The 57535-nt window shown below is 69.1% G+C and carries 48 protein-coding genes and 1 tRNA gene (1 of these 49 cut by a window edge); 14 read left to right on the forward strand and 35 right to left on the reverse strand.

The features are described from left to right. Window positions 1–320: 320 nt before the first annotated feature. Window positions 321–1577 carry an MFS transporter gene (locus CFN17_RS00005; RefSeq protein ID WP_208749355.1) on the reverse strand — a complete coding sequence of 419 codons (1257 nt, stop codon included), beginning with the start codon at window positions 1575–1577 and terminating at the stop codon, window positions 321–323. A gap of 175 nt (window positions 1578–1752) precedes the next feature. Between CFN17_RS00005 and CFN17_RS00010 the strand changes: the two genes are divergently transcribed. From CFN17_RS00010 to CFN17_RS00020, 3 genes are read left to right on the forward strand one after another with little or no spacing between them, the layout of a single operon-like run. Next, on the forward strand, window positions 1753–2292 hold the full coding sequence (locus CFN17_RS00010) for an Lrp/AsnC family transcriptional regulator (protein ID WP_208749356.1): 540 nt from the start codon (window positions 1753–1755) through the stop codon (window positions 2290–2292). 7 nt (window positions 2293–2299) lie between these two features. After that, entirely contained in the window at window positions 2300–3295 is a 996-nt protein-coding gene (gene corA / locus CFN17_RS00015) for a magnesium/cobalt transporter CorA (protein WP_208749357.1), read from the forward strand. Window positions 3296–3324: 29 nt separating this feature from the next. Next, a complete protein-coding gene (locus tag CFN17_RS00020) occupies window positions 3325–4983 on the forward strand; it encodes an AarF/ABC1/UbiB kinase family protein (RefSeq protein WP_208749358.1) in 1659 nt (552 codons plus the stop codon). Window positions 4984–4997: 14 nt separating this feature from the next. Here CFN17_RS00020 and CFN17_RS00025 read toward each other — a convergent pair whose 3' ends face one another. The 9 genes from CFN17_RS00025 to galU all read right to left on the reverse strand — a co-directional run bounded on the left by CFN17_RS00025 (window position 4998) and on the right by galU (window position 11079). After that, the gene (locus CFN17_RS00025; RefSeq protein WP_208749359.1) at window positions 4998–5321 is read right to left on the reverse strand and encodes a hypothetical protein; all 324 of its coding nucleotides are present in this window, start codon (window positions 5319–5321) and stop codon (window positions 4998–5000) included. Window positions 5322–5472: 151 nt separating this feature from the next. Beyond that, window positions 5473–6225 carry a hypothetical protein gene (locus tag CFN17_RS00030; RefSeq protein ID WP_208749360.1) on the reverse strand — a complete coding sequence of 251 codons (753 nt, stop codon included), beginning with the start codon at window positions 6223–6225 and terminating at the stop codon, window positions 5473–5475. 217 nt (window positions 6226–6442) lie between these two features. Continuing rightward, a complete protein-coding gene (locus CFN17_RS00035) occupies window positions 6443–6919 on the reverse strand; it encodes a GatB/YqeY domain-containing protein (RefSeq protein ID WP_208749361.1) in 477 nt (158 codons plus the stop codon). A gap of 39 nt (window positions 6920–6958) precedes the next feature. Further along, complete coding sequence (locus CFN17_RS00040; protein ID WP_208749362.1) at window positions 6959–7330, reverse strand: hypothetical protein; 372 nt, start codon at window positions 7328–7330, stop codon at window positions 6959–6961. 146 nt (window positions 7331–7476) lie between these two features. Continuing rightward, window positions 7477–7552: transfer RNA gene (locus tag CFN17_RS00045), tRNA-Ala, on the reverse strand. 46 nt (window positions 7553–7598) lie between these two features. Next, a complete protein-coding gene (locus CFN17_RS00050) occupies window positions 7599–8411 on the reverse strand; it encodes an SDR family oxidoreductase (protein WP_208749363.1) in 813 nt (270 codons plus the stop codon). Window positions 8412–8425: 14 nt separating this feature from the next. Next, a complete protein-coding gene (locus CFN17_RS00055) occupies window positions 8426–9217 on the reverse strand; it encodes a hypothetical protein (protein ID WP_315968641.1) in 792 nt (263 codons plus the stop codon). A gap of 318 nt (window positions 9218–9535) precedes the next feature. After that, window positions 9536–10156 carry a GNAT family N-acetyltransferase gene (locus CFN17_RS00060; protein ID WP_208749364.1) on the reverse strand — a complete coding sequence of 207 codons (621 nt, stop codon included), beginning with the start codon at window positions 10154–10156 and terminating at the stop codon, window positions 9536–9538. A 5-nt stretch (window positions 10157–10161) separates the two neighbouring features. Continuing rightward, the gene (galU, locus tag CFN17_RS00065) at window positions 10162–11079 is read right to left on the reverse strand and encodes a UTP--glucose-1-phosphate uridylyltransferase GalU (RefSeq protein WP_208749365.1); all 918 of its coding nucleotides are present in this window, start codon (window positions 11077–11079) and stop codon (window positions 10162–10164) included. A 104-nt stretch (window positions 11080–11183) separates the two neighbouring features. Between galU and CFN17_RS00070 the strand changes: the two genes are divergently transcribed. From CFN17_RS00070 to CFN17_RS00080, 3 genes are all read left to right on the forward strand, one after another. Further along, window positions 11184–11816, forward strand: a complete 633-nt coding sequence (locus CFN17_RS00070; RefSeq protein ID WP_208749366.1) for a 5-formyltetrahydrofolate cyclo-ligase — start codon at window positions 11184–11186, stop codon at window positions 11814–11816. A gap of 139 nt (window positions 11817–11955) precedes the next feature. Continuing rightward, complete coding sequence (locus tag CFN17_RS00075) at window positions 11956–12222, forward strand: FmdB family zinc ribbon protein (protein WP_208749367.1); 267 nt, start codon at window positions 11956–11958, stop codon at window positions 12220–12222. Window positions 12223–12300: 78 nt separating this feature from the next. Beyond that, window positions 12301–13059: an SAF domain-containing protein gene (locus tag CFN17_RS00080; RefSeq protein ID WP_208749368.1), complete on the forward strand. Its 759-nt coding sequence runs from the start codon at window positions 12301–12303 to the stop codon at window positions 13057–13059. A 29-nt stretch (window positions 13060–13088) separates the two neighbouring features. Here the strand turns inward: CFN17_RS00080 and CFN17_RS00085 are convergent, their stop codons facing one another. The 7 genes from CFN17_RS00085 to CFN17_RS00115 all read right to left on the reverse strand — a co-directional run bounded on the left by CFN17_RS00085 (window position 13089) and on the right by CFN17_RS00115 (window position 24310). Beyond that, window positions 13089–17300 (reverse strand): AAA family ATPase, encoded by a 4212-nt coding sequence (locus CFN17_RS00085; protein ID WP_208749369.1) that lies wholly within the window; start codon window positions 17298–17300, stop codon window positions 13089–13091. A 234-nt stretch (window positions 17301–17534) separates the two neighbouring features. Continuing rightward, window positions 17535–19124 (reverse strand): glutamine-hydrolyzing GMP synthase, encoded by a 1590-nt coding sequence (gene guaA, locus CFN17_RS00090; RefSeq protein WP_208749370.1) that lies wholly within the window; start codon window positions 19122–19124, stop codon window positions 17535–17537. A 128-nt stretch (window positions 19125–19252) separates the two neighbouring features. Further along, entirely contained in the window at window positions 19253–19762 is a 510-nt protein-coding gene (locus CFN17_RS00095; RefSeq protein ID WP_208749371.1) for a DUF3817 domain-containing protein, read from the reverse strand. Beyond that, window positions 19759–20658 (reverse strand): SURF1 family protein, encoded by a 900-nt coding sequence (locus CFN17_RS00100; RefSeq protein ID WP_208749372.1) that lies wholly within the window; start codon window positions 20656–20658, stop codon window positions 19759–19761. The genes CFN17_RS00095 and CFN17_RS00100 overlap by 4 nt, the downstream gene beginning before the upstream one ends. A 132-nt stretch (window positions 20659–20790) precedes the next feature. Further along, window positions 20791–21279 (reverse strand): PTS sugar transporter subunit IIA, encoded by a 489-nt coding sequence (locus CFN17_RS00105; protein ID WP_208749373.1) that lies wholly within the window; start codon window positions 21277–21279, stop codon window positions 20791–20793. 49 nt (window positions 21280–21328) lie between these two features. Further along, on the reverse strand, window positions 21329–23080 hold the full coding sequence (locus tag CFN17_RS00110; RefSeq protein ID WP_208749374.1) for a glycerol-3-phosphate dehydrogenase/oxidase: 1752 nt from the start codon (window positions 23078–23080) through the stop codon (window positions 21329–21331). Between the two features lie 93 nt (window positions 23081–23173). After that, a complete protein-coding gene (locus CFN17_RS00115) occupies window positions 23174–24310 on the reverse strand; it encodes a GuaB3 family IMP dehydrogenase-related protein (protein WP_208749375.1) in 1137 nt (378 codons plus the stop codon). A gap of 105 nt (window positions 24311–24415) precedes the next feature. Between CFN17_RS00115 and CFN17_RS00120 the strand changes: the two genes are divergently transcribed. Then, on the forward strand, window positions 24416–25036 hold the full coding sequence (locus CFN17_RS00120) for a hypothetical protein (RefSeq protein ID WP_208749376.1): 621 nt from the start codon (window positions 24416–24418) through the stop codon (window positions 25034–25036). On the opposite strand, the gene CFN17_RS00125 is transcribed toward CFN17_RS00120, so the two are convergent. The 3 genes from CFN17_RS00125 to CFN17_RS00135 all read right to left on the reverse strand — a co-directional run bounded on the left by CFN17_RS00125 (window position 25023) and on the right by CFN17_RS00135 (window position 30802). Further along, window positions 25023–26873 (reverse strand): ABC transporter ATP-binding protein, encoded by a 1851-nt coding sequence (locus tag CFN17_RS00125; RefSeq protein WP_208749377.1) that lies wholly within the window; start codon window positions 26871–26873, stop codon window positions 25023–25025. The genes CFN17_RS00120 and CFN17_RS00125 overlap by 14 nt on opposite strands. A gap of 105 nt (window positions 26874–26978) precedes the next feature. Further along, entirely contained in the window at window positions 26979–28490 is a 1512-nt protein-coding gene (guaB, locus tag CFN17_RS00130; protein WP_208749378.1) for an IMP dehydrogenase, read from the reverse strand. A gap of 215 nt (window positions 28491–28705) precedes the next feature. After that, a complete protein-coding gene (locus tag CFN17_RS00135) occupies window positions 28706–30802 on the reverse strand; it encodes an acyltransferase family protein (RefSeq protein WP_208749379.1) in 2097 nt (698 codons plus the stop codon). A gap of 148 nt (window positions 30803–30950) precedes the next feature. On the opposite strand from CFN17_RS00135, the gene CFN17_RS00140 reads away from it, so the two are divergent. Next, window positions 30951–31919 (forward strand): DUF389 domain-containing protein, encoded by a 969-nt coding sequence (locus CFN17_RS00140; protein WP_208749380.1) that lies wholly within the window; start codon window positions 30951–30953, stop codon window positions 31917–31919. Between the two features lie 22 nt (window positions 31920–31941). Here the strand turns inward: CFN17_RS00140 and CFN17_RS00145 are convergent, their stop codons facing one another. The 4 genes from CFN17_RS00145 to CFN17_RS00160 all read right to left on the reverse strand — a co-directional run bounded on the left by CFN17_RS00145 (window position 31942) and on the right by CFN17_RS00160 (window position 37218). Further along, window positions 31942–33996, reverse strand: a complete 2055-nt coding sequence (locus CFN17_RS00145) for an acyltransferase family protein (protein ID WP_208749381.1) — start codon at window positions 33994–33996, stop codon at window positions 31942–31944. A gap of 215 nt (window positions 33997–34211) precedes the next feature. Beyond that, a complete protein-coding gene (gene groL, locus CFN17_RS00150) occupies window positions 34212–35822 on the reverse strand; it encodes a chaperonin GroEL (protein ID WP_208749382.1) in 1611 nt (536 codons plus the stop codon). An 80-nt stretch (window positions 35823–35902) separates the two neighbouring features. Further along, window positions 35903–36199, reverse strand: a complete 297-nt coding sequence (gene groES, locus CFN17_RS00155; RefSeq protein WP_028275747.1) for a co-chaperone GroES — start codon at window positions 36197–36199, stop codon at window positions 35903–35905. 569 nt (window positions 36200–36768) lie between these two features. Then, window positions 36769–37218, reverse strand: coding sequence for a hypothetical protein (locus CFN17_RS00160; protein ID WP_208749383.1), 450 nt, complete (start codon window positions 37216–37218; stop codon window positions 36769–36771). A 66-nt stretch (window positions 37219–37284) separates the two neighbouring features. Here CFN17_RS00160 and CFN17_RS00165 point away from each other — a divergent pair, with 66 nt between their 5' ends. Beyond that, complete coding sequence (locus tag CFN17_RS00165) at window positions 37285–38508, forward strand: class I SAM-dependent methyltransferase (protein WP_208749384.1); 1224 nt, start codon at window positions 37285–37287, stop codon at window positions 38506–38508. A 71-nt stretch (window positions 38509–38579) separates the two neighbouring features. On the opposite strand, the gene CFN17_RS00170 is transcribed toward CFN17_RS00165, so the two are convergent. Beyond that, the gene (locus tag CFN17_RS00170; protein WP_261792286.1) at window positions 38580–39413 is read right to left on the reverse strand and encodes a shikimate 5-dehydrogenase; all 834 of its coding nucleotides are present in this window, start codon (window positions 39411–39413) and stop codon (window positions 38580–38582) included. A gap of 295 nt (window positions 39414–39708) precedes the next feature. Here CFN17_RS00170 and CFN17_RS00175 point away from each other — a divergent pair, with 295 nt between their 5' ends. After that, complete coding sequence (locus CFN17_RS00175; protein WP_208749385.1) at window positions 39709–40860, forward strand: glutamate--cysteine ligase; 1152 nt, start codon at window positions 39709–39711, stop codon at window positions 40858–40860. A gap of 70 nt (window positions 40861–40930) precedes the next feature. Here CFN17_RS00175 and tsaD read toward each other — a convergent pair whose 3' ends face one another. The 6 genes from tsaD to CFN17_RS00205 all read right to left on the reverse strand — a co-directional run bounded on the left by tsaD (window position 40931) and on the right by CFN17_RS00205 (window position 46946). Continuing rightward, window positions 40931–42016, reverse strand: a complete 1086-nt coding sequence (gene tsaD, locus CFN17_RS00180) for a tRNA (adenosine(37)-N6)-threonylcarbamoyltransferase complex transferase subunit TsaD (protein WP_208749386.1) — start codon at window positions 42014–42016, stop codon at window positions 40931–40933. Next, on the reverse strand, window positions 42013–42480 hold the full coding sequence (rimI, locus tag CFN17_RS00185; RefSeq protein WP_208751251.1) for a ribosomal protein S18-alanine N-acetyltransferase: 468 nt from the start codon (window positions 42478–42480) through the stop codon (window positions 42013–42015). Before rimI ends, tsaD begins: the two co-directional genes overlap by 4 nt. Window positions 42481–42533: 53 nt before the next feature. Beyond that, window positions 42534–43205, reverse strand: coding sequence for a tRNA (adenosine(37)-N6)-threonylcarbamoyltransferase complex dimerization subunit type 1 TsaB (gene tsaB, locus CFN17_RS00190; RefSeq protein ID WP_208749387.1), 672 nt, complete (start codon window positions 43203–43205; stop codon window positions 42534–42536). Continuing rightward, window positions 43205–43861 (reverse strand): tRNA (adenosine(37)-N6)-threonylcarbamoyltransferase complex ATPase subunit type 1 TsaE, encoded by a 657-nt coding sequence (gene tsaE, locus CFN17_RS00195; protein WP_208749388.1) that lies wholly within the window; start codon window positions 43859–43861, stop codon window positions 43205–43207. Before tsaE ends, tsaB begins: the two co-directional genes overlap by 1 nt. After that, window positions 43858–45078: an alanine racemase gene (gene alr, locus CFN17_RS00200; RefSeq protein WP_395925764.1), complete on the reverse strand. Its 1221-nt coding sequence runs from the start codon at window positions 45076–45078 to the stop codon at window positions 43858–43860. Before alr ends, tsaE begins: the two co-directional genes overlap by 4 nt. A gap of 776 nt (window positions 45079–45854) precedes the next feature. Further along, window positions 45855–46946 carry a carbohydrate kinase family protein gene (locus CFN17_RS00205; protein ID WP_208749389.1) on the reverse strand — a complete coding sequence of 364 codons (1092 nt, stop codon included), beginning with the start codon at window positions 46944–46946 and terminating at the stop codon, window positions 45855–45857. Window positions 46947–47073: 127 nt separating this feature from the next. Here CFN17_RS00205 and CFN17_RS00210 point away from each other — a divergent pair, with 127 nt between their 5' ends. From CFN17_RS00210 to CFN17_RS00225, 4 genes are all read left to right on the forward strand, one after another. Further along, entirely contained in the window at window positions 47074–48480 is a 1407-nt protein-coding gene (locus CFN17_RS00210) for a 6-phospho-beta-glucosidase (protein WP_208749390.1), read from the forward strand. A gap of 110 nt (window positions 48481–48590) precedes the next feature. Further along, a complete protein-coding gene (gene mshA / locus CFN17_RS00215; protein ID WP_208749391.1) occupies window positions 48591–49856 on the forward strand; it encodes a D-inositol-3-phosphate glycosyltransferase in 1266 nt (421 codons plus the stop codon). A 73-nt stretch (window positions 49857–49929) separates the two neighbouring features. Continuing rightward, a complete protein-coding gene (locus CFN17_RS00220) occupies window positions 49930–51642 on the forward strand; it encodes a formate--tetrahydrofolate ligase (RefSeq protein ID WP_208749392.1) in 1713 nt (570 codons plus the stop codon). Window positions 51643–51836: 194 nt separating this feature from the next. Next, on the forward strand, window positions 51837–52796 hold the full coding sequence (locus CFN17_RS00225) for a hypothetical protein (protein ID WP_208749393.1): 960 nt from the start codon (window positions 51837–51839) through the stop codon (window positions 52794–52796). Between the two features lie 199 nt (window positions 52797–52995). On the opposite strand, the gene CFN17_RS00230 is transcribed toward CFN17_RS00225, so the two are convergent. From CFN17_RS00230 to treY, 4 genes are all read right to left on the reverse strand, one after another. Continuing rightward, the gene (locus tag CFN17_RS00230; protein ID WP_208749394.1) at window positions 52996–54081 is read right to left on the reverse strand and encodes an inositol-3-phosphate synthase; all 1086 of its coding nucleotides are present in this window, start codon (window positions 54079–54081) and stop codon (window positions 52996–52998) included. 216 nt (window positions 54082–54297) lie between these two features. Beyond that, window positions 54298–55335, reverse strand: a complete 1038-nt coding sequence (gene mgrA / locus CFN17_RS00235; protein ID WP_208749395.1) for an L-glyceraldehyde 3-phosphate reductase — start codon at window positions 55333–55335, stop codon at window positions 54298–54300. A 15-nt stretch (window positions 55336–55350) separates the two neighbouring features. Further along, the gene (treZ, locus tag CFN17_RS00240; protein ID WP_208749396.1) at window positions 55351–57129 is read right to left on the reverse strand and encodes a malto-oligosyltrehalose trehalohydrolase; all 1779 of its coding nucleotides are present in this window, start codon (window positions 57127–57129) and stop codon (window positions 55351–55353) included. A gap of 37 nt (window positions 57130–57166) precedes the next feature. Further along, window positions 57167–57535 carry the 3' end of a malto-oligosyltrehalose synthase gene (treY, locus tag CFN17_RS00245; protein WP_208749397.1) on the reverse strand. It continues 1959 nt past the right edge of the window, so the window shows 369 of its 2328 coding nt (coding positions 1960–2328); its start codon lies off the right edge, out of view; it ends in the stop codon at window positions 57167–57169.

The raw sequence follows: 57535 nt of genomic DNA on the forward strand, positions 1-57535 counted from the left end.
ATCGCGGCACCAGCCGAAACAACGCCTGGCTGCAGCTACGGATCGCCGGGCTGAACCTCCGCAGGCTCCTGAAGCTCGGACTCACCAGCGAACACGGATCCTGGGCCATCGCGTGAGGGCCGCCCCAAGGCCCTGGAAAGACCCGGAGGGCCCCTCGGCACCAGGCCTCCGCCCCAAACCGACAACTGACCACCCAACGGAATCCGAACCGGCCACCCGCACACGCCCGAAGGGCCGGGCAAAGCGCTCACGCGCCCGCCCGACCCCTCTCAAAAGCGATTAGTTCAGCAGTCTCCTAGGCGGCACGGCACAGTACGGCCTTAGGCGGGCCGGCGCACTACATTCCGGTGCAGGGCGCTGCGCAGGGTGACGGCCGCCAGCACCATGGCGGCGGCCGCGCACAGCGTCACGAACCCGCCGACGGCGGCCTGCAGCCCCACCATCCCCGCCGCGAGGCCCAGCCCGATGACCGGCAGGGCGCTGCCGAGGTACGTGATGACGTAGACGGTGCTGATGATCTGGGCGTGCCTGTCGGCCTCGACCTTTCCGGCGACCTCATTGAAAACGGTCCGGAAGGCCACGCCCTGCCCCACGCCGGCGCTAATGCTGGCCAGGATGAGCAGCCACGGGCTGCTCCAGGCGGCGGCCGCGGCGATCAGCAGCACCGAGACGCCCAGCACGGCCAGGCCCGCCGGCACGGCAAACCGCCCGCGGATCGCCAGCAGCTGGCTCAGGGCCGAAGACCCCAGCGTCAGGCCGGCCAGCACGCCGATCAACGGCCGTGAGTCGGCATGGACAATCTGGGCGAAGTAGCCGGGGGCTAGCGAGAGGCAGAAGCCGAACACGGTGAAGCTGAGGAAGCCCACGGACGAGGCCAGCCAGAACGCGCCGCGCGCCTCGCTTGAGACGGAGGGCCGCCGCGGGGCCAGGACGCGCAGCGGCTGCGGCCCGGCGTGCAGGCTGATGGCGGGGCGGGCCTTGAGCAGGTAGAGCGGCACGAGCATGCCGGCGAGGACCAGGGAGTGCAGGTAGTACGGCGTCGACGTCGGACCGGGCAGCAGGGAGAGCAGTCCGCCGATCGCGGGGCCGGCGGCAACGCCTCCGGCCGAGGCCAGGAGGGTGAACCGCGAGGCCCACTCCGGCCGGCTCGGCAGGAGTTCGCGCAGGGCGGCGGAACTGGCACCGGTGGCAAGCGCGACCGCGATGCCCTGCAGCGCGCGCCCGGCCGTGAGCGCCGCGAGGCTGTCGGCGGTGGCAAAGACGAAGCCGCCGGCCAGGCCCACCAGGACCGCCAGCACCAGGGCGGCGCGCCGGCCGATGTGGTCGGACCAGTGTCCGGCCAGGATCAGGGTCGCCACGAGCGCGAGCACGTAGGCCGCGAATGCCACCGTCACGTCCAGCGCGGTGATCCCGAGCTTCGCCTGCAGCAGGGGGTACAAGGGCGTCGCAAGGTTTGCGCCGACGAGCAGGGTGAAGATCACGACGCCGGCCATCACGAGCCGTGCGGTGGTGGACGCGTCCCAGCCCCAGCGGTCAGCCGTGGTTGGGCGCATGCGAAGTTCGCTGAAGACAGTCATGTCCGTGCCCCTGCATGAAATCGGGCCGCATGTGTTCCCTGTGGGGAACACCGACGGCCCGGTCGACGATTGATACCTAAAGACTGCGGCATCGGTGGACGTGATGGATAAGTTTTGTGCCAAAATTGATCAAAACAGTCATTCTCGGACTGTTGAAGTGAACCGGAGTGATGATTTGAACAGTCTGGACCCCACCGACCTGAAGATCCTGCTCGAACTGATCCGGGATCCGCGGATCCAGATCGGCGAGCTCAGCGACGCCCTGGGCATCGCGCGGAACACCGCCCAGTCGCGCGTGCGGCGCATGCTGCGCTCGGGCATACTGCACGACGGCGGCCGGGAGATCGACCTCGAAGCGGTGGGCTACGACGTCGTCGCGTTCGTGACGATCGAGGTCACGCACCGGGAACTCGACGGCGTGGTCGGGGCCCTGCGGCTGATCCCCCAGGTCCTGGAGGTCCACGAGATCTCCGGGCGCGGCGACGTCTGGTGCCGTGTCGTGGCGACCGACACCCATAACCTCCAGGCCGCCCTCCGGTCGATCCTGCGGATCAAGGGGGTCATCCGCACCGAAACCGTCCTGGCGCTGCACACCCACATCCCGTACCGCACGGAGCCGCTCATCAGCCGGCTGGTCCAGGGCAGCGCGCTGGCTCCCGGCCGGTCGGCCCCGCGCCGGGCCGGTTCCGCCGACGTCCAGGTGAACACTGGATAATGTCCCGGTGACTATCATCGACAACGCCGTCTACGTGGATGGCATCCGCCGGGCCGAGCCGCGGAACCTCGAGCAGACCTTCGAGACCCTGACCGAGAACGGGGGCATGGCGTGGATCGGCCTCTACCGGCCCACTCCGGATGAGATGGCGGCGGTCGCGGCGGAGTTCGGCCTGCACCGGCTCGCGGTGGAGGACGCCATTTCCGCGCATCAGCGGCCCAAGCTGGAACGCTACGACGACAACCTGTTCACGGTGCTGCGTCCTGCCCGGTACCTGGATGAGACCGAGACGGTGGAGTTCGGCGAGCTCCACGTCTTCACGGGGCGGAACTTCGTGGTGACCGTCCGGCACGCCGAGACGGCAGTGGTGGGGCAGGTCCGGCGCCGCCTGGAGCGCCGCCCCGACCTGCTGTGCCACGGCCCCGAATCAGTCCTGTACGCGCTCATGGACCAGGTGGTCGATGACTACGGGCCTGTGGTCGCCGGGCTCGAAAACGATATCGACGAGATCGAGGACCAGCTCTTCAGCGGCGACCCGCTCGTGTCCCGCCGCATCTACGAACTGGCCCGGGAAGTGATCCACTTCCAGCGCGCCATCCATCCGCTGCCGGCCATGATGCAGCAGCTGCGGCGCGGCTTCGAGAAGTACCGGGTGGACACTGAACTGCAGCACAGCCTCCGCGACGTCGAGGACCACGTGGAGCGGCTCATTTCCCGTGCCGATTCCTTCCGGGACCTGCTGCAGAACGCCCTCACCCTGGACGGGACCCTGACCGCCAACCGCCAGAACGAGGCCAGCGCGGAACAGAACGAGCAGGTCAAGAAGATCTCGTCGTGGGCGGCCATCTTCTTCGCACCGACCTTCGTGGCGGGCCTCTACGGCATGAACTTCGACCACATGCCGGAGCTGCACTGGGCCTTCGGGTATCCGATGGCCCTGGGCCTCATGGCCGTAACGGCGGCGCTGATGTACGCGATCTTCAAGAAGAAGAACTGGCTCTAGCCCGAACCCCTGCCGTGTAGTCTGGCGTCATGAGCGCACGGCGGGACCGGTTCCGGTTCATCGTGGAGACCCTGACCAGGCACGGGTTGGGCTTCGCCGTGGACTCCCTGGGACTGGACCGGATTGTCTCCGCCGGCGGCTCCCCAGGCCGCCCGGGTCCGCCCCGCGGAGTGAGCGTCCCGGTCCGCGTCCGGCTCGCCCTGGAGGATCTCGGCGCCGTCTACATCAAGTTCGGGCAGATCGTGTCCACGCGCACCGACGTCCTTCCGCCGGAGTACGCGGCGGAGCTCGCCAGGCTGCAGGACGCTTCCCCGCCGGTCCCCGCGGCCGGCATCCGTGCGGTCATCAGCGAGGAGCTCGGTCCCGCCGCCGCCGGGCTGCTGGCTGCCCTGGACGACGTCCCGCTCGCCACCGGCTCCATCGGCCAGGTCCACACCGCCATACTGGAGCCCGACGCCGGCCGGCCGGCCGACGTCGTCGTCAAAGTCCGCCGCCCCGGCGTCGTGGCTCAGGTCAACGAGGACCTGGAGATCATGGCCGAACTCGCCAAGCGTGCCGAACAGGCCTCCGCGGCCGTGGCGGGCTACCGTCCGGCCGCCCTGGTGGACGAATTTGCGCAGACCATGCGCGCGGAACTGGACTATGTGCAGGAGGCCGGCAACGCCGAGCGGTTCGCCGCGAACTTCGCCGGCGACAGCCGTGTCCACATCCCCCGGGTCTATTGGAACGCCACCACATCCCGGGTCCTCACGATGGAACGCATCCGGGGAATCAAAATCAACGATGCCGCCGCCCTCCGGGAGGCCGGCATCGACACCGGCGCCCTCGCCGTCGAGGCCTGCAACGTCCTGCTGAAGATGGTCTTCGAAGACGGCTTCTTCCACGCCGACCCCCACCCCGGGAACTTCTTTGTAGAGGCTGACGGCCGTCTGGGCATCATCGACTTCGGCATGGTCGGGACCATCAGCGACACCCTCCGCGGCGGCCTGGTCCGCGTGCTGCTGGCCGTGGCCGACCGCGACGCCAGGCGGCTTGCCGCTGCCGTGAACCAGCTGTGCGACCCGGGTGCGGTCGGAGCTCCCGCGGGCCTGGAGGCGGGGCTGGGCCGGCTCATGGAGCGCTACCAGGACCGGCCGCTGGCGGAGGTCCCGGTCGTCCCGGTCATCGCCGAACTGGCAGCCCTCCTGCGCGGCCACCGGCTCCGCCTCCCGCGCGAAACCGCGCTCATGGTGAAGATGCTCGTGATGGCCGACGGGCTGGGCAAACAGCTGGATCCCGGGTTCGAGCTGGCCTCGCAACTGGCACCGTTCACCCGCAGTGTCATCCTCGCCTCCCTCTCCCCCGCTGCCCTGGCCGAGCGCTTCAAGACGCTTGGCTGGGAGGCACTGAGGCTCGGGACAGAGGCGCCGGAGATGATCCGGCGCGTGGTGGACGTGCTGGAGCGCGGCGGATTCGACGTCCACTTCCGGGCGGAGGAACTGGACCGGCTCATGGACAGGGCTGAGAAATCCGGAAACAGGATAGTCGCTGGCCTGATCACGGCGGCCCTGATCAACGCGGTAGGGGAACTCGTGGCCATGCAGCCGGACCGCTGGCGGAACTGGCCCCAGGCCCTGTTCGCCGCAGGGATCGGCGGGGTCGGCGCGCTGGGAACCTATCTGGCCCTGACGGCGCGGCACCGCCGGTAAGAGTGACGGCCGGCCTAACCCGACAAGCGCCGGTTCCTGGCCAGAATCACGAGCCGCCGGAACGCCAGGACAAAAACCACCTCGATGAGCACCATGAGCCCAAGCAGCAGCCATTTCCCGCTGCCGATGAATACGATCGCTCCGGTGAGGACCAGGATGCTGCCGAGGGCAAGCGAATAGACGGCGAATCCGAAGGCCACCCGGGCGCTGCGGACACCGGTCCGGAAACCGAAGCCTTGCGGCTCACCGCCGGGATAGCCGGCAACGCGGTCCGGGCCGGCGGCCTTGAGGCTGTCGAACTCCTCCCACGGGTCGCGGTCCTGCTCCTGGTCGGTCATGCATCCATTATCCCGCGGATCGGGGTCCCGCACCGCTTCGACCGGCCCGGACACTGCATTTCAAACCGCCGGATCTTCGGGAGGTAACAACAGCCGGGCCCGGCCCCAGAGGTCCGGACCCGGCTGCCTGGCGCAAGCTGTTGTGTCCGGTTTAGTCGTCGCGACCGTGTTTCCCGGAGTCACCGTGGCCGTTGGACGCACCGCCGTGCTCGCCGCTGTCCTCGTGGTCACCACGGTCGCCGCGGTGCTCGGCGGCGTTGGCCTGGCCTGCCGCACGGTGCTCCTCGGCATTCTGGTGCGCCCACGCGCTGTTGCCGTTCGAGTGGCCGTCGCCGTGCGCTTCGGGGGCGTGCGTTTCGGGGGCGTCGCCGGCGTCATCGTTGGAGGGTGCCGCGGGGGCGGAGGGGGCCTCCGGAGCAGGGGCGGATGTTGCCGGTGCGGCGGGTCCGTCCTCGGTGCCCTCGTCGTCGCCCTGTTCGGTGCCCTCGTCGTCGCCCTGGGCGTCGGCCTCGTCCTGGCCCTGGTCGTCGGCCTCCGGCGTCTGGGAGCCGGCCGGGTCGGTCGGCTCGGCCGACTCCTGGTCGTCCGCCTCCGGCGTCTCGGACCCGGCGGGGTCGGTTGCCTCGGCCGGGTCAGCGGTCGCGGTATCGGTCGGCTCCGGCGTCTCCGAGCCTGCCGGGTCGGTTGCGTCGGCCGGGTCGGCAGTCGCCGTGCCGGTCGGTTCAGGCGACGGGGAGTCGGTGGGAGTGTCGGTCGACGTCGTGGTCGATACGGGGTCGGTCGGGAAGTCGGCGGTTGCGGTGGCGGCCGCCGCGCCTGCCCCGCCGGTGACCACGACGGATGCAACTACTACTGCTTTGCCGGTGGTGCCCAGTGCACCGAGCCAGCCAAAGATTCCTGCCACAGGAGATTCCTTTCACAACGGATGGTGAGACCGCCGCCGCCCCCATCAGCAGCCAGCGCCACATTACCCGTCCGGAACCGCCGATTCCGGGCCCGTCAGCGGCTTCGGCCGCATCCTGCGCCAATGCTGAGCCAACCTTGTGCCGTTGTTCATCTCCGCGTCGTCCGGGGCCGGATTCCCCGTCCCGGTGAGCCGCCCCGGTGAGCGGACTGCTGGATTACGCTCCCTGCTCCCCGAGGCGACGGCGCACGATCTCGCTGACGGCCTTGCCGTCGAAGCGTCCGGCCACCTGGGCGGTGACGGGCTTCATCACGGCCCCCAGCTGGCGCTGGGACAGCTCGACGCCGTCGGCCTTGAGGGATGCGATCGCCTCGTCCACGATTGTCTCGACCTCTGCGGCGGTGAGTGGTTTGGGCAGGTAGGCCTCAATCACCTCAGCCTCGGCGATTTCGGCCGCGGCGCGCCCGGATTCGCCGGCTTCGGTGTAGATGCGGGCGGTGTCACGGCGCTTGGCGGCTTCCTTTTGCAGGAGCGCGGTCACTTGCGCGTCGTCCAGTTCGATCGGCGTCTTGCCTGATTTTTCCCGGGTTTCGATCTCGCCCAGCACGTTGCGCACCGTGGTGAGGGCCACCTTGTTGCGGTCCTTCATGTGGCTCACGACGTCGGCGTGCAGGCGTTCTTTGAGGGTGGTCATGGTTCTCCTTGCGTCACTGACAAGGCTAGCGTCGTGAGCCTACCTGCAGAACCCGTTGGCACTGATCGCCGTCAGGATCCGCTGGGCGTCTCCGTCCGTGAGCTGCGATCCCCCGACGGCGGTGAATCGGGCCTTCGCGGCGGCGATGAGCTGGTCGCCGGTGGCCATCCCCAGGATGCTGCCGCACAGGCTGCGGGCCCTGTCCACGGCCTGGCCGTCGGCCAGTCGCGGGTCGATCCCGGCCAGCGAGGCCAGCAGCGCCTCCTGCTGGGCAGCGTTCGGGCTGGGAAGCGTCACTGCAGGACCGCCCGAGGGGTTCCCGGCCGGGGTGCCGGCATCCGGTGCGGCGGAGCATCCGGCCGCCAGGACGAGGGTCAGCAGGGCCAGCGTGGTGGAAGAGGTGTTCTTCATGCTGGGCCGCCTTGTCTGCACTCGAATATGCGCTGTAATGATGCGCTGGATTCGGCGCTGGCGTCGCTGCCGGGGACCGGACCGTCCCGTCCGGCCGTCAACGGCCGGTTCACGTGTTGTGGAACTACCCGGTGATGACGGAGTAATGGTGGAGCTAAGGAGATTCGAACTCCTGACCTCTTCGATGCGAACGAAGCGCTCTACCAACTGAGCTATAGCCCCGAAGCAACGCCGGTCCTGGAGGAACGGCGTTGCCGGTTTCCCTAGGCTACAAACTATCGGCGCGGTTTTCCAGCCAGCCCCGGAATGTCTCGTTGCCGTGTCGCGCTTCCGGCGCCAGATTGAGCCCCGACCGCAAGTAGCGGCCCATGGCTCCGGGCAGCGGAACCCGCACGAGGAGCCCCTTCGCGCCGGTCGCCCGCTGCCATTGACCGGCGAAACCTGCCATGTCCCCGGATTCCGGACCGCCGACGGTCAGCACCCGGTGGTGCGGGCCCGCCACGGGTCCCGGTCCCGGGTCCAGCGCAGTTTCCAAGAGCACGGCAGCCACGTCGGCCGGGGAGACGGGCTGGAAGCGGGCGCCCCTGATCACCGGGATGAGCCGCACTTTCGCGCCGGCGCCGAAGAACATGGCCAGCAGCGAGTGGAACTGGGTGGCCCGGACCACCACCGTGTCGAGTCCGGACTGCCCGTAGACGTGTTCCTTGGCAGCCTTCGAGCGATAGAACGCGGCGTCGCTGCGATCACAAATCACGATGGACAGCATCACAGCCCTGGGCGTGCCCGCTTCCCGGGCGGCGGCCAGGAGCCGGGCGCCGCCGTCTGCGAAGTTCTTCAGTGCTTTACCGGAGCGTCCCTCCAAACAGTCGATCACGACGTCGGCCCCGGCCATAGCGTCGCCGAGGCCGTTGCCCGTCGTCACGTCCGCGCGGAAGTACTCTGCCCCTCCGATCCTGCCCGGAGTGCCTGCCGCGGGCGGGTTGCGGCTCACGACAGCCACGCTGTGCCCGGCCTCGACAGCCTGCCGGACCACTTCACGGCCCACCTGGCCGGTACCGCCGGCAACGCAGATCCTGGTCATGACTCGAGGCCGGATCAGGCGCGCCGGCGCTGCAGGACGTCGTCGAGGTTGCTCAAAGCGCTCTGGGCCTTGCTGAGCTGCTTCGTCTCTGCGTCATCGGCCGCCCGACGTTCGGACGCGGCCGGCCGTGCCGAGGCCTGCTTGAGGGACGGCTTGCCGACAGCTTTGGGCGCCTGCGGCAGGTCAAGCGGCTTGGGGGCCGCACGTTCGGCCTTTGGCGCCTCGACGTAGGTGGGCTTGGGCACGTCGACGGGCTCCCAGCTGGAACCCTCCGCGGCTGCGGCGGGAGCGGGCACTGCCGAGGCATCGCCCGACGCCGCAGCTTCGGCCAGCGCGGCCTGGCGGAGGTCCAGGGCCGTCAGAGGCCGGGGCGCCGGTTCCGGCGTCCCGCGGCCGGCCTCGGCGTCGAAGGGCGGGTTTTCCGGCCTGGCGGCGTCTTGGCGGGCAGGAAGGGACGAAGCGCTGTCCGGCGCCGACGTCCGGGCCGGCCTGGGCGCCGGGCTGGCCATGGCGGCACGGAACGCGGCGTTCATTTTGCGCCGGCGGTCACGGACTGCGAGGCGGCGGAGCAGCGTCACGGAAACGGCCGCACCGAGCAAGGCGGTGAGGGGCAGCCAGCCGGAGCCGAGGCCGAACAAACGAAGGAGCGCGGACACCACACCGGTGAGCAGCGATACGAGCCCGGCCACGGCAAGGATCAGCCGGCCCCACCGGATCCTGAACGCCGGGGAGTCGGTAGCGGCAACGGGCTGCACGCCGGACGCGGCGGACCCGCCTGCAGACTCAGCGCGCCTGATGCTGTCCATGGGTTTCTCCTGCTGGGCCGCCATTTTCAAAACCTTCCCCGCTTGTGGGTCTGCTGGTTCAAGGTCTGCGGCGTCCGCCACGAAGTCGACGGCAGGGTGCAGCTGGTGCCGCCCGTTCCGGAGAATGTAGGGCGCCACCCACACGATCCAGAGCGCAACAGCAATGACAAGGATCACAGAGCTGCTAAGAGGGAAGTCCACACTCAAAACCGTATGAGGTATAGGGGGTGCGGCGCCGCATTGTCAGGGGTGTGTCGCGCGCACGGCGGCAAATGGTCGTGACCGGGCGTCTGCGCTGGTCAGACGGCGGTCACGGGGTCAGCCCTGGCGGGTTCGCAGCCACCGCGCGAGGAGCCCCCCGGGTACTTCCTCGGCAGTGAGAGCGAAGGTGCGGTGATCAGCCCATTCCCCGTTGATGTGCAGGTAACGGGGCCGGTATCCCTCGTCCCGGAAGCCGAGTTTTTCCACCACCCGCAGGCTGGGTCCGTTTTCCGGCCGGATGTTGATTTCCATGCGGTGCAGGCCAAGGGTTCCGAAGCAGAAGTCCGTCGCCATGGCCACGGCGGTCGGGGCAATCCCCCGGCCGGCCCGCTCCTTGTCCACCCAGTAGCCGAGGGTTGCCATCATCGCCGACCCCCACACGATAGAAGACACGGTCAGCTGTCCCACGATCACCGGCGCCCGGTGGCCGGGCGTCCATTCGGCGATCACGAACGGCAGCGCCGTGGCCTGCGCGGCCTGGGCCTTCAGCGACCGCACCATCTGCCGGTAGTCCGGCAGCCCGCCGCCGGGGACCGGGTTGGACGCCTCCCAGGGGGCCAGCCACTCACTGTTGCGGGACCGGAGCGCCGTCCACTCCTTGCGGTCCCGGTACCGGATGGGGCGCAGCACAATATCGCCGCTCTCCAAGGTCACCGGCCAGGTGAAACTGCCCCCCACGGGAATTACTTGGCGAGGCTGGGTGCCAGGCTGGACGCGAAGCCGGGCAGCCATTCGCGCAGCCCCGGGCCGAGGTCCTCGCTGTCGCAGGCGAGCTGGACGCAGGCCTTGAGGTAGCTGAGCTTGTCGCCGGTGTCGTAGCGGCGGCCGCGGAAGACGACGCCGTACACGCCGTAGCCTTCACCGGTGCCGGTGGAGAGTTCCTGCAGCGCGTCGGTGAGCTGGATTTCCCCGCCGCGGCCCGGCGCGGTGCGCTCCAGCACATCGAAAACTGCCGGATGCAGGACGTAGCGGCCGATCACGGCCAGGTTGGACGGCGCGTCCGCGACGTCGGGCTTCTCGACGAGGTGCTTGATGCGGACAAATTCCTCGCCGCCGATCGATTCGACATCGGCACAGCCGTAGGCGCTGATCTGGGACGGGTCCACCTCGATCAGGGCGACAACCGACCCGCCGGTCTTGGCCTGGACTTCAATCATGGTGCTCAGGAGCTCATCACGGGCGTCAATGAGGTCATCGCCCAGAAGGACGGCGAACGGCTCGTTGCCGACGTGCTGCCGGGCGCGAAGCACGGCGTGGCCCAGGCCCATGGGGTCGCCCTGGCGGACGTAGTGGATGTCGCCGAGGTTGCTCGCGGCCTGAATGGACTCAAGCTTGGCGGTGTCGCCCTTTTCCTTCAGGGTGGACTCCAGCGTGGGGACACGATCGAAGTGGTCCTCCAACGCCCGCTTGTTGCGGCCGGTGATCATCAGGATGTCGTTCAGACCGACATTCACGGCCTCTTCGACGACATACTGGATGGCCGGCTTGTCAACCACAGGCAGCATTTCCTTGGGCATGGCCTTCGTGGCGGGAAGAAACCTGGTACCAAGGCCCGCGGCGGGGATGACGGCCTTGCGGACGGAAGCATTGGGTGTATTCACTCGACTAATCTAACGGAGGGACCAATCATTGCGTAATTATTCGAATCCCTCCGCGGGCCCTCCGGCGGCGCGGGCGGGTAGCACGAGGCAGGGGACGGGCCGGCATGGCGTCGAAAGAGGATATTCGCTCCAGTCACAGGGCAAGGCGTGCCGCGCTGACGCAGCCAGCCCTCGACGCCGCCGCCACCGGCATTGCCCGGCACGGGCTCGAATGGGCGTCCGGGCTTACCAGCGGCCGCCGGGGCATGTTTGCCGCGTATTTGGGCGTGGGTGCCGAGCCGCCCACTCTGCCGCTGCTGACCGCACTGGCGGACGCCGGACACCGCGTCCTACTGCCGGTCTGCGAAACGGAACTCGAACTGAGCTGGGTGGAATGGACGCCGCAATCCCCGTTCGTCCGCAGCCGGTACGCTCCCATCCAGGAACCCGTAGGCCCGCGCCACGGAACCGCGGTGATGCGGGACGCGACCGCCATTTTCCTGCCCGCCACGGCACTGGACTTCTCGGGTAACCGGATCGGACAGGGCGGCGGCTACTACGACAAATTCCTTGCCGCCCTTGCCGCCCTGCTGCCGGAGCCCGGCGGGGCGGCCCCGGCAGCAACCGCCGGGGCGCTGGCGACTGCCGCCGTCGTCTATGACACGGAGGTTCTGCCCGCGGGCAGCATTCCGGCGGAGTCCTTCGACCGCAAGGTTGACGTGGCACTGACCCCCGGCGGGATCATCCGGCTCCACTAGCGGGCCCGGGCCGGGATGATAGAATTGGCACTCAGGCCCTGCGACTGCTAAAGGATGGACCCCGCCGACAGCCATATCGGCAAGGTTCCCGCCTCGACAGCACGGGACCTGCTCGTTTGTCCCAGAGTGAGGATTTGAAGTGCCCACGTATGCATATGCCTGCAAGGACTGCAGCCACGCCTTCGAGATCGTGCAGTCGTTCAGTGACAGCTCCCTGACTTCCTGCCCCGAGTGCCAGGGCACGCTGCGCAAGAAGTTCAACAGCGTCGGCGTGGTGTTCAAGGGCTCCGGCTTCTACCGGACCGATTCGCGCGACACCAAGGGCAGCACCGTTGCTCCGGCTCCTGCCGCCCCCGCGGCAGCGCCCGCAGCCGCAGCCGCTCCTGCCGCGGCCGCCGCCAGCTAAGCCGGTTCCGCACGCCGGTTGTCCACATAGCCGGTCCCGCAGCTGCCGCCGGGCCCGGCCGCTCCGTAGCGTGAGGCTATGGCAAGTTTCCCCGGCTCAATTGCCGGCGCACTCCCCGGTTCAGGGAGCCCGCCCCGGCCACGCCCGCCGCACAGCCGCCCCCTCAGTCGGCGCCCGCGCCGCGGAAACCGGCGGCACCGGCTGCGCGCGTGGCTGGACCGGAACCGGCGGCTCATCGCGGCCCTCCTCCTGTGCGTCGCCGCCGGCGTCACGGTGCAGCAGCTAACCCCCGCGCCCGCGCAGACTGTTGCCGCCTTCGCGGCCGCGGCGGATCTTCCTGCCGGAAAAACCGTTGAACCCGGCGATGTCAGCCGCATCAGTGTCCCGCCCGGGCTGGTTCCCTCAGGCAGCCCGGCCGGCGAGGCTGCGTTCGTGGGAAAACAGCTTGCAGCGCCGCTGCGCGCGGGCCAGCTCCTCACCGATGCACAAATTCTTGGTCCGGGCCTGCTCGCGGGGAGCCCGCCGGGGTCTGCGGCCGTGCCGCTGCGGATGGCTGACCCGGCGTCCATCCAGCTGGTCTCCCCCGGGCAACTCATCAACGTGGTTCTCACCGGCGGCAACGGCTTCGAACAACCCGGCGAAAGCCGCATCCTGGCCGAGTCCGTCCCCGTGCTGTGGACCTCCGGGCACGGCGGCAGCCCCGGCCCGTGGCTGGCCGGAGCGGACACGGACGGGCTGATCGTCGTGGCGGCCGGGCCCGGCCAGGCACGGGACCTGGCGGGCGCATCCACCCAGGGGAAGCTGTACTTCGTGCTCGTGGCGGCGGCACCGGGTTAGCCTTCCAGGCCCCGCGCATAGCCGGAGCCTCAGCCCCAGTGCGGAGGCTTCTGCTCCTGGAGCCACGCGTCGTGGTCGTAGCTGTCCGGGCGGTCGCCCCAGCGCCGGGGGTCATCTTCGGCTGCCTTGTTCGGCAGCACCCCTCCGGGGACCGTGGCAGGCGTCGCCGCGCGGCCCGTTTTGTCGCCGGACGACGCCGGGGCGGGCCGCCCGCCTACCGGTTCGCCTGCCGTTAGCTTGGATGCGTCTTTGGGTGCGCCCTCGTCGGCGCTGGTGTTGTCCTGGATCTCGCCGTCCGCACTCATGCCGCCGGCCTCCTCACTGCCTGTCAAACCTGCTGTACTGCCCGCCCTGTCCGGCCCCGGATGCTCCCGGTGCCCGGCCTTGCGGCCGCCGGTTTCCCGTCTCTCCGGTGCGGGGCCGGTGAACGTGTGCCCGGCGAGCACGTGCTCCGCCGCCGGCACATCATGAATCGCAAGGTTCTCGATGTCGTCGTCGAAGAACCCGTGCGAAGCCAGCGGCCGGTTGGAGATGGCGGGCTTCTCCAACCCGAGGTAGCCGCCGATCCGGTCCGCACAGGCCGAGGGATCGGTGAAGACCTCTATGGTCCATAGTGGCATGTAACGCCAGCCAAGGCGCTCCAGGAGTTGCGGCCGGAGCCTGCTCCGTTCACGGACACTCATCCGCCGGTAGTGGCTGGTGCCGTCGGATTCAATGGCCACCGGGCGCGGAATCTCGGCGTCGTCCCGGCCGATCGTGGTCATCGGGTCCGCGGCAGCGACCATGTTGAGGACGCCGTCGTACTGGTGCCAGACGCGTGCCCCGCGGGCCCGGAGCCGGTCCCCCAGGTCTGCTACGAGCGGATCAGCGCCGAGCGCCTGCTCGCTGGCCGCGGCCCGCGACGCAGGGCTGCCGAGGTCGGAGTTGCCCGCGATCTCACGGTCCAGCAGTTCGTAGAAGTCCACGGCGCCGTGGCTGAGGCGGCTGACGTCGAGGTCCTCGGGGCGGAAGCAGCTCAGCACGTGCAGGGAGCGGCGCGCACGCGTCATCGCCAGGGCGAACTTCGCGCGGCCGCCGTCGGCGGAGAGGGGCCCGAGGCTGTGCAGGGTGCGCCCGTGTGGTGTGCGGCCGTAGCCCGGGGAGAAGATGACGTGGTCACGGACCAGGCCCTGGGCCCGTTCCAGGTCCACCACGCGGAAGGGCTCATCCCCCGCCGTGAAGAAGCTGCCGAGCATGGGGTAATTGGGCAGCTGCGCCCGGATGGCCTCGCCGATCCGCGCCGCGTGCCGGAGGCTGCCGGTCACCACGGCCAGCGACGTCCGCGGGCGGAGCCGGGCGTGCTCGAAGACGAGCTCCACCGCGCGGTTTACCTCGGCGACAACTGATTCCACGCCGTCCTGGTCAGCGCTGGGCAGCCCGGTGCCGTCGGGCAGGTATTCCACGCTTAGGGCGCGGTCCAGGCCGGTGGCGGACTGTCCCTCCGGGAGCCGGGTGAGTTCCCCGCGATAGAAGCCCTTGCTGAGCTGGCGCACCAGGTCTTCGTCGACGGCGCGGTACACGGTCCTCAGGTTCCACACGGGCAGGACCGCAGCCAGGGCCCGGTAGGCGCTCTCAACGCTCTGGTAGGAGCTCTCCCCGGCGGCGAGCCGTTCAACCCCCACAGTGAAGCTCCGGGGGTTGGCGATCTGCTCATCGCCGAAAGCAATAACCTGACGGGCCCGGGCGATTGCCGGCAGGACGGCCTGCAGCGAGGTCGTCTCGGCGTCGAGGATAACGACGGCGTCGAACGTCTGCTCGATCGGCAGGAGGCCCGTCATGAGGTACGGGCTGACCGACCAGACGGGCACGAGCGTGGGCAGCAGCTCCTGTGCCTGGCCGCTCAGGGCCGCCAGGGTGACCCGGCCGTCCTTCAGCAGGCTCCGGAGCAGCTCGGCCTGGCGCGGGTACTCCCCGATGGCCGCACGCCAGCGCTCGGACAGGCTCCACCGCAGCCGGGCGGCGCCGCTGGCAATATGGGCGTTGTCCGCGAGCCGGTATTCCGCCTCCAGCTGGCGCAGGGCATCGCCGTCGGACATGGCCAGGTAGTCATCGCCGCTGATCATGGCTTCCAGGGCTGACTGCCACCAGGCCAGCTCGAGTTCGGCCGTCACCGAGCCCTCGGGGACCTCACGCTCGGCGAGGTCCGCGAGCAGCTCGCCCAGGCCGTGCTCGCGCATGCTCTCCAACAGCAGCGTGCGCTCCGGCAGGGTTTCGAGGGTCGCGGTGTCCGCGACGAGCTCCTGGACACGGGCCAGGAGCTCGGCGTAGGGTGCGCGGTCCAGGTCGCCGCCCGCGGCGGTGTGCTTGACCGCCTGGCCCAGTTCGGCGAGTTGTGCCGCGAGCTCCCGGTAGAGCCCGGAAATTTCGGCCAGCCCGGACGGCACCGCCGGGTGCCGCTGCGTCGTGGCATACCCGGACCAGGCGGCGCGCTGATCCTGCACGAGGACCAGGGAGCTGTGCAGGTCCGCGATGTGCACGCCGGGCCGGACGTATTCCTTCGCCACCCTCCGGAGCCGGGACCGCTGCATGGAGGGCATGTCGATGCCCCGCTCCCGGCGCCATGCGGAGGACGCCGTGGCGGAGATCAGGTCATGGACGGGCCGGTCGAAGATGTCGGGGGTGAACTTGTCGAGGCTTTCGCGGACGGCGACCAGGAGTTCGATCTGCTCGCCCCATTCGGCAAAGGTCCCGCCGAGCCGGATTTCGGCGTGTTCGGCCACGCTGTCCATGCGTCCGCGCAGCAGCGGCAGGTTCTCCGCCACGGACCGGGCAACGGCCTGTGCTTCCTGCGTTTCCTTGCGGGTCAGCAGGCGCGCTCCGTGCCAGGGGCTGGAGGTCGACGCGCGGCTGAAGCCGCCGAGCTCCGCGGCACGGCGGAGCCGGCCGGCAAGTTCCTCGCGGTCCCGGATGTTGTCCAGCACGCTGCGCTTGAGCCGGACTGTCGTGGCCGGCGCCGGCTGGATTGAGGTCAGTTCGGCCAGCGACTGCATGGCCTCGTACGGGGAGCATCCCCAGCGGTCCCGGACGTTGTGCAGGGAGGCCACGTGGTCCATCAGGGCGTGCCGGTGTCCGGTCAGGGTGGCGTGCAGGTTGCTCAGCTGCGGCTGGAGGGATTTCTCGTTGCGGACGATCGCCCGGATCAGCTGGCCCTTGAGTTGCAGCGGGCTGGCGTTACCGGTGAGCTGCAGCAGCACCGAATCGAGGCCCAGGCTGTCCAGCTGCGAGGAGATCTCGGCGAGGCTGGCCCGCCTGTCCCCGACAACCAGGACGGTCTTGCCCTCATCGACGAGGGCGCCGATGGTGTTGATCGCGGTCTGGGTCTGGCCGGTGCCCGGCGGGCTGCTGACCACCAGCGAGTCGCCGGCCCGGACGGCGTCGACGACGTACTGCTGGTCCGTGTCGGCGTCAAGCAGCAGGAGCTCCCGGGCCGGGTCCCGCTCATCGGTGCTCGGGAAGCGGCCCGGCTCCAGCCGGGGAACGTCGACCCGTTCGCCGGCACCGGCCCGGGCCAGCGCCGTGACGACGGCGTTGTTCTGGTTGATCCACGGATCATCCAGGTTGCCCGACAGGTCCGCGAACGTGGACACGAGGAGGTTGTGTTCGACCTCCGCGCCGTGAATCGGCTGAACCAGGGTGCCCAGCCGGTCCAGGACGGGCTGGGGGTCATAGCGGGCCGTGCTGTAGGCCATCCGCGTCACCGCATTGACGTCGAACACGATCCCGTGGACGGTCTTGAGGTGGCGGACCAGGGCAGGGTTGATCTGCGCCTGCTCGGTGAGCTGCAGTTCATAGTCGTCCTCGCCGGGGCGCACCGTGAGGGAGATGGCCGTGAGCATGACCGGAGCCGAGATACGTTGCGGTTTGCCTCCGACGGCGGAGGTCCAGACCACCGTGCCGGCGGAGAAGTATCCCGCGTCGATGCCGCGGTCGTTGGCAAGTTCGAAGATCTTGGAGCGCAGGTTGCGGGAGGCCCTGGCCGCAATGACGTACTGCTGGCGGTCCCGGATCAGGGTCGAGAGCCGGGTGCGCCGGCCGGCCATCAGCTGGGCGAGCCCGGACGGATGGGCATGGGTCAGGTCAATGGAACCTTCGGGGGTCTTGGTGAAGCGCAGCATCGTATCTGCTCCGGTGACGGGCTTGAGACCCGACAGCCATTTCGTGAACTCCTCGGAGCCCTCGGGGTGGCCCTGACCAACTGACACTGCTGCCTTCTTTTCTGTGCTCGACTTCTCTGCGCTCCCGGTTGCCTGGCTCGCGGCTGCCTGGCTCGCGCGGGAGGCCTTGGACCATACCGGCATGCCTTCGAGGGTAGCCCGAATCACCCGCCGGTGCGGGGCCGCAACACTGGGCGGCGCGAAATTCCACCGGAATTGTCGCCGAACGTTGTGCGGAACAAAAGGAAATGGCCGGCCTCGAAAGGCCGGCCATTCACTCCGCTATTCCCACTCGATGGTTCCCGGCGGCTTGCTGGTGACGTCCAGCACCACCCGGTTGACGCCGTCCACCTCGTTGGTGATGCGGTTCGAGATCCGGGCCAGGAGATCATAGGGCAACCGCGACCAGTCGGCGGTCATGGCGTCCTCGGAGGACACCGGACGGAGCACGATCGGGTGCCCGTAGGTGCGGCCGTCGCCCTGGACACCCACGCTGCGGACGTCCGCCAGGAGCACGACCGGCATCTGCCACACTTCGTCATCCAGTCCGGCCGCAGTCAGTTCGGCGCGGGCGATCGCGTCGGCCTTACGGAGCAGGTCCAGGCGTTCCTTGGTGACGTCGCCGACGATCCGGATGCCGAGGCCCGGGCCGGGGAAGGGCTGGCGGCCCACGATTTCCTGCGGCAGGCCCAGCTGGGCGCCGACCGCGCGAACCTCGTCCTTGAACAGGGCGCGCAGCGGTTCAACGAGCTCGAACTGCAGGTCCTCCGGCAGCCCGCCGACGTTGTGGTGGCTCTTGATGTTGGCTGCGCCTTCGCCGCCGCCGGACTCGACGACGTCCGGGTACAGGGTGCCCTGGACGAGGAACTTGATCTTCTCACCGTGCGCCGCGGCTTCGGCGATGATCGCCAGTTCAGCTTCCTCAAAGGCGCGGATGAATTCGCGGCCGATGATCTTGCGCTTGGTCTCGGGATCACTGACACCGGCCAAGGCGTTGAGGAAGCGTTCCTGCTCGTTGGCCACGTAGAGCTTGACGCCGGTGGCGGCCACAAAGTCCCGTTCGACCTGTTCGGCTTCGCCTTCGCGCAGCAGCCCGTGGTCCACGAAGACACACGTCAGCTGGTCGCCGACCGCGCGCTGCACCAGGGCCGCGGCAACGGCGGAGTCAACGCCGCCGGAGAGGCCGCAGATGACCCGGGCGTCGCCGATCTGGTCGCGGATGCGCTGGACCTGTTCTTCGAGGATGTTGCCGGTGGTCCAGTTCGGCTCGAGCTTGGCGCCTTTGAACAGGAAGTTCTCCAGGACCTGCTGGCCGTAGGCCGAGTGCTTGACTTCAGGGTGCCACTGCACGCCGTAGAGGCACTTTTCCTCGTTCGCGAAGGCAGCCACCTCGGCGCCCGCCGTCGTCGCGAGCACTTCAAAGCCCTCCGGCGCCGCATGAACGGAGTCGCCGTGGCTCATCCACGTGTTCTGGTGCTGGGGCATGCCGGCCAGGATGGACCGGCTGTCGCCGAGGACGGTGGTCTGCGTGGAGCCGTACTCGCGCAGGCCGGTCTTGTCGACCTTGCCGCCGAGGGCGTTCGCCATGGCCTGGAAGCCGTAGCAGATGCCGAAGACCGGGACGCCGGCTTCGAAGAGGTCGGCACCGACGCTGGGGGCACCGTCGGCGTAGACGCTGGCGGGGCCGCCCGAGAGGATGATCGCGGCGGGGTTCTTGGCCAGCAGCTGCTCGGTGCTGAAGGTATGCGGAACCACTTCCGAATACACATTCGCTTCCCGGACGCGGCGGGCAATCAGCTGCGCGTACTGGGCACCGTAGTCAACAACCAGAACCGGCCTGTGGGACGTCTGGGATGCAGTGGGAGTAGTCACCCCACTAGCCTACTTTGCGGCGCTGCCCGCCTGCACATTGAGAAGTCGCTGCGGCCCCCGAATCGCGCCCCGGGTAAGCGATCTCACACGCCCGACGGCGGCTTCCGCTGCACGCGGACATGCCCGGTTCAGTAGCGCTGGGGTGCCTGCGGGTTCGCGGCGAGCTCGGCCTCGACCTCGGCGTGGAATTTCTTCTCGACGAAGAAGGACAGGAACGGCACCACGCCGCCCAGTGCCAGAACCACGAGCTTGGTGAACGGCCAGCGCATCAGGGACCACAGCCGGAAGTTGGAGATCAGGTACACGACGTACATCCAGCCGTGCACGATCAGGACCGTGACGGAGAGGTTGACGCCCCCGATCACTCCCGGCGGCTCGGCGTCGGCGAAGCCCAGGCCGAACGGCTGCCCGGTGACCGCGTCGGTCCCGCCCACGTAGAGGTACTGGCCGAAACCGTACCGGGCGATCAGCTCGGCGCAGAGCAGGAGCAGCATTGAGCCGGTCAGGTAGGCGAGCACTTTGTAGAACTTCAGGGCGGACCGGATTTGGGCTTCAGTGCCGCCGAAGCGGCGCTTCTTGCCGGCTGCCCCCGCGCCGTTGGTGGACTGCGGCTGGATGGCGGGCTGGGGCTCGATCATGATTGCACTCTCGGGTCTGTCGGATAGGGGTTTGTGGAGTTTGGATCTTCGTCCGGCTCTGCGGGGTCCGGGGCTGTGGGGCCGGCTTCGGGTCCGGTTGCGGGGCCGGTTTCGGCGTCGAGCGCGTCTTCGAGGTCGCGGCGGTAGTCGTCTTTGACCAGGCGCCACCAGATGAACAGCGCGAAGCCGGCAAAGACCACCCATTCCACCGAGTAGAACAGGTTCAGCCAGTTGACCTGCTGCGCGGGCGGCTGCGGACCGATCAGCAGGGGTTTGACGGCGCCGCCGGCGGCTGCGGGGCTGACGTCGGTTCCGCCGGACAGTTCGGTCCTGGCGGCGACAAAGCCCGGGTAGCTGCTGACGTTCCAGTCGTTGATGAGCTCGGCGACCGAGACCGCGCTGGCGCGGCCGGGTCCGGGGTCGGTGTGCGCCACCGGGGATTCGGACGGCAGCAGCCGTCCGGTCAGTTCGATGGGGCCCGACGGCGGCGCGGCGGCGTCCGCGGGGTCGGCGACCCAGCCGCGCGCGACCGGAATCCACGTCTGCGGGGAAGCCCCGCTGCCCGTCAGGACGGGAGCATCCTTGACGGCGAAAGCGGAGACGATCCAAAAACCCTTTGCCCCGTCATTGAGCCGGCCCGGGACGAGGACCTGCTTTTGGGGGTCGTAACTGCCGGTGGCGGAGACGATCTGGTCGGCGGCCGTACCGGGAAAAAATTGTCCCGGCTGCAGGACCGAGGTGAGCGGGCGCGTCTCCTCGGTGGCGGTGGAGACCGGAGCCTCCGTCTGGGTTGAGCGGCCAAACTGCCACTGGCTGAGCAGCACAAAGACCCCGGAAATGGCGATCGCGAACACCAGTCCTGCGATCCAGCGGGGCTTGAGGGCAGTTTTTAGCACCTGTTAACCGTACTTCGTCTCCCTGTAGAACACCGAAACGGGGCCCGGCCCGCCCCTAGAGTGGGGCAGCAGGGTCCCTGCGTGGCGACGGAGTCGACACGAAAGGGCCTGCCCCAATCTCTGCCCCAACCTCTAGTGATCGAAGAACACCAGGCTGGAATTGATCAGTTCGGCGATGACTTCGGCGTCGTAGGCCCGGCGGAGGGATTCCCGGAAGGACTCCTTGGACAGGGAGCGGGCCAGCGTCGCGAGCACCTCCAGGTGGTCGGAAAATGAACTCGCCGGTGTGGCGATGAGCAGGACCACCGTGGCGGGCCCGTCCGCGGCGCCGAAATCGAGCGCCCGGCCGTATTTGGTGATGCCGACGGCGATGGAGGTCTGCGAGACCAGTTCGCTGCGGGCGTGCGGCAGCCCGACCCCGCCGGGCAGGCCGGTGGCGAGCTGGTGCTCCCGGGCGTTGACCTGCTCGAGGAAGCCCTCCAGATCGGAGATCCGCCCCGCCTCGTACATGCGCTTCGCGAGCTGGGACGTGGCATCGAGCTTGTCCGTGGCATCCATTTCGAGGATGACCATCCCGGGCGTGGTGAGCTCGGCGTCATACCGGTCCAGTGGTTCCGCCAAGAGATGTCCCTTCGAAGTGGCGCCAGTGCACACCGGCCGGCGCTGAGCCTCAACGCAAGGGAACGATGTCCTCCACACCCAGCCGTGCGGCGTCGGCGGATTCGTCGTCCGGCTGCTGCTGGCTCAGGCGCTCGGCATCAACCCGGGCCAGATAGTGCTTGATTTCGCTCTCGCGCTGCGCATCACTCCAGCCGAGAACGTCTCCGATTAGTTTAGCGACTACCGGGGCGGCGGACACACCCCGGTCCCACGCCTCGATCGAAATCCGGGTGCGGCGGGTCAGGACGTCCTGGACGTGGCGGGCGCCCTCGTGGGTGGCCGCGTATACGGCTTCGGCCGCGAGGTAGTCATCGGCGCCCGGCAGCGGTTCGGCCAGTTCGGGGTTGCTGCTGATCAGGGCCAGGACCTCCGGAGCCATGGCGCCGTACCGGTTGAGCAGGTGTTCGATCCGGGCCACGTGGACGCCGGTCTCCTCCGCCATCCGGTTCCGTTTGTTCCACGCGGCCTTGAAACCACTGGCTCCCAGCAGCGGGATGGACTCGGTGCAGCTGGGCGGGACGCGCTCGTCCATGCTGCGTGTTGCCTCGTCAACCGCGTCCTTGGCCATGACCCGGTAGGTGGTCCATTTGCCGCCGGCCACCACCACGAGCCCCGGGACGGGGTGGGCGACAACGTGTTCGCGGGAGAGCTTGGCAGTGGAATCGCTTTCCCCGGCCAGGAGCGGGCGGAGCCCCGCGTACACGCCCTCGACGTCTTCGCGGGTGAGCGGGCGCTTGAGGACGGTGTTGACATGCTCCAGCAGGTAGTCGATGTCCTTGCTGGAGGCGGCCGGGTGGGCCTTGTCGAGGTGCCAGTCGGTGTCCGTGGTCCCGATGATCCAGTGCCGCCCCCACGGGATCACGAACAGCACGGACTTTTCGGTCCGCAGGATCAGCCCAACCGTGGACTGGATCCGGTCCCGGGGCACTACGAGGTGGATGCCCTTGGAGGCGCGCACCTTCAGCTGCCCGCGGTCCGTCACCATGGCCTGGGTTTCGTCGGTCCAGACGCCGGTGGCGTTGATGACCTGCTTGGCGCGGATGCTGAAGTTCGTGCCGTCCTCGTGGTTGACCACCTTCGCGCCGACCACCCGCTCGCCTTCGCGCAGGAAATCCACCACGGCCATCTGGTTCACCGCATGGGCGCCATAGTGCGCGGCGGTCCGGACGAGGTTCGCGACGTACTTGGCGTCGTCCACCTGGCCGTCGTAGTACCGGATCGAGCCCACGAAGGCGTCGTCCTTCAGGCTGGGGGCCGCGCGCAGGGTCCCGCGGCGGCTCAGGTGCTTGTGGAACGGCACGCCGCGGCTGTGCCCGCCGGTAATGGACATGGCGTCGTACAGCGCGATCCCGGCCCCCACATACGGGCGTTCGAGGAACGGTTTGGTCAGCGGGTACAGGAACGGCACGGGCCGGGCCAGGTGCGGGGCGAGGACGGAGAGGATGAGCCCGCGCTCGTGCAGGGCCTCCTTGACCAGGGCGAAGTCCAGCATCTCCAGGTAGCGCAGGCCGCCGTGGATGAGCTTGGAGGAACGCGACGACGTGCCGGCGGCCCAGTCGTTGGCCTCGACGATCCCGACGGTGAGCCCGCGCGTGATGGCGTCCAGCGCGGCGCCGGCGCCGACGATGCCCCCGCCCACGATCAGGATGTCGAGTTCCTTACCGGGTTCGGAAGAGCCCTTGAGGACCGCGATCGAAGCCTCGCGTTCCGCCGGGCCAAGGGCACCTCCGGCCACGGGAGAACCGCCGGGAAAACTGTTCATGTCACGCCTCCATCCGGATCAAACCTCGTAGGGCACCAGACTACGTCGAAGTCCCCCGGATGGGCAGGGGCCAATCACCGGCCGGCGCGGGGTTCAGTTGCCGGCGTATGGCGAGACGACGACGTCGACGCGCTGGAATTCCTTCAGGTCAGAGTAGCCGGTGGTCGCCATCGAACGGCGCAGCGCGCCGACCAGGTTGGAGGTGCCGTTGGTGTGGTGGCCCGGCCCGAACAGGACCTCTTCGAGCGGACCCACCGTGCCGACATTGACCCTGTCCCCGCGGGGCAGTTCGAGGTGGTGGGCCTCCTGTCCCCAGTGCCAGCCCTTGCCGGGTGCTTCCTCGGCGCGGGCCAGGGCGCTGCCCAGCATCACGGCGTCGGCGCCCATGGCGATGGCCTTGACGATGTCGCCTGAGCTGCCCATGCCGCCGTCGGCGATCACGTGCACGTACCGTCCGCCGGATTCGTCCATGTAGTCCCGGCGGGCGGCCGCGACGTCGGAGATGGCGGAGGCCATGGGCGAGTGGATGCCGAGCGCGCGGCGCGTGGTGGTGGTCGCTCCCCCGCCGAAGCCGACCAGGACGCCGGCGGCGCCGGTGCGCATCAGGTGCAGGGCCGGGGTGTAGCCGGCCGCGCCGCCGACGATCACCGGAACGTCGAGTTCGTAGATGAACTGCTTGAGGTTCAGCGGCTCGTGGTCCTTGGAGACGTGTTCGGCCGAGACGGTGGTTCCGCGGATAACGAAGATGTCGACGCCGGCAGCCACCACGGTCTTGTAGTGCTCCTGGGTGCGCTGCGGGGTCAGGGAGCCGGCCACGGTGACGCCGGCGGCGCGGATCTCGGCCAGGCGCGAGGTGATCAGTTCGGGCTGGATCGGCGCCTGGTAGAGCTCCTGCATGCGCCGGGTGACGGCGGGGCTGTTGGTCTCGTCCGCGAGGCCCGCGATTTCATCCAGCACCGACTGCGGGTTCTCATACCGGGTCCACAGGCCTTCGAGGTCCAGGACGCCGAGGCCGCCGAGCCGGCCCAGGGCGATGACTGTTTCCGGCGACATGGCCGAATCCATCGGCGCCGCGATGACCGGCATGTCGAACTTGTAGGCATCGATCTGCCAGGAGACGGATACGTCCTTGGGGTCACGTGTGCGTCGGTTGGGGACGATCGCAATGTCATCCAGGGAGTAGGCACGGCGCCCGCGCTTGCCTCGGCCAATCTCAATCTCGTAAGTCACTGCTCTAGGTTATCCCAGTCGGCGGTTGTGTCCGTGAGCGGTGCGGCCGGCCTCCGGTTTTCCCGGCGCGCCGCGGAACGGACAGCGCCGACGTAAGCTGGCCGGATGGGCACGAGGTGGATTTTCGACGGCCACATCGCCGGGATCGGCACCGCGTCCGGCCTGCGCGCTGTATTGGGGCTCTGGCAGCAGTCCCCGTTCGGCGCCTTCGCCGACGCCATGGTGGAACTGCCCGCGGGCCGGCGCATCCTGCTGGCCCCGACGGACGAGGCGGCCGACTTCATTGCCGCGGTCTACAACTTCGATGAGGTGCGCGTCGTCGCTGTCTCCGCCCGGCAGGCCGACGGCCTGCTCAGCGTGGACGCCGGGAACCTGCGGGTCCGGGCGAGGCTCGGCGCCAGGACTGCGCTCGGCGCGGCGGCGCGGCTCATCCCGACAGCAGTGGCGGTACATCCGCGGTGGCTGCGTGCCGTGAGCCCGCTCGCGGGCGTGCTGAGCCCCGGGGTGCGCACCGCGGGAACCGCCGGGGCCGGCCGGCGGGAGTACTACGGCGTCACTGATCTTCACCGCATCGACGCCGCCACGGTCAGCTGGGACGGGCTCGACGCCGGTCCCCTGTCCGCGGTCCGGCCCGCCGTCGGCTTCGGCTTCAGCAGCGTCCCGCCGCGGCCCGGCCTGGCCCGGGTCCGCACCACCGTGGAGGCCGGGCCGGTCACTCGCCGCTGATCCCCTCCGTGTCCGGGACGGTCAGCTGGGATTCGAACATGCGGAAGTACCGGCCGCGCAGTGCCACGAGTTCCCGGTGCGTGCCCTGCTCCACGATCCGGCCGTCCTCGAGCATGTAGATGACGTCGGCCTTCTCGATCGTGGCGAGGCGGTGGCTGATGGCGATGATGGTGCTGCTGCGGTCGGCGAAGAGCCGGGTGAAGATCCGGTGCTCGGCGAGCGCGTCGATGGCCGACGTCGGCTCGTCCATGACCATGAAGGAGGCGCCGCGGTAGAAGTTGCGTGCCATCGCCAGGCGCTGCCACTGCCCGCCGGACAGCCCTGACCCCTTCCGCCCGCGCGGGTCCTCCATCCAGTTGCTGACGTGGTTGTCCAGGCCGTTGGGCAGCTTGTTGATGAAGTCGAGGGCCTCGGCGTCCGCGGCGGAACGGCGGACCCGGACGTCGTCGCGGGGCGAATCGACGTCGCCGAAGAAGATGTTCTCCGCCGCGGTGGCGAATTCGTATCTGAGGAACTCCTGGCTGAGTACGGCCAGGTGCCGGTGCCAGGACTTGACGTCGACGGCGGCGAGGTCGACGCCGTCGAGCAGCACCTGCCCGGAATCCGGCCGGTACAGTCCGGCCAGGATACGGATCAGGGTGGACTTGCCGGCGCCGTTCTCCCCCACGATTGCGATGTGCTGGCCCTGCCGGATGGTCAGTGAGATGCCGCGGATGACTTCCAGGTCGCTGCCGGTATAGGTGAAGCGGATATCCCGCAGCTCCACAGTCTTGGGCGCCTCCAACAGGGCCGGGGCGTGGGCGGTGTGCACGGGCAGCGCCATGAACAGCTCGTAATCCTTGAGGTTCGCCAGGTCCTCGTCGATCGAACTGAGCGAGGAGACGAGGTTGTTGGCCGTGGACAGGGCGCGGCTGACGATCTGCTGGACGTAGAGGAACTGCCCCACCGGCTGGGCGTGGGCGATGATCTGGCCGACCACCCAGATCAGGGAGACCACTTCGGCGCCGTACTGCAGGGCGTCGGCGGCGAGCTGTTTGGGGATGTAGCGCTTTTGGAAGTCCAGCCGGCGTTTTTCGTCCGCGTCCCGGAGCCGTGAGCGCAGCCCCATGAGGTAGCCGACGATCCCGTAGAGCCGCATCTCCGCGATGTGCTGGGGGCGCAAGAGGTTGGTTTCGATCATCCGCCGCTGCCGGCGCGAATCGACCTGGGTGTTCCAGTGCGCGATCTGTTCGCGCGAGAGCTTGAACTGCAGGTAGACGCTGGGCACGATCGCGATCAGGACGATCACGGCGATCCACCAGCTGACAAGCAGCAGCGCCCCGATGGCCAGCAGGACGGAGACGAGCTGGGTGAAGATCGCGGCGATCCGGTCCAGGACCCGGGCGTAGGAATCGGCGAAGCGCTTGGCACGGTCGTACAGGTCCACGGTCTCTTTGTCGTCGTAGCGCCAGAAATCCAGGGCCAGGAAACGGTCGTACATGAGATCGCCGACGATCGCGCCGACCTTGAAGCTCATGACCTGCTGGATGTAGCGGTCCACGCTGCTGAATGATCCCCAGAAAAGCCCCAGGACGGCCGTGATGATGACGTAGACGATGGCCTGGGCGCCGGCGTCGGCGTTGCCCGCGTAGGCGGCGGCCAGCGCCGTCGTGGTCAGCGCGGCGAAGTAGGTGGTGACGAGCGGCAGCAGTGCCGAGATCAGCGACCCCAGGACCTTCATGACGACGGCGGACGGTGACGCCCGGAAGCTCACCCGCAGCACCTGCGCCACGGCGCGGGCGTAGGGCTTCAGCGCGAGCGTGCGTTTCGGTTCCCGGGCCGGCACGAGTTCGGACATGCCTCCAGCCTAGTTGCGGGTCGCGGCAACGCCAGATGGCAGCAGGGGCCGTTCTGAACGTTCAGAACGGCCCCTGCGGCGGGTTACCTGGTCAGCGTGCGTGGGTCAGCGCGAACCGTAGTTCGGGGCTTCGACCGTCATCTGGATATCGTGCGGGTGCGATTCCTTGAGCCCGGCCGCGGTGATGCGGACGAACTTGCCGCGGGCCTTCAGCTCGGGGACGGTGGGCGCGCCGGTGTAGAACATGGTCTGGCGCAGGCCGCCGACCAGCTGGTAGGCCACCGACGACAGCGGACCGCGGTAAGCGACCCGGCCTTCGATGCCTTCCGGGATGAGCTTGTCATCGCCGGAGACGTCGGCCTGGAAGTAGCGGTCCTTCGAGTAGGACGTGTTCTTGCCGCGGGTCTGCATGGCGCCGAGGGAGCCCATGCCGCGGTAGCTCTTGAACTGCTTGCCGTTGACGAAGATCAGGTCGCCCGGGGATTCGTCGCAGCCGGCCAGGAGGGAGCCGAGCATCACGGTGTCGGCGCCGGCGACCAGCGCCTTGCCGATGTCGCCGGAGTACTGCAGGCCGCCGTCGGCGATCAGCGGCACGCCGGCCGGGATGGCGGCCTTGGCCGACTCGTAGATGGCGGTGATCTGCGGGACGCCCACGCCGGCCACCACGCGGGTGGTGCAGATGGAGCCGGGGCCGACGCCGACCTTGATGCCGTCGGCACCGGCGTCGATCAGCGCCTGGGCGCCTTCGCGGGTGGCCGCCTGGCCGCCGATGATGTCCACGTGCGCCGCGGCGGGCTCGGCCTTGAGCCGGCGGATCATCTCCAGCACGCCCTGGGAGTGGCCGTTCGCGGTGTCCACGAACAGGGCGTCCACGCCGGCGTCGACAAGCGCCATGGCGCGTTCCCAGCCGTCGCCGAAGAAGCCGATGGCGGCGCCGACGCGCAGGCGGCCTTCCTCGTCCTTGGTGGCCAGCGGGTACTGCTCGGCCTTGGTGAAGTCCTTCGTGGTGATCAGGCCCTTGAGCCGGCCCTGCTCGTCAACGAGCGGGAGCTTCTCGATCTTGTTGGTGGCCAGCTTGTGCGAGGCCTCGTCGCGGCTGATGCCGACGTGCCCGGTGACGAGCGGCATCTTGGTCATGACGTCGCTGACCAGCCGGATCGGGAAGTCCGATTCCGGCACGAAGCGGGTGTCGCGGTTGGTGACGATGCCCAGCAGCCTGTTGCCCTCGTCCACCACCGGGAGCCCGGAGACGCGGTAGCGGGCGCAGATCTCGTCCAGTTCGGCCAGGGTGGCCTCGGGGCCGATGGTCAGCGGGTTGGTGATCATGCCGGATTCGCTGCGCTTGACCCGGTCCACGTGGTCGGCCTGGTCGGCGATGGACAGGTTGCGGTGCACGACGCCGAGGCCGCCCTGGCGGGCCATGGCGATGGCCATCCGGGATTCCGTGACGGTGTCCATCGCCGCGGACAGCAGCGGGGTCTGGACCGTGATGCGCTTGGAGATCCGGGAGGACGTGTCCGCTTCCGAGGGGATCACGTCGGTGTGCCCGGGCAGCAGCAGGACGTCGTCGTAGGTCAGGCCGATAAAGCCGAAGGGGTCGTGTTCGGGCTGGGTCATGAGTGCGCCTCTTACCTTGGGTTACGGGGTTCACGGGTAGGGGTTGCAACAGATGACCAGCCAGTCATTACGGGTCTGGTCTGTGCAGAGGGGTTGAATAAATAGTAGAACCTTGGCGGCGATCCCCATATTCCGCAGCCGCCGGGGACGGTAATGTGCCCGTCCGATGTGAGCCATCCCATCCGGCCCCCGGGGGTGCCGGGGGCCGGGGCGTGCTACTTCCAGCCGGTCGCGGCCAGGAGCCGCTGCTCGAACATCGGGATCATGGTCTGCACGTAGGTCTTGGTCAGGTGGTTGTCGTCTTTGTAGACGTACACGTTGCCGACCACCGCAGGGCAGATCCCGTTGGCGCAGATGAAATCGCTCATGTCCATCAGGTGCAGCCCGGGAACCTTGCCGCGGTAGGCGTCCAGCGGCGAGGACCCGGCCAGCGACTCCTGCTCGGGCACATTGCACTGCGCGGCGGCCTCACCGTTCTTCTGGACGCACTCGGGCATGTTGATGGTGAAGCGCGGGTTGTCGCGGATGCCCACCACGTCCATGCCGGCGTCGGTGAAGGGTTTGATGCCCTCAAGGTACTGCGGCACCTCGGTCTCGAACGGCGCCTCCTTGTGGGTCAGGGACGCGACCGTGAAGACGGCGTCGGGGCGGTGGTCCATGACGTACTGCGCGCTGGCCTTGTTGAAGGCGTTGCAGTCCGCGTCCCGCTCCGGGGACTCCCCGCCGAAACGGCAGTTGCCCTTCAGCAGCGTGACAACCTCCCAGCCGTGGCTCTTCGCGATCGGGCCCAGCGCCGCCATGTACTGCTGGGCGTGCGAATCGCCGAGCACCACGATGCGTTTGGTGACCTTCTCCGGCTTGTTGTTCTGCAGGCAGCCCTGCAGCAGGGGGTCGCTGGGGACGTTCTCGTCGGTGCACAGCCCGTCGATGTCGGCCCACTCGTTCTTCATCGCCGCGGGGGCGGGAATGATCTTCGCCTCCGGGGTGGGCTTGCCGGCGTTCTCCGGAGCGAGGGCGGCCGCCCCGGGGGTCAGTTCCTTCGGCTGGGCTGCCGCGGCAGCCTCATCGGCCACGAGCCGGGTCTGCCACACGGCGACCGGCCCCGCCAGCAGTGCACCGCACGCGGCAATCACGACGGCGGTGCGCCAGGCGCGCCGCTTCGGCCAGTGCCATTCGCGCAGCGGCTTTTCGACGAAACGCGTGGTGAGCACGGCCAGGACGAGGGACGCGGCCACGATGCACAGCCCCTGGACGAGGTTCGGTGCCGTGATGCCGGCGCCGGCGAGGGCCAGGACCAGCAGCGGCCAGTGCCAGAGGTAGAGCGCGTAGGAGTTGTCCCCGAGCGAGACCAGGGGCTTCCAGGTCAGGAAGCGGTCGACGCCGAACCGGCTGCCGCTCTGCCCGGCCGTGATGATTGCGGCGGCGGCCAGCGTAGGCCACAGCGCGATGAAGCCGGGGAATGACCGGTCCACGGTCAGCAGCAGCCCGCAGGAGAGCATGGCTGCCAGGCCTGCCCAGCCCAGCACCACGCGGACCATCCGGCCCGGCTTCAGGTACGGCAGCGCGAGCGCCAGGAGCGAGCCGAGCGCGAACTCCCAGAGCCGGGCGCCGGTATCGAAATAGGCGTGGGCCTGGTTGGTGGCGGTCTGCTGAACGGAGTAGGCCAGGGACAGGACAAAAATGGCGCCGAACGCAGTGGCCAGCAGCGGCCGGAAGCCCAGCAGCGCGTGGTCCCTGCCGGTGCGGCGCCGAAGCGGCCCCCGCAGGAGGCGGCTCAGCAGTGCCGTGCCGGCGAACACGAGCGGCCACAGCACGAACACCTGGCCCTGGATCGACAGCGACCAGAAGTGCTGCAGCGGGCTCGCCCCCGAATGGTCCTGCGCGTAGTAGTCGACCGCGCTGTCCGCCAGAAGCCAGTTCTGCCTGTACAGCAGCGAGGCCCAGGCCTGGTCCAGGACGTCGGGCCAGCGGCTTTGCGGCAGGATCGCCCAGGTGCCGGCCAGCACGCCGAGGACCACCACGACGACGGCGGGCAGCAGTCGCTTGAGCAGGTGCAGCCAGTGCCCCAGCAGCTTCAGCGGTGCACCGGTTTCGACTTTCCGGGTGAAGCTGAGTGTCATCAGGAACGCTGAAATCAGCAGGAAGATGTCCACGCCGCCGGAGACCCGGCCCAGCCACACGTGGTAGGTGACCACCATGAGGACCGCGAGGGCGCGAAGGCCCTGGACTTCTGGACGGTAGCTGGCTTTTCGGCTCGCGGGTGAACCCGCATCCGCTGCTGGCGGGGTGGCGGTGGTTCGCTCGTTCGACACTCAAAACCCTCCGTGACGGCCTCCAAAACCTCAATGTTACCGAAACGTAACTTTCATTGCCAATCGCGGCGGCCCCGTGCCGGTGTCGGCGCGGTCCGGGGAGGGCGCGCCGGCAGCTAGGCTGATACGCGTCTGAGGAGGCCGCGAAGTGATCGTGCAGCTGCGAATCTGTGTCCCCGGCGAGTTGTCCGGGGTTGTTCTCGAGAGTTGCGCCGGCGAGGTCGGCGTCGCGGAAGTCGCCGTGGACAAGGGCGCATCGGTCATGCCGGCGGGGGATGTCGTCGAGGTCCTGCTCGCCCGCGAATCCGTGGAAGGGCTCGTGGAAAAACTCCATGCCCTCGATGTCCAAAAGCTCGGATCAATTGCGATCACCATGCCGGACCTGGTGCTCTCGGACCGCGCGGACCGGGCGGAGGCAGAGGCCCCCGGCGAGGGAGCGGACGCCGTGATCTGGGACGAGGTGTCCCGGCAAAGCGGCGAAGATTCACGCCTGACGTGGAGCTATCTGACATTCCTGGTCCTGGCCACGCAGCTGGCCGCGATCGGCATCGTCACGGACTCCACGATCGCAATCGTCGGCGCGATGGCCGTGGGGCCGGAGTTCGGACCGCTGGCCGCGCTGGCCGTGGCCTTGGTCCGGCGCCAGCGGCGGCTCGGACGCGACGCGGCCCTGGCCCTCGGCATCGGGTTTCCCGCGGCGATGCTCGCCGCTGCCCTGACCGCATGGCTGTCGGTCCCGCTCGGGCTCTTCCCCGCGGATACGCTCGACCGTGGCACAGCCGTCGAATTCATCTACCACCCGGGCCCGTACTCGCTGATCGTCGCCGTGCTCGCCGGAACCGCGGGGATGCTTTCGGTCATCAGCCGGCGCTCGACCACGCTGGTCGGCGTGTTCATCTCTGTCACGACGGTGCCCGCGGCCGGGTTCGTGGCCGTGGCACTGGTCCTGGGCGAATACCAGAAGGCGGCCGGCTCGGCCCTGCAGCTGTTCCTGAACCTGGCCGGAATCGTGGTGTCCGGCGTCGGGGTGCTGCTGTTCTACCGGCTGGTGACCAAACGGCTGTCACCGGAAGCGGCCCTGCGGCTGCGGCGCAAGGCGGGCCGCCAGCAGCGCTGACGGCCCGCGGCGCGGGTGCCCGTTACCCGGCGTTCCAGCCGGTCGCCGCCAGGAACTCCGTCTCGAAGTACGGGGTGAGGCTCTCCATGTAGGTCCTGGTGACGTGGTTGTCGTCCTTGTAGACCATGACGTTGCCGATCACGGCCGGACACACCTGCTTCTGGCAGAAGAAACGGCTGAAGTCCAGGAACTTCGTGTCCGGCAACTGCCCGGCCACCGCTGTGTCGGGCGACGTGGCCTGGTAGTTCTCGGCCGTCGTCGATCCGCAGGCCGCGTAGTCGTCGGGATCATCCTCCAGGCACGCGGGCACGGGCTTGTGCATGCGCGGGGTGTCCCGCAGCGCCACGACAGGGATGCCGGCGTCGTTAATGGATTTGATCGGCGGAACCCAGCCCGGGTCCATGAACTCCGTGGCCCCCGGGGCCGGTTCCGTGCGGGTGCTCGTGGTCACCACGAGGTCCGGCTTCATGTCCAGCACCTTCTTGAGGGTGTCCTTGTTGAAGTCCAGGCAGCCGTCGGAGAGCCCCGGCGCCGGACCGACCGTGACCGGGCAGTAGCCCTTGGTGATGGCCTCCACCTTCCACCCGTACTTCTCGGCCAGGCTCAGGACGGGGGTGGCCCAGACGTGGGCGTGCGAATTGCCGATGATCACCACGGTCTTGGCGGCATTCTGCTTGCCATTGGTGCAGATGTTCGTGAGTTCCTTCTCATTCGACGTGCAGCCGCCCTCATACTTGGGCCAGTCGTCCGCGACGGTCGTGAGGCTGGGAAGGAGCGGGGCGGAAGGGTCGGCCCCGCTGACATAGGCCGGGTCCAGTGCCCGGGCGCCCGGGTTGTTGGCCCAGGCCTGGCTGGCGGCCGCCGCCGTGGCGACGTTGATCTGGAGCTGCCACCCCACCAGCGGCACGACGGCGGTCACCACGGCCGCGGCGATCGCGATGGCGGCGCGCCGCCGCTTGAGCTCCGGCCATTTCCACTCCCGCCAGGGCTTTTCAATGAAGCGGGTGGTGAGGTAGGCGAGCACCAGCGAAACGGCCACAATCACGGAACCCGTGATGGGCCCGGCCCGGTCCTTGTCCGTCGCGGCCAGCGAGATGACCAGGACCGGCCAGTGCCACAGGTACAAGGCGTAGGAGATGTCCCCGAGCCGGACCAGGGGGCCCGAGCTGAGGAAGCGGTCGACGCCAAGCTTGCTGCCGGTCTGCCCGGCCACGATCACGCAGGCTGCGGCCAGGGTGGGCCAGAGGGCCACGTACCCGGGGAAGGATGCCTCCACGTTGAGCAGGAGGCCGCAGCTGAGCATGGCCACAATGCCCAGCCAGCCCAGTCCCATGCGGACCTTCCGGGGAAGCCGCAGGGCCGGCAGGAACAACGCCACGAGGGTGCCCAGGGCGAACTCCCACAGGCGTGCCCCGGTGTCGAAGTAGGCCTCGGTCTGGGACGACCGGGTGTAGAGGATCGAGAAAATCAGGGAGCCGACGAAGATCGCGGCGAAGATGTAGCAGAGCAGCACGCGGTAGCGGAGCTTGAAGCGCCTGGCCACGAGGGCCGCGCCGGCGAAGATCAGCGGCCACAGGATAAACACCTGTCCCTGGATCGAGAGGGACCAGAAGTGCTGGAAGGGACTGGCCTGGCTGTGGTCCGAGGCGTAGTAATTGGTGGCCTGGGACTGCAGGAACCAATTCTCGACGTAGAAGAGGGAGGCCCAGCCCTGGGAGATCACTTCGAGCCAGCGGGTCCGCGGAAGGAAGAGGATGCTGGCGGCGAGGACGGCCACGAGCACGGTGACGGCGGCCGGGACCAGGCGCCGGAAGAGGTGCAGCCAGTGTTTGATCAGTGCCATGGGCCGGCGCTGTTCATAGCGTCCGACGAACTGCAGCGTCATGAGGAACGCCGAGATCAGCAAGAACACGTCCACGCCGCCGGAGACCCGGCCCAGCCAAATGTGGTAGCTCATGACCATGAGCACGGCCAGGGACCGGAGCCCTTGGATTTCGGGCCGGAAAGTGGGCTTGCGGTTTGTCGGCGGAGCGCCGCCGGATTGGGCAGGCGGGACCAGGGTTCTTTGCTGTGTCATAGAAAACCCCTCATACCGGTAACCAAAACGTCCATGTTACCCAACCGTAATCTTGATGGCCAATCGTCGCGGCGGGCATCGCTCTCTATTCAGGCACGCCAAGATGGGAGTTTCCAGTTAATTCGCTGCGGCGTCCGTGCGCCGCCGGGCCGGGTCCGGCCGCAAAAAAGGGACGGCCCGGCAGGTTGCCGGGCCGTCCCTCTTGCGGGCGCAGCTTAGTGCTGGTGGCCTGCGTGCTCGTCTTCGTCAGCCGGCTTCTCCACCACGAGGGTTTCCGTGGTGAGGACCAGCGCGGCGATGGAGGCAGCGTTGCGGAGGGCCGCACGCGTCACCTTGACGGGGTCGATCACGCCGGCGGCGATCAGGTCCTCGTAGTCGCCGGACTTGGCGTTGAAGCCCTGGTTGACGGCGGATTCGGCCACCTTGGCAACCACCACGTAGCCGTCAAAGCCGGCGTTCTGGGCGATCCAGCGCAGCGGCTGGGTCAGGGCGCGGCGGACGATGCCGACGGCGGCAGCCGCGTCACCTTCGAGGGCCTGAACGGCGGAGTCCTCGTCGAGGGCCTTCAGCGCGTGAATGAGGGCGGAGCCGCCACCGGCGACGATGCCTTCTTCAAGGGCCGCACGGGTCGAGGACACGGCGTCCTCGATGCGGTGCTTCTTTTCCTTCAGCTCGACCTCGGTGGCGGCGCCGACCTTGATCACGCCGATGCCGCCGGCCAGCTTGGCCAGGCGTTCCTGCAGCTTTTCCTTGTCCCAGTCGGAATCCGTACGGGTCAGCTCGGCGCGCAGCTGGGCAACGCGGGCGGCAACGTCCTCGGCCGAACCGGCGCCGTCGACGATCGTCGTATTGTCCTTGGTGACCGTGATGCGGCGGGCGGTGCCGAGCACCTCAAGGCCAACGGTGTCCAGGCTCAGGCCCAGCTCCGGGGAAACGACCTGGGCGCCGGTGAGGGTCGCGATGTCCTGCAGCATGGCCTTGCGGCGGTCGCCGAAGCCCGGCGCCTTGACGGCCACGACGTTCAGGGTGCCGCGGATGCGGTTGACGATCAGCGTGGAGAGGGCCTCGCCCTCGACGTCCTCGGCGATGATGAAGAGCGGCTTGGAGCTCTGCAGCGCCTTTTCCAGCAGCGGCAGGAATTCCTGCACTGAGGAGATCTTGCCCTGGTTGATCAGGATCAGGGCGTCCTCGAGGACGGCTTCCTGGCGCTCCGCGTCGGTGACGAAGTACGGGGACAGGTAGCCCTTGTCGAACTGCATGCCCTCGGTGAGGACCAGTTCGGTCTGCGTGGTGGAGGATTCCTCGATGGTGATCACACCATCCTTGCCGACCTTGCCGAACGCCTCGGCCAGGAGCTCGCCGACCTCGTCGCTCTGGGCGGAGATGGAGGCAACGTTGGCAACCTGCGTGCCCTCGACCGGGCGCGCGTTCTCCAGCAGGCGGGCAGCGACGGCTTCGACGGAAACCTCGATGCCGCGCTTGATCTCACCCGGTGCGGCGCCTGCCGCAACGTTGCGCAGGCCTTCCTTGACCAGGGCCTGGGCCAGGACGGTGGCGGTGGTGGTGCCGTCACCGGCAACATCGTTGGTCTTGGTGGCGACTTCCTTGGCAAGCTGCGCGCCAAGGTTTTCGTAGGGGTCATCCAGCTCGACTTCGCGGGCGATGGTCACGCCGTCGTTGGTGATCGTGGGGGCGCCCCACTTTTTGTCCAGTACGACGTTGCGGCCGCGCGGGCCCAGCGTGACCTTGACGGTGTTGGCGAGCTTGTCGATGCCGGCTTCAAGCGACCGGCGGGCAGCGTCGTTAAACGCAAGCTGCTTTGCCATGGTTGTGTCCTTTCAAGACAGAACCCCGCGCAACTGATCCGTTCGTGGCGAAGGATCGGCTGCGCGGGGGTCCAAGAGAGTTACTTTACGACGATCGCCAGAACGTCGCGGGCGGAGAGCACGAGGTACTCGGTGCCGCCGGTCTTGACTTCGGTTCCGCCGTACTTGGAGTAGATGACGACGTCGCCGACGGCAACGTCAACGGGAACGCGGTTGCCGTTGTCGTCGAAGCGGCCGGGGCCTACGGCGACAACTTCGCCTTCCTGCGGCTTCTCCTGTGCGGAGTCCGGGATAACCAGGCCGGAAGCCGTGGTCTGCTCGGCTTCGAGCGGGCGGACAACAATACGATCCTCAAGAGGCTTAATAGAGACCGACACTCGGACCTCTCCTTTTCGTCAGCAAATTCGTGGACTATGAAGCGGTGATGCCAAGGCGTACAGACCGTCGTCGCGGTGCCGGCAGCGCGCCTGGCGGAACGTGCTTCATGTGTTAGCACCCTCCTAGGGAGAGTGCTAATGACGACTCTATGTAACGGGTTAGCACTCGGTCAAGGCGAGTGCCAGAAATTCGTTTCAGGTGAACATCCCCGCACAGGACATGCTCAGCCTGAGGCTCCACCACTGGACATAGCACCCCCCTGTCCACCCGTGGCCGCAAAGAATGAGCATGCCCCGTGGACACCCCAGCCCAACGCCCCGGGCCCGCAGTCACCCGGCCCCCATCAGCCCTCGTCGCCCCGGGACATGCTCAGCCCTGGCCTCCACCATTGGACATAGCACCGCTATGCCCAGCCGTGGCCGCGCAGAATGAGCATGTCCCCCGGGGCGAAGGGGTTCCGCGGGGCATGCCCGCCCCTTGCCGCGCAGAATGAGCATGTCCCACCGGAGGTGCGAAGCATGTCCGGCGCTGGCGCCAAAGAGTGGGCATGTCCGGTGGGGGCATGCGGCTACTGGCCGGCGAGGTCCTCGAAATCGACGTCCTCGCCGTCCTCGGCATCCTCATCGGGGCCGGCGTCGTTGCGGTGCCGGTACACCAGCAGTCCCCCGGCCGCGGCCAGCACGAGGCCGACCAGCAGGAAAATGATCCCGCCGAGCCGGGCCGTGGCATAGGTGTCCCGGATGGCGCGGGCCTCATCCGTGGCGTCCTGGACGCTCTTGCCGCCGACGGAATAGACCGTGGCGTTGAAGGAATCGAGGAAGAAGATGATCACGAGCAGCGCAGCGCACACGACGGCGATCACGGCTCCGGCGATCAGCGCCGGCCGGGCGTAGCGGGCCGGGCCGTGGAGGTGGCGGCGTCCCGGACCGGCGCTGTCCCCGCCGGTGCCGTCCGGTCCGGCCGGGTTTTGCCCGGCCGTGTCCTCTGGGGTGCTGTTGCCTGTACCGCTGTCTTCCATGCCGTCAAGCCTAGCCCGGCTGGTCCGTTCACAGCGGGTCCCCGGCGCTGAACTACGCTGGATGGCATGACTGACGCACCGCAGGAACACATCGCCCCGATCCTGACCCCGGAGGGCTGGGAACTGCTGGCGTCGCTGGGCCCGTACCGCGAGGACGAGGCCTTCCGCCTCACAGCGTCGCTGCGCAAGGCCGGCCACTCCCCCGAACTGGTCTCGGCCGTCCTCACCCAGTCCCGGCTGCGGACGAAGGCCGAGGCCAAGTTCGGCGAGTTCGCCCGGCAAATGGTCTTCACCAAAGCCGGCCTGGAACAGGCCACCCGGCTGACCGTCGCGGCCCGGCACGCGCAACGCTTCGCGGAGGCGGGAGCCGGCCATGTCGCGGACCTCGGCTGCGGGCTGGGCGCCGATGCGATGGCGCTGGCGTCCCTGGACCTGAAGGTCACCGCGGTGGAGATGGACGAGGCCACGGCGGCCTGCGCCACGATGAACCTGATCCCGTTCCGCAACGCCACCGTGGTGCACGCCGATGCCACCGCGGTTTCGCTGGACGGGGTCGACGGCGTCTGGCTGGACCCGGCCCGGCGCACCACCTCTGCCTCGGGCACCAAACGCATCTGGGATCCGGAGGACTTTTCCCCGCCGCTGTCGTTCGTGGAGTCGCTGGCCGGCACCGGGCGCGCAGTCGGCGTGAAAATGGGGCCCGGCATGCCGCACGATTCCGTGCCGGCGGGCTGCGAGGCGCAGTGGGTTTCCGTGGACGGGGACGTCACCGAGGTGGCCTTGTGGTTCAACGGAGTGCGGCGCCCCGGAGTGCGGCGGGCAGCCCTGGTGCTCGGTCCCCGCGGTGCCGCCGAACTCACCAGCGGCGAGGATTTCGACGCCGGCCCGGCGGCGCCCGTGGGCCCGGTGGAGGGCTACCTGTACGAGCCCGACGGGGCGGTGATCCGCGCCGGTCTGGTGGCCGACGTCGCGCTCCAGCTGGACGGACACCTAGTGGACGAGCACATCGCCTACATCTGCGCACCCGAGCTGCGCGACACGCCGTTCGCCAGGGCCTACAAGGTCCTGGACGTGATGCCGTTCCACGTCAAGGCGCTCAAAGCCTGGGTACGGGACCAGGGCATCGGCGTCCTGGAGATCAAGAAGCGCGGCACGGCCGTCACCCCGGAAGAGCTGCGCAAGCAGCTGCTGCCGGGCGGCAGCGCGAAGGGCAAGAACAAAAAGTCGGCTACCCTGGTCCTCACCAGGATCGGCGAGGACCGGGTGGCCATCTCGGTGGAGCCGGTCTAATACGCACGCGGTCCGGCAAAGGCGCCGGCCGCGGCTCCGACAGGGCCACGGCTGCGGCGTCGGCCGGCCGGCTACTGGGCGCGCATGAACTCCTCGGCGGCCCGGACCTGCTCATCGGTCGGCCGGATCCCGGTGTAGAGCACGAACTGTTCCAGCGCCTGGATCGTGGCAACCTCGGCACCGGTGATGACGGTCTTCCCGGCCGCGCGGCCGGCCTTGACCAGCGGCGTCTCAGCCGGAAGGGCGACGACGTCGAACACCACCTTGGCGGCGTCGATGGCTTCCTGCGGGAAGGACAGCGATTCGGCGTCCGGGCCGCCGGCCATGCCGACGGGCGTGACGTTGATGATCATGTCGGCCGTCGCGCTCCCGGATTTCGCTGAGCCCAGTTCGGCCCGCCAGGCGAACCCGTAGAGATCGGCCAGGCCGCGTCCGGTGGCCTCGTTTCGGGCCACGACCGTCACGTCCTTGAACCCGGCATCCCGCAGCGCGGCCACGGTGGCCTTCGCCATGCCGCCGGAACCCAGGACCAGGACCGTGTAGTCGGTCGGCACGGCGTTGCGCTGCAAAAGCTGCTCGATAGCCGTGTAGTCGGTGTTGTAGGCGGTGAGCTTCCCGCCGTCGTTGACGATGGTGTTGACCGAATCGATGGCCTTCGCGGAGGGGTCCATGACGTCCACGAGGGCGATCACGTCCTCCTTGTAGGGCATGGACACCGCGCAGCCGCGGATCCCGAGGCCGCGGACCCCGGCGATCGCCTGGCCGAGGTCGGTCGGGGCGAAGGCCTTGTAGATCCAGTTCAGGCCCAGCTGTTCGTACAGGTGGTTGTGGAAGCGCGTCCCGTTGTTGCTCGGCCGGGCCGAGAGCGAGATGCACAGGGTCATGTCTTTGTTCAGAATGGGCACAGGTCCATTAAACGCCAGGACCGCCCGCGCACCCCGCAGCCCCGCCCGGGACGCCGCCGGCCGGGACCGCCTGTGAATACACTCACGCACCAGGCGTAACTTTGACACCGTTCCGGGGCCGGCCCTGCACTAGACTTGGACCACCCGCGGCCCTGCCAGCCACCCGGCCGGCGCCTTCATGGGAGTTGTCACCCGACACCGCCGGTGGCGCCCCCGGGGGCACGTCCGAAGGGTGTTGCCGGCACATTTCCCCGCAGGACGACGGCCAGGGACAGCAGAACAGTGAAGGGACCACATGAAGATCGAGTTCGCTTCGTCCAGGCAGTCGACTCTTGGCGTGGAATGGGAGCTGGCGCTCGTCGACGCCGAGACCGGTGAACTGGCCTCCGTGGCGAACCAGGTGCTCCGCGGAGTGGCCGCCCGGCATCCCGAACTCAACGAGGACGACGAACACCCGCACATCAAGCAGGAACTGCTGCTGAACACCGTGGAACTCGTCACCGGCGTCTGCACCACGGTGGCGGAAGCGAAGGCGGACCTGAACAGTTCGCTCGCGGCTGTCCGCGACGTCACCGATCCGATGGGCGTGGAGGTCTTCTGCGCCGGGAGCCACCCGTTCAGCCCGCCCCAGCTGCAGCCCGTCACGGACAAGGAACGCTACGCCAAGCTCATTGACCGGACCCAGTGGTGGGGCCGGCAGATGGTCATTTACGGCGTCCACGTCCACGTCGGGCTGGACAGCCGGGACAAGGTCCTGCCGGTGCTGGACGGCCTGGTCAACTACTTCCCGCACTTCCAGGCGCTCTCGGCGTCCAGCCCGTTCTGGGGCGGCGAAGACACCGGCTATGCCTCCCAGCGCGCCCTCATGTTCCAGCAGCTGCCCACCGCGGGCCTGCCGTTCCAGTTCGCTTCCTGGGCGGACTACGAGTCCTACGTCCAGGACATGTTCACCACCGGCGTGATCGACACCCTCTCCGAGATCCGCTGGGATATCCGGCCCGTCCCCGCCCTGGGCACCATCGAGATGCGCATCTGCGACGGCCTGGCCACGCTGGAGGAAGTGGGGGCCATCGCCGCCCTGACCCAGTGCCTCGTCGACGAGTTCTCCACCACGCTGGACCACGGCGGCACGATTCCCACCATGCCGCCGTGGCATGTGCAGGAAAACAAGTGGCGCGCGGCCCGCTACGGCCTGGACGCGATCATCATCCTCGACGCCGAGGGCAACGAACAGCTCGTCACCGACCACCTGCGCGCGACGCTCAAGCGGCTGGAGCCAGTCGCGGCGAAGCTGGGGTGCAGCGCCGAACTGGCCGACGTCGAGAAGATCATCCGGCGCGGCGCGGGCTACCAGCGCCAGCGCCGGGTTGCCGCCGAACACGGCGGGGACCTGCGCGCCGTCGTCCTGGACCTGGTCAAGCAGATGCGGCAGGGCCCGGAAGCCTAGCCCCGCTGCCCGGCGGACGTCCGCCTGGGCTTCCGCCCGCCGGGCAGGAATCCGCGCGGGCTCAGTACAACTAGGTGGAGACGGTCGTGACCGGCATTGAGGAGTCCGGGGCAAACCCGATCCCGCTCGGCTCCACCCCGGCCATCACCAGCTGCGCGCCGAGGGCGGCCACCATGGCGCCGTTGTCCGTGCACAGCGACAGCGGCGGTACCGTCAGGCGGATCCCCGCGGCGGCGCAGCGCTGTTCGGTGAGCTGGCGCAGCCGGGAGTTGGCTGCGACGCCGCCGCCCAGCAGCACCTCGGTGATGCCCTGCTCGCGGCAGGCGAGCACCGCCTTGGACGTAATCACATCCACCACGGCCTCCTGGAAGGCCGCGGCGATGTCTGCGACCGGGACCGTCTCGCCGCGGGCCTCGAACTGCTCCACGCAGCGGGCGACGGCGGTCTTGAGTCCGCTGAAGGACCAGTCGTAGCGGTGCGGGCCCGGTTCCTCGGCCGTGCCCATGTATTTCGGCTGGGTCAGGCCGCGCGGGAACCGGATGGCTTTCGCGTTGCCGGTGCGGGCGAGCCTGTCGATGGCCGGCCCGCCGGGGTAGCCCAGGCCCAGAAGCCGGGCCACTTTGTCGTACGCCTCGCCGGCGGCGTCATCGATCGTGGAACCCAGCAGTTCGACGTCGTCCGTGATGCTCCGGATCCGCAGGATCTCGGTGTGGCCGCCGGAGACCAGCAGCGCGCCCATGTTCTCCGGCAGCGCGTCCGGCGGCGTTGCGGCGCCCTGTTCGAGGAGCCCGACGCCGACGTGCGCGACCAGGTGGTTGATGGCGTACAGCGGCTTTCCGGTGGCGACGGCGAGGGCCTTGGCCGCGCACACCCCCACCATGAGCGCCCCGGCCAGCCCCGGGCCGGAGGTCACGGCGATCGCGTCCAAGTCCGCGAGGGACACGTCCGCCTCCGCGAGCGCCTCGTGGAGGGTGGGGACGAACGCATCGAGGTGGGCGCGGGAGGCGATCTCGGGAATCACCCCGCCGAAGCGGACATGCTCCTCCATGGAGGAGGACACGGTGTTGGTCAGCAGCGTCGTCCCGCGGACAATGCCGACGCCGGTTTCGTCGCAGGAGGATTCGATGCCGAGCACGAGCGGCTGGGTGCGGTTCATGGGCGGCCTGCTTCCTTGGGCTGGGGGCTGAGGGGCTCGCCGGGGAGCTGGAGCCGCATGATCAGGGCGTCGACGCCGTCCCGGTAGTACCGGGGCCGGACGTGGATCTGTTCGAAGCCGAAGCGCCGGTAAAGCTGCTGGGCCCGAGGGTTGTCCGCCCGGACCTCCAGGAGCACGTCCTGCGCGCCGCGGCGGCGGCTTTCGGCAATCAGCTCGCTGAGCAGGGCCGAGCCGATGCCCTTGCCTTCCTGTTCGGGCACCACGGCGATGGTCTGGACGTCGGAGATGGGTTCGATGCACATCAGCCCGGCGTAGCCCACGACGACGCCGCGGAGCTCCGCGACCAGGTAGCGGCGGGTTTCGGCCTGGGCGAGCTCGTCCCGGAACATCTGCTGCGGCCACGCGTCCACGGGGAACAGCCGGCGTTCGAGGTCGTGGACGGCGGGGATGTCCGCGGCATCCATGTCGCGCAGGGTGATGCCGCCGGGCAGCGTGATCGGTGCGGGGTGCTGTGCGCTCACAGGGCACGCTTCCGGGGGCCGGGCACCTGGGCGTCGGACTCGCGGAGGTACAGGGGGGTGGAGTCCAGGAGCTGCTCCCCCGCAGCGAGTCGGGCGAGCGCGGACTGGCCCAGCGAGAGAGCCTCCGGCTGCCGGGTGTTGAATTCCGCAACGGCCTTGACCACGTCGGAGTAGATGCCGGCGCCCGCACCGTACACCGGCAGGTCCGGCAGGTCCGCGGCGAATCCGACGTGCGGGCCGTCGGCCAGGTGGGGCAGCTGGGCATCGGCGAGGGTGTACCGGGCCCAGTACACCTCCTTCCGGCGGGCGTCGGTGGCCACGATGAACTCCGCGGCCGCCTCGGTGGATTCGGCGACCTCGAGGGCGATCGCGTCCAGGCTCATGACGCCGTAGAGGGGTTTGTCCCAGACAAAGGCGAGCGTGCGCGCCGTGACGATCCCGGAACGCAGTCCCGTGAACGGGCCCGGACCGACGCCGGTGACGATGGCGTCGACGTCGTGGCCGCTGACCCCGGCCTCGGCCAGGAGCGCGTCGATGCCCGGCGCCAAAACCTCCGCGTGCGTGCGCGTGTCCTCGGTGGCGAAGCTGGCCAGCACGGATTCCGGCGCGTCGTCGGAGACCAGCGCGGCGCTGGCGACGGCCGAGGTGTCGATGGCGAGGATCAGCATCAGGCGTTCCGTTCCGGGGGCTGGGGCGTGGTCTCGGGCAGTGCGGTCTCGGGCTCACCGGTGCCGGACGAGTCGATGCCGGGCAGCGCCGGCGGTTCGGCCCAGCGCGGGCCGAAGCCGCGGATCACGACGGTCCGGGGCTCGTCGTCGTCGTCCGTGTCGAAATCGAGAACCGGCGCGGCGGCGTCAACGACGGTGGCGGCGGGGCCGGCGTCGGGCGTGTCCCCGGCACCGCCGCGGGTGCGGTGCAGCTCCACTTCCAGCCGGCTGTCGCTCAGGTGTTCCACCCGGGCCCGGCCCCATTCGACCACGGTCACGGCGGTGTCCATGGTGTTTTCCAGATCGATGTCATCGATCTCGGCGGCCGACTCCAGGCGGTACGCGTCCACGTGCACCAGGTCCGGGCCGCCCGGCCGCGGACCCGCGGGCAGGTTGGGGTGGATGCGCACGAGGACGAAGGTCGGGGAGATGATGCCGGCGCGCACGCCCAGGCCTTCGCCCAGGCCCTGGGTGAACGTCGTCTTGCCGGCACCGAGTTCGCCGGTGAGGACCAGCAGGTCGCCGGCTTCGAGGACGGCACCGAGCGCCGCACCGAGGGCGTGCGTCTGCGCCGCCGTCGACACGTCCAGGCGCCGTTCCCACACGGGGCCGCTCACGGCTGCTCGTCGCCGGCGGCGGGCTCTTCGTTCAGGTAGCGGCGCGGCACCCGGGGGCTGATCCGGGTGACGATCTCGTAATTGTTGGTGCCGGCGGCCCGGGCCCAGTCGTCGGCGGTGGGTCCGCCGTCGGCGCCGTCACCGAACAGCACCGCCTCGGCCCCGAGGATGCTCGGGCCCCCGGCCGTGACGTTGCGGGGACCGAGGTCGATCACCATCTGGTCCATCGCGATGCGCCCCACCACGGGATAGTTGACGCCCTCGACCCGGACCGGGCCGCCGGTCGCGACACGCGGGACGCCGTCAGCGTAGCCCAGCGGGATCAGCCCGAGGGTGCTGACGCCGTCCGTGCGGTAGTTCAGCCCGTAGGACACGCCCTGCCCGGCGGGCACGTCCTTGCAGTGCGAGACCACGGTGCGGACCGTCATCGCCGGGCGGAGTCCGAGCTCTGCCGGGCTTTGCCCCTCAAAGGGGGAGAGCCCGTAGAGCCCGAGCCCGACGCGGACCAGGTCGAAGTGCGTGTCCGGCCGGGACAGGGTGGCCGGGGTGTTGGCCAGGTGGCGGACCTCCGGGTCCACGCCGGCGTCCTGGGCGACGGCCAGGACCTGGCGGAACGCCGCGAGCTGTTCGTCGGTTTCTGGCCGTTCGGGCTCGTCGGCGACGGCGAGGTGGGAGAAAATCCCGACGACGCGGAGCAGGCCCTGGTCCTGGTACTCCATGGCTTCACCCACCAGACCGTCCCAGGCATCGAGCGTGGCGCCGTTGCGGCCCAGCCCGGTGTCGACCTTCAGGTGGATGCGCGCGGGCCGTTCCTGCTCGCGGGCGGCGGCCACGATCCGTTCCAGTTCCCAGCCCGAGCAGCCGATGTCGATGCCGGCGGCCACCGCGGCGGCGAAGTTGCTGTCCGGGGTGTGCAGCCACGCCAGCAGCGGCGCCTCGATCCCGGCGGCGCGCAGGGCCAGGGCCTCGGAGATGTGGGCGGTGCCGAGCCAGCTGGCCCCTGCCCCCAGGGCGGCCCGGGCCACGTGGACGGCGCCGTGCCCGTAGGCGTCGGCCTTGACCACGGCCATGACCTTCGCGGGTGAGGCCACCGCTGCGATGTGGCGGACGTTGTGCCGGACGGCGTCGAGGTCGATTACTGCCGAGCGTTCCTCCGCGCGGACCGGCGCGGCCGCCGGTTCGGACAGGAGATCGCCTGTTGCTGCTTGGTAAGTCACTTAACGATTCTAGGGGTGGCGCCGCGGGCCGAAGAATCCGGGCGGCACGGCCTGCCGCTGGACATGCCCTCCCTTCCCCGCGGGACATGCTCATTCCTCACCGCGGGACATGCTCATTCTTCGCGCGCACGAACGGGCATAACAGGTCTATGCCCAGTCCTTGGCCCCAGCGAAGGACATGCCCAACGGTGCAGGAGTACCGCCCGGCCCGGCCCGCGGGACATGCTCATTCCTCGCGCGCACGAACGGGCATAACAGGTCTATGCCCAGTCCTTGGCCCCAGCGAAGGACATACCCAACGGTGCAGGAGTACTGCCCCGCCGGGCCCGCGGGACATGCTCAGACTGGGCCGCGCTCCGGGAGCCGGGAATGAATTCCTCAGCCCAACTGTCAGGGCAAGTTCAGCCCCGTTTGGAGCATGCCCATTCTCGGGTGCCCGCAACGAGGAGCATGCCCATTCTCGGGTGCCCGCAACGAGGAGTATGCTCGCGGGTGGGCACGGCCAACGGGCATCACGGCATCATGTCCGTTGCCTACGGCCGGAGCTGGGCATGTCCAACGGTGAACCCGAACCGGCGCGACTCTCACGCGGGACATGCCCCATCGCGGGCGCCCGCGGCAGGGAGCATGCCCAGTACCGGGCAGGGCCAACGGGCATGACAGCATCATGTCCGTTGCTCAGGGTCAAGATTGAGCATGTCCAGCGGTGGGAGTGACCGCAACCCGCCCCGGGCCTGCCGCCACGCTCCTTCCCGGATTGCCCCCACGCGTTGCCCCTACGCGTCGGACAGGTGGGCGATGGTCGCCGTCGCACGCCGCTGCGCCTGTGACGGAACATCGCGGACAATCTCCTCCAGGAACCCGTACCGGCGCAGCCACTGGCTGCTTTGCCGCTCCTTGCGGGCGTTGGCGCGCTGCCACCAGTCCGCGATGTCCCCCCAGCCGGGCGCGGCGAGGGAGCCGCCGACTTCCTGCACGGCCAGGGCGGCGCACAGGTTGGCGAACCGCAGCCGGTCCCCGAGCGGCCAGCCGGCGAGGCAGCCCACGATGAACGCCGCGCCGAAGCAGTCGCCGGCCCCGGTGGGATCGTACGCGCGGACCGGCAGGGACGGGACCCATTCCTCCTCCCCCGTCTCGGAATCGACCGCCATGGAACCCTGCGGGCCGAGGGTCACCACGGCCACGGGAACCCGGTCAGCGAGCGAATACAGGGCGGACCAGGGGCTGTCCTTGCCGGTGAAGGCCATCGCCTCGTGCTGGTTGGGCATGAAGGCGTGGAAGTGCCGCAGGTTGTCCAGCCGTGCCGAGGACCACACCCCGGTCGGGTCCCAGCCGACGTCGCCGAACAGCCGGACGCCGTTCTTGTGCGCGTCCAGGGCCCAAGGTTCGAGCTCCTCCCCCAGCTCGGCGACGGCCGCGAGCGCCTGCGGCGGGGATCCGATGAGTTCGGTGGATGTCACCGGCGCCGGGTGCCCATGGGTCACCATGGACCGGTCCTTCTCCACGCTCAGGGACACCGTGACGGGAGAATGCCAGCCGGGCACGCGCCGGGACAGGGACAGGTCCACGTGCTCCTGGCCGGCCAGGATCTTCCAGTTGTAGTCGCCGTAGCCGTCGTCGCCGAACGCGGCCGCCAGCCCGGTCCGCAACCCCAACCGGGCCGCGGCAATTGCCTGGTTGGCGACACCGCCGGGGCAGCTGCCCATCCCGTCGCTCCAGATTTCCGTTCCGGGCTGCGGTGCGTGCGGCAGCCCGGTGAAGATGATGTCCTGGAACACGGTGCCGGTCAGGAGCAGGTCGAACCCGTCCGCGGCCGTGCTGCGGACGGCGGACAGCGGGTCAAAACGCCGCGTCGAATTCGCGTCCATATACGGCACACTACGCCGTCCCGCCGCCGGGCGAAACCGCGTGAACGGCGGCCGGAAACGGCTGCGGGGCAGGCAGCGCCGGCGCACCCCGGGCAACGCCGCGGGCGCCGAAGCATAGACTGGGCGCATGCGGCTCACGATCGTCGGCGGGGGCGGGTTCCGGGTCCCCCTGGTCTACCGGGCGCTCTCCGCCGGGCCCTTCGCGGGGCTGGTGCGGGAGCTGGTGCTCTACGACGTCGACGCCGGGCGGCTGGCCGCGATCGAGGCCGTCCTGGCGTCGCTGGCCGGGGAAAGTCCGCCCGGTTCCGGCCCGCAGGTCCGGGCCGTGTCATCTCTCGCCGAGGCTCTCGACGGTGCCGACATGGTCTTCGCCGCGATCCGGCCCGGCGGCACGGCCGGGCGGATAGCCGACGAGCGGATTGCCCTCAGCCTCGGGCTCCTGGGCCAGGAAACCACCGGCGCCGGCGGCATCTCCTACGCCCTGCGGTCCATCCCGCCCATGCTGGAGCTCGCGGCACAGATGCGGCGCCGTTGCCCGGATGCGTGGCTGCTGAACTTCACCAACCCCGCCGGCATCGTCACCGAGGCGCTCGTGCCTGTGCTCGGGCGCCGGGTGATCGGGATCTGCGACTCCGCCAGCGGCCTCGTGCACCGGGCGGCGCGCGCGGCCGGCGTCACGCTCCCGGACGGCAGGCTCGACGGCGTGGGCTACTACGGCCTGAACCACCTCGGCTGGCTGTACCGGCTGGAGTCCGGCGGCCTGGATGCGCTCCCGGCGCTGCTGGCGGACCCCGCGGCGCTGGCGGGCTTCGAGGAGGGCCGCCTGTTCCCGCAGGAGTTCCTGGCCGGCCTGGGCCTCCTGCCGAACGAATACCTCTTTTACTATTACGAGACCGCCCGCGCGGTGGCCGGGATGCGCGGGGCGGACCTGACCCGGGGCGAATCCATCGCCCGGCAGCAGGAGGAGCTCTATCCCCGGCTGGCGGCCGCCGGGCCCGGGGCGTTTGCGCTCTGGGAAGCTGCCCGCCGCTCGCGCGAGGAGGGCTACCTGGCCGAGGCCCGCGCCGCGGGCGAACGCCGGGACGAGACCGACCTCGCCGGCGGCGGCTACGAACGCGTCGCCCTCGCCGCCATGCGCGCCCTCTCCGGGGGCGGCGCGGCCGAGCTGATCCTCAACACAGTCAACACCCTCAACACCGCCCCGCCGGCAGGTCCCGGACCGGGCCCCGAAGCGTCGGCGGCCGTGCCCGGGCTGCCGGCGGACGCCGTCGTCGAGGTCCCGTGCCAGGTGACGCCCGACGGCGCCGTGCCGCTCCCGCAGGACGCGCCGGGGCCGGCGGAACTGGAGCTGATGCGGCGGGTCAAGGACGTCGAGCGGCTCGTGGTGGAGGCGGCGACCACGGGCCGGCGGGAGGCGGCCCTCGCCGCGTTCGCCCGGCACCCGCTGGTGGATTCGGACGCCCTCGCCGCCGGGCTGCTCGCCGGCTACGCGGCCGCGTTCCCGGGACTGCTGGCCGCGCCGCCCCCGCGGTAGCGCCAGGCAAGGCGCCGGAACCGGCGGCGCCGCGGAACAGGCTGCGAACCCGCGGCCGCTGCAGGAGTAGTGTTTTATCCGAACACACATGTGCCGAGGAAAGGGGAACCGTGTCGCTGATCCGCCGGGTCGCTTTCCTCTCCCTGCACACCTCCCCCATGGAGCAGCCCGGCTCCGGTGACGCCGGCGGCATGAACGTCTACGTCCGGGCGCTGGCGGCGGCCCTCGCCGAGACCGGCGTCGAGGTCGAAATCTTCACCCGGTCCACCTCGGCGACGCAGCCCGCCGTCGAACATCCCTCTCCGGGGGTGTGCGTGCACAATGTCCTGGCCGGACCGCCGCGGAAGCTGCCCAAGGAGGAGCTCCCGGAACTGCTGCACAGCATGGTCGCCGAGATCGACCGGATCCGGAAGCTCCAGCCGCACGGCAGGTACGACGTCATCCACTCCCACTACTGGGTCTCCGGCGTGGCCGGACTGGAACTGGCCGACCTCTGGCGCGTGCCCCTCGTCCACACCATGCACACCATGGCCAAGGTCAAGAACCAGCTCCTCGGGTCCGGCGAGCAGCCCGAGCCGCGGCGGCGGGAGGACGGCGAGCAGCGGATTGTCGACGGCGCCGCCCGGCTCATCGCCAACACCGGCACCGAAGCGGCGGAACTGGTCTCGCACTACAGCGCCGACATCGACCGCATCGACGTCGCGCCGCCCGGCGTCGACCTGACCGTCTTCACCCCGGCGTTCCGGAACCGCGCCCGGGCCGACCACGGCGTGGCCCCGGGGAAGTTCCACCTGCTCTTCGCCGGCCGGATCCAGCGGCTCAAAGGGCCGCAGGTGCTGGTCAAGGCCGCCGCGCTCCTGCGGTCCCGGCGACCGGACATCGACCTGCAGCTGACCATCGTGGGGGCCGTGAGCGGCGCCAAGGACTTCAACCTGAAGACACTGATCAGCACCGCCGGAATGGACGACGTCGCCACCCACCACCCGCCCGTCAACGCACCGGAGCTGGCCGGCTGGTACCGCTCGGCCGACGTCGTCGTAATGCCCTCCTACAGCGAATCCTTCGGGCTGGTGGCCCTGGAGGCGCAGGCCTGCGGAACCCCTGTCCTCGCCACCAAGGTCGGCGGGCTGTCCCGCGCCGTGCAGGACGGGCGGACCGGGATGCTGGTGGAGGGCCATAAGGCCTGCGACTGGGCCGACGCCCTCGAGGCCCTCTACGACGATCCCCAGACCCGCACCGACATGGGGCGTGCCGCCGCGATCCATGCCCAGGAATTCGGCTGGCAGCGCACCGCCGCGATCACACTGGAGAGTTACCACACCGCCCTGAGCCAGTACTTTGGAACCCTGAGCATGCCGGTGGGCCATACCCCCTGACCGGACCCCCGATCCCCGGGCCGGAGACACCGGACCGGGACACCCGCTGACGCCACGAGCGAAAAGGACAACGATGTCTGAGACCACCACCGCCGGAAACACCGTCCCCAGCGACCTTGAGATTGCCCAGCGGGCCGTGATGCAGCCGATCGGGCAGATCGCGGCGGCGGCCGGCATCAACCCCGATGCGCTGGAGCTCTACGGACCCTACAAGGCCAAGATCGATCCGGCCCGGCTGCAGGCCCCGGCCGGCGCCCCGGCGCACACGCCCGGAAAAGTGGTGCTCGTCTCGGCGATGTCCCCCACCCCGGCCGGTGAGGGGAAGTCCACCACCACGGTGGGGCTCGCGGATTCCCTGGCCCGGGCCGGGCACAAGGTGATGATCGCGCTGCGGGAGCCCTCGCTCGGGCCCATCCTGGGCATGAAGGGCGGCGCCACCGGCGGCGGCTACTCCCAGGTCCTCCCGATGGACCAGATCAACCTGCACTTCACCGGCGACTTCCACGCCATCACGTCGGCGAACAACGCCCTCATGGCCCTCGTGGACAACCACATCTTCCAGGGCAACGAGCTGAACATCGATCCGCGGCGGATGACGTTCAAGCGGGTCCTGGACATGAACGACCGCTCCCTGCGCGAGGTCGTGATCGGTCTCGGCGGTCCGGCCCAGGGCGTCCCGCGGCAGGACGGGTTCGACATCACGGTGGCCTCGGAGATCATGGCGGTGTTCTGCCTCGCCACGGACCTGAACGATCTGCGCGAACGGCTGGGCCGGATCACCTTCGGCTACACCTACGACCGCCGGCCGGTCACCGTGGCCGACCTCGGGGTCCAGGGCGCCCTGACCATGCTGCTCAAGGACGCCATCAAACCCAACCTCGTGCAGACCATCGCCGGCACCCCAGCCCTCGTGCACGGCGGCCCGTTCGCCAACATCGCCCACGGCTGCAACTCCCTCATCGCCACCCAGACGGCCCGCAGCCTGGCCGACATCGTGGTGACGGAGGCGGGCTTCGGCGCCGACCTTGGCGCCGAAAAGTACATGGACATCAAGGCGCGGATGGCCGACGTCGCCCCCTCCGCCGTCGTCCTCGTCGCGACCGTCCGGGCCCTCAAGATGCACGGCGGCGTCGCGAAGGACCTGCTCAAGGAACCCAACGTGGAGGCGCTGGCCGCCGGCGTCGCCAATCTTCAGCGGCACATCCGCAACGTCGAAAAATTCGGGATCGTCCCGGTGGTGGCGGTCAATAAGTTCGCCACGGACACCGCCGAGGAACTGGACTGGCTGCTCGAGTGGTGCGCCGCGGAGGGCGTCCAGGCCGCGGTGGCCGACGTCTGGGGCCGCGGCGGAGGCGGCGACGGCGGGGACGAGCTCGCGGCGAAGGTGGCGGCGGCGATCGATGCCCCGCACGGCTTCCGGCACCTGTACCCGCTGGACATGCCCATCGAGGACAAGATCCGCACCATCGTGCAGGAGGTTTACGGCGCCGACGGCGTGGACTTCTCGGTCCCGGCCCTCAAGCGGCTGGCCGAGATCGAGAAGAACGGCTGGTCCGGGATGCCCGTGTGTATGGCGAAAACCCAATACTCCTTCACCGACGACGCCACCCGGCTCGGCGCCCCCAAGGGCTTCACCGTCCACGTCCGCGACCTCATTCCCAAGACCGGCGCCGGTTTCATCGTCGCCCTCACCGGCGCCGTCATGACCATGCCGGGCCTGCCCAAGGTCCCGGCCGCGATGCGCATGGACGTCGACGCCGCGGGCAACCCCACCGGCCTCTTCTAACCCGACCCTCCCTCACCTCTCGCGCGCCCCCACCCGACGCTCCCTCACCTCCCGCACGTCCCCACCCGACGCTCCCTCACCTCTTGCATTGCGCCGATGGCGGGGCCGCCGTCGTGCGCCTGCTTTGGTAAGTCAATGCTGCCCACCTGTGGATAACGCCTGCACGGCTTTCCAAATCGGTACACAATGCGACCATGAAAACGCCAAGGGAACTCCCCGGCCAACTCACCGCTGCTCCGTTCACGATTGCCGCGGCCAGATCGCTGGGCATTCCGAATACCAGGCTCAGACAGTCCGACATCATTCACGTCAGCCGGGGACTCTACCGGCCGGCTGCGTGGAACTTCGAACTGGAGTCGGCGGCTCGTGCGTTGTCCGCTGCCTCGCCCGGGGCTTGGATCTCGCACGTCACGGCTGCCAGGCTCAGATGCCAGATCCTGCCTCCGTGGCTCTCGGACTCCGATGAGCTCCACTTGAGCAAGCCGCGAGCGCTCCCGGAAGTCCGGCGCAAAGGCGTTCTCGGGCATACGGTCCTTGCACTCGACGGCGAGGTCGAAACGGTGGACGGAATCCGGATCAGCACGCGCCCCCGGACCTGGCTCGATCTCGCCCGGCGGCTCAACCTGCCAGAGCTGGTATGCATGGGCGATGAGCTTGTCCGGATTCCCCGGCCTGAGTTTGAGGGGCGCAGCGAGCCATACGCGACCTTCGACGAGCTGCGTGCCATGGTGGGGCGTCACCCGAATCTGCAGGGAATCGTCCGTGCCCGGGCCGCACTGGACTTGATGCGCGTTGGCTCGGATTCCGCGCCGGAGACGCTCCTGCGCCTCGCGATGTGCGACGCCGGACTCCCTGAGCCGGAACTGCAGCTCCGGCTGCACCCGGCCGGCCCGTTCTCGCCGACGGCGGACCTTGGGTATCGCCGTCGTCGTCTGGCGATTCAGTACGACGGCGGGCACCACCTGGTCGCTTCTCAAGTAGTGAGCGATCGCCGCCGTGACAGGGCCTTCGAGGCTGCAGGCTGGACGGTCCTCGTCCTCACCCGTGACGACCAGTCCGATGGCTATGCCGGCGCCGTCGCCAAAATCAAGCGCATTCTCCGGACTTCGTATCTCAGTCCGGCCGCCGCAGCGGGATTTTCCAGCACCATCTGAGGTGAAGGAGCCCTCTCCTGCGGTTGTGACGGAGGGTCGATTGCATCCCGACCAGAGATGCCGGAGCGTTCCCACTTTCCCCGGGAATTGCGACGCTCCCCCACCACAGGTGAGGGAGCGTCGGGTCTGGACACCCCAAAAGTGAGGGAGCGTCGGGTTGGGACACCCCAAAAGTGAGGGAGCGTCGGGGGTGGAGGGGCTAGCGCTCCAGGTCGCCGCGGATGAAGGCCTCGACCTTTTCGCGGGCGAGGTCGTCGTTGAACTGCTCCGGCGGGGACTTCATGAAGTAGCTTGAGGCGGAGAGCAGCGGGCCGCCGATGCCGCGGTCCAGGCCGATCTTGGCGGCGCGGATGGCGTCGATGATCACGCCGGCGGAGTTGGGCGAGTCCCAGACTTCCAGCTTGTATTCCAGGGACACGGGGGCGTCGCCGAAGTTGCGGCCCTCGAGGCGGACGAAGGCCCACTTGCGGTCATCGAGCCACTGGACGTAGTCGGACGGGCCGATGTGGACGTCCTTGGCGGCGAGCTCGGCCTCGACGTTGGAGGTGACGGCCTGCGTCTTGGAGATCTTCTTGGACTCGAGCCGGTCGCGTTCCAGCATGTTCTTGAAGTCCATGTTGCCGCCGACGTTCAGCTGGTACGTGCGGTCCAGGGTGACGCCGCGGTCCTCGAACAGCTTGGCCATGACGCGGTGCGTGATGGTGGCGCCGATCTGGCTCTTGATGTCATCGCCCACGATCGGGACGCCGGCGGCGGTGAACTTGTCCGCCCACTCCTTGGTCCCGGCAATGAAGACGGGCAGGGCGTTGACGAACGCCACGCCGGCGTCGATCGCGCACTGGGCGTAGAACTCCGCGGCTTCCTGGGAACCGACCGGCAGGTAGCAGACCATGACGTCAACCTTGGCGTCCTTGAGGGCCTGGACGACGTCGACCGGCTCCTCCGGGGACTGCTCGATGGTCTCGAGGTAGTACTTGCCAAGGCCGTCCAGGGTGTGGCCGCGCTGGACGGTGACCCCGGTCGGCGGGACGTCGGCGATTTTGATGGTGTTGTTTTCGCTGGCCAGGATGGCGGCGGAGAGGTCCTGGCCGACCTTCTTGCCGTCGACGTCGAACGCGGCGACGAACTCGACGTCGCCGACGTGGTACTGGCCGAACTCCACGTGCATCAGGCCCGGAATCGTGGCCTTGGGGTCGGCGTCCTTGTAGTACTCGACGCCCTGGACCAGCGAAGCGGCGCAGTTACCTACGCCGACGATTGCAACACGAATCGGATGTGAAGACACGGAACTCCTTTTGAGGACAAGGCTGACCGGCGCGGCCGCACCCGGTCGAACGGCTCAGCTGCGAAGCTCAGCGGTACGGCTCTGTGGTGCGGGCGGCAGGCTGACACGGCGCGGTAAGGCGCCCTTAGTAGTTTAGACAACACCGCCGGGGCCGCGGTTGTTCCCCGCGGTCCCGGCGGTGTGTGTGACGGCCGGCCTGCGGCCCACTTCTGCGGCCTACTTCTGCGCCCACAGGTTGATGTCGGATTCGACGGCGAACTCGTCGATCGCCGTCAGCTCATCGGCGGTGAACTCCAGGTTGTTCGTGGCGGCGAGGGTGTCCTCGAGCTGGGCGACGCTGGACGCGCCGACCAGCGCCGACGTGACGGAGGCGCCCTTGCCCTGTTCGCGGAGAATCCAGGCGATGGCCATCTGGGCGAGCGTCTGCCCGCGGCCCTGCGCGATCTGCTGCAGCCCGCGGACGCGGGCGAGGTTCTCCTCGCTGATCATGCCTTCGTCCAGCGACTTGTGCTGCGCGGCGCGGGACCCGGCGGGGATCCCCGTGAGGTAGCGGTCGGTGAGCATGCCCTGCGCCAGCGGCGAGAATGCGATGGACCCGGCACCCACCTGCTCCAGCGTCTCGTAGAGGTTGGGGCTGCCGTTCTCGGTCCAGCGGTTCAGCATGGAGTAGCTGGGCTGGTGGATCAGCAGCGGGGTGCCGAGGTCCTTCAGGATCCGCGCCGCCTCGAGGGTCTGCTCCGGGGTGTAGGACGAAATGCCGGCGTAGAGTGCCCGGCCGGAGCGCACGGCCTGGTCCAGCGCGCCCATGGTCTCTTCCAGCGGCGTTTCGGGGTCCGGACGGTGGCTGTAGAAGATGTCGACGTAGTCCAGGCCCATCCGGTTCAGGGACTGGTCCAGGCTGGCCAGCAGGTACTTGCGGGAGCCGAAGTTGCCGTAGGGGCCCGGCCACATGTCGTAGCCGGCCTTGCTGGAAATGACGAGTTCGTCGCGGTACGGGGCGAAGTCGTCCTTGAGGTGGCGGCCGAAGTTGGTTTCGGCGCTGCCGTAGGGCGGGCCGTAGTTGTTGGCGAGGTCAAAGTGGGTGACGCCGAGGTCGAAGGCGCGGCGCAGGATGGCGCGCTGGACCTCGAACGGCTTGTCATCGCCGAAGTTGTGCCACAGGCCCAGCGAGATGGCCGGGAGTTTCAGGCCGCTGCGCCCCACACGGCGGTAGGGCATGGTGTCGTAGCGGGAGTCCGCTGCCATATAAGTCATACGTCTTATCCTGCCTTAGTTGATGAGAATCGCGGCGCTGTGGCCCGGGAGCTCAAGCCGTCCGGCCGCGTCGAGAAGGACGCCGTCGTCGGTGGTCAGGGCGAGCGAGCCGCCGCCAACGGGTATCCGCCGGGTTTCGGCGGAGAAGTTCATCGCCACTTCCGCGGACCCGCGGCGCAGCCGGAGCCAGCCGTCGTCCTCGCTGAAGTCGACGGCGGTCTCCCCGAACCCTGCACCCGCGAGGTCCGGTGTGCTGCGGCGCAGCGCGATGAGTGCCCGGTAGAGCTCCAGGAGCCGGGCGTGGTCCCCTTCACCGGCCTCGGCCCAGTTCAGTTTGGACCGGGTGAAGGTCTGCGGGTCCTGCGGATCGGGCACGACGGCGGCATCCCACCCCATGCGTTCGAACTCCTTGATCCGGCCCTCGGCCGTCGCTGTGCCCAGTTCGGGCTCCGGGTGCGAGGTGAAGAACTGCCAGGGCGTGGTGGCCCCGTATTCCTCGCCCATGAAGAGCATGGGTGTGAACGGCGAGGTCAGGGTGGCGACGGCGGCGAGCGCCAGCTGCCCGTAGCCCAGGGTCTGGGACAGCCGGTCCCCGGTGGCCCGGTTGCCGACCTGGTCGTGGTTCTGGCTGCAGACCACCAGCGCTGCAGGGTGGACCAGGGCCTGGCTGATGGGCCGGCCGTGGTGGCGGCCGCGGAAGCTGGAGTAGCTGCCGTCATGGAAGAAGCCGCGTTCCAGGACCTTGGCCAGGGCGGCCAGGGACTCGAAGTCGGCGTAGTAGCCGGTGGCCTCGCCGCTGACGTTGACGTGGACGGCGTGGTGGAAGTCATCGCTCCACTGCCCGGCCAGGCCGTAGCCGTTGGCGTCCCGCGGGTAAAGCAGGCGCGGATCGTTCAGGTCCGATTCCGCGATCATGGTGGCCGGACGCCCCGTCTCCGCGGAGACCTGATCGGCCAGCGCACCGAACTCCTCGAGCAGGTGCACCGCGCGCTCGTCCCTGAAGGCGTGCACGGCGTCCAGCCGCAGGCCGTCCACGTGGTAGTCCCTTAGCCACATTGCGGCGTTGTCCAGGATGTAGCGGCGGACCTCATCGGACCCCGGGCCGTCCAGGTTGACGGAGTCGCCCCAGGTGTTGCCCTCCCCGGATTTGAGGTACGGCCCGAACCGCGGGAGGTAGTTCCCGCTGGGGCCGAGGTGGTTGTAGACGACGTCCTGGATGACGCCGAGGCCGGCGGCATGGGCGGCGTCCACGAAGCGCTGGTACGCGGCCGGGCCGCCGTAGCCCTCATGCACGGCGTACCAGAGGACGCCGTCGTAGCCCCAGTTGTGCGTGCCGTTGAACCCGTTGACCGGCAGCAGTTCAACGAAATCGATGCCGAGCCCGGCCAGGTAGTCCAGCTTCCCGGCCGCGGCGTCCAGCGTTCCCTCCGGGGTGAAGGTGCCGACGTGCAGTTCGTAGATGACGGCGCCCCGGAGGTCCCGGCCGGCCCACTGCCCGTCCGTCCAGCGGTGCTGTCCGGCGTCGAACGTGCGGGAGAGCGCGTGCACGCCCTCGGGCTGCCGCCGGGACCGCGGGTCCGGCAACGGCGTGGAGTCCCCGTCCACCAGGTATCCGTAGTCCACGTCCCCCGACGCCGGCGCGCCGGGGGCCGTCCACCAGCCGGCCGTCGGGTCCCCGGCGGCGCCGTCGCGGCGGACCATGGGGTACCGCTCGCCGCCGGCGACGAGCGTGACGGCGTCCGCCTCCGGTGCCCAGAGGTCGAATCGTGCGGTCCCGTGTGCGGGCAGAGTCATTGCCGTTCCCCTCAATCGGTTCGTCAGGACGTGCGCCTCAGGCGGCCGGCACGAGGAGGGCCACCGGGTAGTCCCGCAGGATATCCCCCGCCGCCACCGGGCCCGGGCCGTGCGTCCGGCCGGTCAGTTCATCGGTCATGGCGGCGGCGAGCCGGATGGCGGTGTCCTGCCAGCCGCCGCGCTGTTCGAGTCCGCGGGGCAGCCGGGTGGCGAGCGTGATCGCGCCGGGGGCCGTGCCGGAGCCGCGGTCAAAGCCGAGCAGGTGCCCGGCGGCGGCACCCGTGGCGGTCACCGGGGCGTACCCGGTGAACAGTTCCGGCCGGTCCCGCCGCAGGCGCAGCGCCCGCGAGGTCACCAGGAGCTTTGCTTCCTCGTCAAGGTACGACGCCGGACGCTCACCGGCGTC

It is taken from the genome of Arthrobacter sp. PM3 (assembly GCF_003352915.1).
Lineage (GTDB): Bacteria > Actinomycetota > Actinomycetes > Actinomycetales > Micrococcaceae > Arthrobacter.

Bases quoted from the DNA above. Each gene is read 5' to 3' on its own strand.
- tsaD (WP_208749386.1), bottom strand. From the start codon at position 42,016: ATGAACCGCACCCAGCCGCTCGTGCTCGGCATCGAATCCTCCTGCGAC.
- CFN17_RS00095 (WP_208749371.1), bottom strand. From the start codon at position 19,762: ATGATCGAGCCCCAGCCCGCCATCCAGCCGCAGTCCACCAACGGCGCG.
- tsaB (WP_208749387.1), bottom strand. From the start codon at position 43,205: ATGCTGATCCTCGCCATCGACACCTCGGCCGTCGCCAGCGCCGCGCTG.
- CFN17_RS00050 (WP_208749363.1), bottom strand. From the start codon at position 8,411: ATGACCAGGATCTGCGTTGCCGGCGGTACCGGCCAGGTGGGCCGTGAA.
- treZ (WP_208749396.1), bottom strand. From the start codon at position 57,129: ATGACTCTGCCCGCACACGGGACCGCACGATTCGACCTCTGGGCACCG.
- CFN17_RS00160 (WP_208749383.1), bottom strand. From the start codon at position 37,218: ATGGAAGACAGCGGTACAGGCAACAGCACCCCAGAGGACACGGCCGGG.
- CFN17_RS00070 (WP_208749366.1), top strand. From the start codon at position 11,184: ATGGCGTCGAAAGAGGATATTCGCTCCAGTCACAGGGCAAGGCGTGCC.
- CFN17_RS00165 (WP_208749384.1), top strand. From the start codon at position 37,285: ATGACTGACGCACCGCAGGAACACATCGCCCCGATCCTGACCCCGGAG.
- rimI (WP_208751251.1), bottom strand. From the start codon at position 42,480: ATGGATGCCGCGGACATCCCCGCCGTCCACGACCTCGAACGCCGGCTG.
- CFN17_RS00175 (WP_208749385.1), top strand. From the start codon at position 39,709: ATGAAGATCGAGTTCGCTTCGTCCAGGCAGTCGACTCTTGGCGTGGAA.
- CFN17_RS00080 (WP_208749368.1), top strand. From the start codon at position 12,301: ATGGCAAGTTTCCCCGGCTCAATTGCCGGCGCACTCCCCGGTTCAGGG.
- CFN17_RS00120 (WP_208749376.1), top strand. From the start codon at position 24,416: ATGGGCACGAGGTGGATTTTCGACGGCCACATCGCCGGGATCGGCACC.
- CFN17_RS00040 (WP_208749362.1), bottom strand. From the start codon at position 7,330: ATGAAGAACACCTCTTCCACCACGCTGGCCCTGCTGACCCTCGTCCTG.
- CFN17_RS00020 (WP_208749358.1), top strand. From the start codon at position 3,325: ATGAGCGCACGGCGGGACCGGTTCCGGTTCATCGTGGAGACCCTGACC.
- CFN17_RS00005 (WP_208749355.1), bottom strand. From the start codon at position 1,577: ATGACTGTCTTCAGCGAACTTCGCATGCGCCCAACCACGGCTGACCGC.
- guaB (WP_208749378.1), bottom strand. From the start codon at position 28,490: ATGACCCAGCCCGAACACGACCCCTTCGGCTTTATCGGCCTGACCTAC.
- CFN17_RS00225 (WP_208749393.1), top strand. From the start codon at position 51,837: ATGAAAACGCCAAGGGAACTCCCCGGCCAACTCACCGCTGCTCCGTTC.
- CFN17_RS00025 (WP_208749359.1), bottom strand. From the start codon at position 5,321: ATGACCGACCAGGAGCAGGACCGCGACCCGTGGGAGGAGTTCGACAGC.
- CFN17_RS00205 (WP_208749389.1), bottom strand. From the start codon at position 46,946: ATGGACGCGAATTCGACGCGGCGTTTTGACCCGCTGTCCGCCGTCCGC.
- CFN17_RS00110 (WP_208749374.1), bottom strand. From the start codon at position 23,080: ATGAACAGTTTTCCCGGCGGTTCTCCCGTGGCCGGAGGTGCCCTTGGC.
- CFN17_RS00055 (WP_315968641.1), bottom strand. From the start codon at position 9,217: ATGGACAGCATCAGGCGCGCTGAGTCTGCAGGCGGGTCCGCCGCGTCC.
- mgrA (WP_208749395.1), bottom strand. From the start codon at position 55,335: ATGACTTATATGGCAGCGGACTCCCGCTACGACACCATGCCCTACCGC.
- CFN17_RS00210 (WP_208749390.1), top strand. From the start codon at position 47,074: ATGCGGCTCACGATCGTCGGCGGGGGCGGGTTCCGGGTCCCCCTGGTC.
- CFN17_RS00145 (WP_208749381.1), bottom strand. From the start codon at position 33,996: ATGACACAGCAAAGAACCCTGGTCCCGCCTGCCCAATCCGGCGGCGCT.
- CFN17_RS00125 (WP_208749377.1), bottom strand. From the start codon at position 26,873: ATGTCCGAACTCGTGCCGGCCCGGGAACCGAAACGCACGCTCGCGCTG.
- CFN17_RS00035 (WP_208749361.1), bottom strand. From the start codon at position 6,919: ATGACCACCCTCAAAGAACGCCTGCACGCCGACGTCGTGAGCCACATG.
- CFN17_RS00220 (WP_208749392.1), top strand. From the start codon at position 49,930: ATGTCTGAGACCACCACCGCCGGAAACACCGTCCCCAGCGACCTTGAG.
- groL (WP_208749382.1), bottom strand. From the start codon at position 35,822: ATGGCAAAGCAGCTTGCGTTTAACGACGCTGCCCGCCGGTCGCTTGAA.